The sequence below is a fragment of the Dyella amyloliquefaciens genome (genome assembly GCF_004296575.1).
GTDB lineage: Bacteria > Pseudomonadota > Gammaproteobacteria > Xanthomonadales > Rhodanobacteraceae > Dyella > Dyella amyloliquefaciens.
The window spans coordinates 402,141-459,811 of sequence record NZ_SAYT01000001.1; the positions used below are offsets into that span (position 1 = coordinate 402,141).

General features: G+C 65.3%; 47 protein-coding genes (2 of these 47 cut by a window edge). 26 read left to right on the forward strand and 21 right to left on the reverse strand.

The genetic code is table 11. From position 1 onward, the window contains the following. From EPB08_RS01605 to EPB08_RS01630, 6 genes are all read right to left on the reverse strand, one after another. A protein-coding gene (locus EPB08_RS01605) for a coniferyl aldehyde dehydrogenase (protein WP_130617312.1) crosses the window boundary here: on the reverse strand, positions 1 to 47 show its 5' portion. It extends 1,366 nt beyond the left edge of the window; only the first 47 of its 1,413 coding nucleotides appear in the window; it begins with the start codon at positions 45 to 47; the stop codon falls past the left edge of the window. A gap of 2 nt (positions 48 to 49) precedes the next feature. Beyond that, positions 50 to 2,524 (reverse strand): TonB-dependent receptor, encoded by a 2,475-nt coding sequence (locus EPB08_RS01610; protein WP_130617313.1) that lies wholly within the window; start codon positions 2,522 to 2,524, stop codon positions 50 to 52. Between the two features lie 63 nt (positions 2,525 to 2,587). Then, positions 2,588 to 3,730 (reverse strand): SO2930 family diheme c-type cytochrome, encoded by a 1,143-nt coding sequence (locus EPB08_RS01615; RefSeq protein ID WP_130617314.1) that lies wholly within the window; start codon positions 3,728 to 3,730, stop codon positions 2,588 to 2,590. Between the two features lie 13 nt (positions 3,731 to 3,743). Beyond that, entirely contained in the window at positions 3,744 to 4,982 is a 1,239-nt protein-coding gene (locus EPB08_RS01620; protein ID WP_130617315.1) for a parallel beta-helix domain-containing protein, read from the reverse strand. 210 nt (positions 4,983 to 5,192) lie between these two features. Further along, positions 5,193 to 7,301 carry a TonB-dependent siderophore receptor gene (locus EPB08_RS01625; RefSeq protein WP_130617316.1) on the reverse strand — a complete coding sequence of 703 codons (2,109 nt, stop codon included), beginning with the start codon at positions 7,299 to 7,301 and terminating at the stop codon, positions 5,193 to 5,195. Between the two features lie 177 nt (positions 7,302 to 7,478). Then, positions 7,479 to 8,555 (reverse strand): AraC family transcriptional regulator, encoded by a 1,077-nt coding sequence (locus EPB08_RS01630; protein ID WP_130617317.1) that lies wholly within the window; start codon positions 8,553 to 8,555, stop codon positions 7,479 to 7,481. A gap of 123 nt (positions 8,556 to 8,678) precedes the next feature. Here EPB08_RS01630 and EPB08_RS01635 point away from each other — a divergent pair, with 123 nt between their 5' ends. The 3 genes from EPB08_RS01635 (at position 8,679) to EPB08_RS01645 (ending at position 11,570) form a co-directional block, all read left to right on the forward strand. After that, positions 8,679 to 9,497 (forward strand): acid phosphatase, encoded by an 819-nt coding sequence (locus EPB08_RS01635; RefSeq protein ID WP_165418359.1) that lies wholly within the window; start codon positions 8,679 to 8,681, stop codon positions 9,495 to 9,497. 187 nt (positions 9,498 to 9,684) lie between these two features. Continuing rightward, positions 9,685 to 9,948, forward strand: coding sequence for a hypothetical protein (locus EPB08_RS01640; protein ID WP_130617319.1), 264 nt, complete (start codon positions 9,685 to 9,687; stop codon positions 9,946 to 9,948). Between the two features lie 107 nt (positions 9,949 to 10,055). Further along, positions 10,056 to 11,570, forward strand: coding sequence for a flavin-containing monooxygenase (locus tag EPB08_RS01645; RefSeq protein ID WP_205746254.1), 1,515 nt, complete (start codon positions 10,056 to 10,058; stop codon positions 11,568 to 11,570). 1 nt (position 11,571) lies between these two features. Here EPB08_RS01645 and EPB08_RS01650 read toward each other — a convergent pair whose 3' ends face one another. Further along, complete coding sequence (locus EPB08_RS01650; RefSeq protein WP_130617320.1) at positions 11,572 to 12,312, reverse strand: TlpA family protein disulfide reductase; 741 nt, start codon at positions 12,310 to 12,312, stop codon at positions 11,572 to 11,574. A gap of 51 nt (positions 12,313 to 12,363) precedes the next feature. Next, the gene (gene putA / locus EPB08_RS01655; RefSeq protein WP_130617321.1) at positions 12,364 to 15,519 is read right to left on the reverse strand and encodes a bifunctional proline dehydrogenase/L-glutamate gamma-semialdehyde dehydrogenase PutA; all 3,156 of its coding nucleotides are present in this window, start codon (positions 15,517 to 15,519) and stop codon (positions 12,364 to 12,366) included. 507 nt (positions 15,520 to 16,026) lie between these two features. On the opposite strand from putA, the gene EPB08_RS01660 reads away from it, so the two are divergent. From EPB08_RS01660 to EPB08_RS01675, 5 genes are all read left to right on the forward strand, one after another. After that, positions 16,027 to 16,512 carry a DUF2244 domain-containing protein gene (locus EPB08_RS01660; protein ID WP_324615117.1) on the forward strand — a complete coding sequence of 162 codons (486 nt, stop codon included), beginning with the start codon at positions 16,027 to 16,029 and terminating at the stop codon, positions 16,510 to 16,512. A gap of 20 nt (positions 16,513 to 16,532) precedes the next feature. Next, positions 16,533 to 17,495: a cytochrome c oxidase subunit II gene (coxB, locus tag EPB08_RS01665; RefSeq protein WP_130617322.1), complete on the forward strand. Its 963-nt coding sequence runs from the start codon at positions 16,533 to 16,535 to the stop codon at positions 17,493 to 17,495. A gap of 49 nt (positions 17,496 to 17,544) precedes the next feature. After that, positions 17,545 to 19,161, forward strand: a complete 1,617-nt coding sequence (ctaD, locus tag EPB08_RS01670; RefSeq protein ID WP_130617323.1) for a cytochrome c oxidase subunit I — start codon at positions 17,545 to 17,547, stop codon at positions 19,159 to 19,161. 52 nt (positions 19,162 to 19,213) lie between these two features. Beyond that, a complete protein-coding gene (locus EPB08_RS21350) occupies positions 19,214 to 19,342 on the forward strand; it encodes a hypothetical protein (protein ID WP_255560173.1) in 129 nt (42 codons plus the stop codon). A gap of 108 nt (positions 19,343 to 19,450) precedes the next feature. Beyond that, on the forward strand, positions 19,451 to 20,338 hold the full coding sequence (locus EPB08_RS01675; protein WP_130617324.1) for a cytochrome c oxidase subunit 3: 888 nt from the start codon (positions 19,451 to 19,453) through the stop codon (positions 20,336 to 20,338). A gap of 250 nt (positions 20,339 to 20,588) precedes the next feature. On the opposite strand, the gene EPB08_RS01680 is transcribed toward EPB08_RS01675, so the two are convergent. Beyond that, a complete protein-coding gene (locus tag EPB08_RS01680) occupies positions 20,589 to 20,804 on the reverse strand; it encodes a twin transmembrane helix small protein (RefSeq protein ID WP_038621797.1) in 216 nt (71 codons plus the stop codon). Positions 20,805 to 20,863: 59 nt separating this feature from the next. Between EPB08_RS01680 and EPB08_RS01685 the strand changes: the two genes are divergently transcribed. The 10 genes from EPB08_RS01685 to EPB08_RS01730 all read left to right on the forward strand — a co-directional run bounded on the left by EPB08_RS01685 (position 20,864) and on the right by EPB08_RS01730 (position 36,548). Then, positions 20,864 to 21,604, forward strand: a complete 741-nt coding sequence (locus tag EPB08_RS01685) for an SURF1 family protein (protein WP_130617325.1) — start codon at positions 20,864 to 20,866, stop codon at positions 21,602 to 21,604. Beyond that, entirely contained in the window at positions 21,601 to 22,170 is a 570-nt protein-coding gene (locus tag EPB08_RS01690; protein WP_130617326.1) for a hypothetical protein, read from the forward strand. The genes EPB08_RS01685 and EPB08_RS01690 overlap by 4 nt, the downstream gene beginning before the upstream one ends. Beyond that, a complete protein-coding gene (locus EPB08_RS01695; RefSeq protein WP_130617327.1) occupies positions 22,170 to 23,333 on the forward strand; it encodes a COX15/CtaA family protein in 1,164 nt (387 codons plus the stop codon). The genes EPB08_RS01690 and EPB08_RS01695 overlap by 1 nt, the downstream gene beginning before the upstream one ends. A 2-nt stretch (positions 23,334 to 23,335) precedes the next feature. Next, positions 23,336 to 24,244, forward strand: a complete 909-nt coding sequence (gene cyoE / locus EPB08_RS01700; RefSeq protein WP_130617328.1) for a heme o synthase — start codon at positions 23,336 to 23,338, stop codon at positions 24,242 to 24,244. 1,365 nt (positions 24,245 to 25,609) lie between these two features. After that, entirely contained in the window at positions 25,610 to 25,849 is a 240-nt protein-coding gene (locus EPB08_RS01705; RefSeq protein ID WP_130617329.1) for a hypothetical protein, read from the forward strand. A 167-nt stretch (positions 25,850 to 26,016) separates the two neighbouring features. After that, the gene (mgtA, locus tag EPB08_RS01710; RefSeq protein WP_130617330.1) at positions 26,017 to 28,686 is read left to right on the forward strand and encodes a magnesium-translocating P-type ATPase; all 2,670 of its coding nucleotides are present in this window, start codon (positions 26,017 to 26,019) and stop codon (positions 28,684 to 28,686) included. A 211-nt stretch (positions 28,687 to 28,897) separates the two neighbouring features. Beyond that, positions 28,898 to 30,547 (forward strand): Na/Pi cotransporter family protein, encoded by a 1,650-nt coding sequence (locus tag EPB08_RS01715; RefSeq protein WP_130617331.1) that lies wholly within the window; start codon positions 28,898 to 28,900, stop codon positions 30,545 to 30,547. Between the two features lie 289 nt (positions 30,548 to 30,836). Beyond that, on the forward strand, positions 30,837 to 31,949 hold the full coding sequence (locus tag EPB08_RS01720; RefSeq protein WP_130617332.1) for an efflux RND transporter periplasmic adaptor subunit: 1,113 nt from the start codon (positions 30,837 to 30,839) through the stop codon (positions 31,947 to 31,949). Further along, positions 31,942 to 35,043: an efflux RND transporter permease subunit gene (locus EPB08_RS01725; RefSeq protein WP_130617333.1), complete on the forward strand. Its 3,102-nt coding sequence runs from the start codon at positions 31,942 to 31,944 to the stop codon at positions 35,041 to 35,043. Before EPB08_RS01720 ends, EPB08_RS01725 begins: the two co-directional genes overlap by 8 nt. A 2-nt stretch (positions 35,044 to 35,045) precedes the next feature. Continuing rightward, a complete protein-coding gene (locus tag EPB08_RS01730; protein WP_130617334.1) occupies positions 35,046 to 36,548 on the forward strand; it encodes an efflux transporter outer membrane subunit in 1,503 nt (500 codons plus the stop codon). Positions 36,549 to 36,579: 31 nt separating this feature from the next. Here EPB08_RS01730 and EPB08_RS01735 read toward each other — a convergent pair whose 3' ends face one another. The 3 genes from EPB08_RS01735 to dnaG form a co-directional block, all read right to left on the reverse strand. Continuing rightward, entirely contained in the window at positions 36,580 to 37,176 is a 597-nt protein-coding gene (locus EPB08_RS01735) for a pentapeptide repeat-containing protein (RefSeq protein WP_130617335.1), read from the reverse strand. A gap of 10 nt (positions 37,177 to 37,186) precedes the next feature. Next, positions 37,187 to 37,813: a DedA family protein gene (locus tag EPB08_RS01740; RefSeq protein ID WP_130617336.1), complete on the reverse strand. Its 627-nt coding sequence runs from the start codon at positions 37,811 to 37,813 to the stop codon at positions 37,187 to 37,189. Between the two features lie 224 nt (positions 37,814 to 38,037). After that, positions 38,038 to 39,828, reverse strand: coding sequence for a DNA primase (gene dnaG, locus EPB08_RS01745; RefSeq protein WP_130617337.1), 1,791 nt, complete (start codon positions 39,826 to 39,828; stop codon positions 38,038 to 38,040). 156 nt (positions 39,829 to 39,984) lie between these two features. Here dnaG and EPB08_RS01750 point away from each other — a divergent pair, with 156 nt between their 5' ends. After that, a complete protein-coding gene (locus EPB08_RS01750) occupies positions 39,985 to 40,623 on the forward strand; it encodes a GNAT family N-acetyltransferase (RefSeq protein ID WP_130617338.1) in 639 nt (212 codons plus the stop codon). 6 nt (positions 40,624 to 40,629) lie between these two features. Here the strand turns inward: EPB08_RS01750 and EPB08_RS01755 are convergent, their stop codons facing one another. From EPB08_RS01755 to rpsU, 3 genes are all read right to left on the reverse strand, one after another. Beyond that, positions 40,630 to 40,800, reverse strand: coding sequence for a DUF1328 domain-containing protein (locus tag EPB08_RS01755; protein WP_130617339.1), 171 nt, complete (start codon positions 40,798 to 40,800; stop codon positions 40,630 to 40,632). Positions 40,801 to 40,977: 177 nt separating this feature from the next. Then, positions 40,978 to 41,424, reverse strand: a complete 447-nt coding sequence (locus EPB08_RS01760; RefSeq protein WP_130617340.1) for a GatB/YqeY domain-containing protein — start codon at positions 41,422 to 41,424, stop codon at positions 40,978 to 40,980. A 167-nt stretch (positions 41,425 to 41,591) separates the two neighbouring features. Then, a complete protein-coding gene (gene rpsU / locus EPB08_RS01765; RefSeq protein ID WP_038621768.1) occupies positions 41,592 to 41,807 on the reverse strand; it encodes a 30S ribosomal protein S21 in 216 nt (71 codons plus the stop codon). Positions 41,808 to 41,876: 69 nt separating this feature from the next. Between rpsU and tsaD the strand changes: the two genes are divergently transcribed. The 4 genes from tsaD to EPB08_RS01785 all read left to right on the forward strand — a co-directional run bounded on the left by tsaD (position 41,877) and on the right by EPB08_RS01785 (position 44,858). Continuing rightward, positions 41,877 to 42,944 (forward strand): tRNA (adenosine(37)-N6)-threonylcarbamoyltransferase complex transferase subunit TsaD, encoded by a 1,068-nt coding sequence (gene tsaD / locus EPB08_RS01770; protein ID WP_130617341.1) that lies wholly within the window; start codon positions 41,877 to 41,879, stop codon positions 42,942 to 42,944. Between the two features lie 117 nt (positions 42,945 to 43,061). Then, the gene (gene folB, locus EPB08_RS01775; RefSeq protein WP_130617342.1) at positions 43,062 to 43,421 is read left to right on the forward strand and encodes a dihydroneopterin aldolase; all 360 of its coding nucleotides are present in this window, start codon (positions 43,062 to 43,064) and stop codon (positions 43,419 to 43,421) included. A 2-nt stretch (positions 43,422 to 43,423) separates the two neighbouring features. After that, on the forward strand, positions 43,424 to 43,906 hold the full coding sequence (gene folK, locus EPB08_RS01780) for a 2-amino-4-hydroxy-6-hydroxymethyldihydropteridine diphosphokinase (RefSeq protein WP_130617343.1): 483 nt from the start codon (positions 43,424 to 43,426) through the stop codon (positions 43,904 to 43,906). 94 nt (positions 43,907 to 44,000) lie between these two features. Beyond that, positions 44,001 to 44,858, forward strand: a complete 858-nt coding sequence (locus tag EPB08_RS01785; RefSeq protein WP_130617344.1) for a DUF6159 family protein — start codon at positions 44,001 to 44,003, stop codon at positions 44,856 to 44,858. 240 nt (positions 44,859 to 45,098) lie between these two features. Here the strand turns inward: EPB08_RS01785 and EPB08_RS01790 are convergent, their stop codons facing one another. Together EPB08_RS01790 and EPB08_RS01795 are read right to left on the reverse strand one after the other, a co-directional pair. Beyond that, on the reverse strand, positions 45,099 to 45,845 hold the full coding sequence (locus EPB08_RS01790; protein WP_130617345.1) for a pteridine reductase: 747 nt from the start codon (positions 45,843 to 45,845) through the stop codon (positions 45,099 to 45,101). A gap of 58 nt (positions 45,846 to 45,903) precedes the next feature. Continuing rightward, positions 45,904 to 46,539: a hypothetical protein gene (locus tag EPB08_RS01795; protein WP_130617346.1), complete on the reverse strand. Its 636-nt coding sequence runs from the start codon at positions 46,537 to 46,539 to the stop codon at positions 45,904 to 45,906. Between the two features lie 211 nt (positions 46,540 to 46,750). Here EPB08_RS01795 and EPB08_RS01800 point away from each other — a divergent pair, with 211 nt between their 5' ends. Then, positions 46,751 to 48,952, forward strand: coding sequence for a TonB-dependent receptor (locus EPB08_RS01800; protein WP_130617347.1), 2,202 nt, complete (start codon positions 46,751 to 46,753; stop codon positions 48,950 to 48,952). A 30-nt stretch (positions 48,953 to 48,982) separates the two neighbouring features. Beyond that, complete coding sequence (locus EPB08_RS01805) at positions 48,983 to 50,245, forward strand: class I SAM-dependent methyltransferase (protein WP_425598237.1); 1,263 nt, start codon at positions 48,983 to 48,985, stop codon at positions 50,243 to 50,245. A 95-nt stretch (positions 50,246 to 50,340) separates the two neighbouring features. On the opposite strand, the gene EPB08_RS01810 is transcribed toward EPB08_RS01805, so the two are convergent. The 4 genes from EPB08_RS01810 to EPB08_RS01825 all read right to left on the reverse strand — a co-directional run bounded on the left by EPB08_RS01810 (position 50,341) and on the right by EPB08_RS01825 (position 56,812). Next, positions 50,341 to 52,335 carry an LTA synthase family protein gene (locus EPB08_RS01810; protein ID WP_229238176.1) on the reverse strand — a complete coding sequence of 665 codons (1,995 nt, stop codon included), beginning with the start codon at positions 52,333 to 52,335 and terminating at the stop codon, positions 50,341 to 50,343. A 165-nt stretch (positions 52,336 to 52,500) separates the two neighbouring features. Beyond that, a complete protein-coding gene (locus tag EPB08_RS01815; RefSeq protein ID WP_130617349.1) occupies positions 52,501 to 53,730 on the reverse strand; it encodes a multifunctional CCA addition/repair protein in 1,230 nt (409 codons plus the stop codon). A 47-nt stretch (positions 53,731 to 53,777) separates the two neighbouring features. Beyond that, positions 53,778 to 54,722: a complex I NDUFA9 subunit family protein gene (locus EPB08_RS01820; protein ID WP_130617350.1), complete on the reverse strand. Its 945-nt coding sequence runs from the start codon at positions 54,720 to 54,722 to the stop codon at positions 53,778 to 53,780. 14 nt (positions 54,723 to 54,736) lie between these two features. Beyond that, positions 54,737 to 56,812, reverse strand: a complete 2,076-nt coding sequence (locus tag EPB08_RS01825) for a transglycosylase SLT domain-containing protein (protein WP_130617351.1) — start codon at positions 56,810 to 56,812, stop codon at positions 54,737 to 54,739. 185 nt (positions 56,813 to 56,997) lie between these two features. On the opposite strand from EPB08_RS01825, the gene EPB08_RS01830 reads away from it, so the two are divergent. After that, a protein-coding gene (locus tag EPB08_RS01830; RefSeq protein ID WP_130617352.1) for a glycoside hydrolase family 17 protein crosses the window boundary here: on the forward strand, positions 56,998 to 57,671 show its 5' end (the start). It continues 946 nt past the right edge of the window; 674 of the gene's 1,620 nt are visible here — the first part of the coding sequence; the start codon lies at positions 56,998 to 57,000; its stop codon lies off the right edge, out of view.

Below are 57,671 nucleotides of genomic sequence, written 5' to 3' on the forward strand. Positions count from 1 at the left end.
CGCAGTCGGAGGAGCGTGGCGTGCAGTGAGGGGCTGCGCTCTTGCATGGTCAGAACTTCGCCCGCAGTTCGAGGCCCCACATGCGGGGCGGAGTGATGGATGCGAACGGGGTGCCGAACACGCTGGTGGTGATGTTGTTCACGCCGTCCACATACCGCTTGTTGAAGAGATTGGTGCCATAGAGCGCAACGCCCCAGCGATCGTTCGGCGCGTGCCAGTCAAGGCGCGCGTCGGTACGCTGCTCGCTGGTACCGACCTGGAAGTTCGGGCTGATCACGCACTCGCCTTGGAACTGCGAGTCGTTGTTGCAGCGCGACTTGCCGCGGTAGGCCTGGGCCAGGTCGAACTCCAGATCGCCGTTGAACACCTGGTGCCAAGTGTAGGCCAGCGAGGCCGTGCCGGAGAACTTCGGCGTGCCCGTGGGCTGGCCGGTCAGCACGACACCGTCCGGCGCGACGCCCTTGCGGTAGGTCGCGTCGATGTAGGCGCCCAGGAAGCTCAGGCGCAGGCTGCTGATCGGTTGCCACTGCGCTTCCAGCTCCAGGCCCTTGGCCTCCTGGTCGGTGCTGTTGACGATGTAGATCGGTACGCCCGAGCCGCTGTAGTTCGGATCGAGCTGCAGCGACTGCTTGTTGTCGTAGCGGTAGTAGTAGGTCGACGCGTTGAGCAACAGGTTTTGATCGGGGAAGAGGGACTTGATGCCCGCCTCGTAGTTCATCACCTTCTCCGGCGCAAACTCCGAGCCCACCTGCACGCTGTTGTAACCGCCCGCCTTGTAGCCCTTGGTGATGGAGAAATAGCCCATCACGTCCGGCGTGAACTTGTAGCTGGCCACCACACGCGGGCTGAGGTTGTTCCAGGTATTGCTGGCTTTCACCACCTGGCCGACGGCATTGGGGAAGATCACGTTGCCACCAAATGCGGCCAGTGCCGCCTGCGCTTCGGGCGGCAGCATGTTGATGACGCCCAGGCCCTGCAGGCCCGCAATGGTGGCATCGAACTGCGGCGCGCTGCGCGGCATGGTGTACCAGCTGAATTCCTTCTCGTCACGCGTGTAACGCAGGCCGGTGGTGAGGTCGAAACGGTCGGCCACATGCCAGATCACGTCGCCGAAGGCGGCGTAGGCCTTGAAGTTGCCGTCGTTGCTGATGCCTTCCTGCCACGGATCGCCCAGCAGGGATACCGGCAGGCCCATTGCGCTGAGGGCGTTGCTGATGTCGGTGAGTGGCGTACCCACGCCCATCACGTTCTGCGCCAGCGTATCGAGGCTGTCGGTGTAGACGTTGGTCTGGCTGGTCTGGCGTGCCTGCTCCTGGTAGTAGCTCACGCCGCCCACCCAGTCCATCAGGTCGGTGTTGCCGGAGAGCTTGAACTCCTGGTACCAGCTGTTGTTGTGCTCGATGTTGGCGGTATCGAGGTAGGTGACGATGTGGTTGGTACCGTCATAGTCGCCCTTGTTGAACGTATCGAAACCGCGCCAGGCGGTGGTCGACACGAAGTCGCCCCACGAGAAGCCGTGGTCGATACGCAGCGTGCCGTCATCGAAGCGGCGCGATTCCCTGGCGCCGACCGTGTCGTTGTAGAGCGGCGCATGCAGCGGGTTGTAGTAGGTGGCCGGGTCAGGCGGGAAGGGCGCGCGCTCGTTGGTGTCGTTGGACAGCGGCACCAGGCCGATCGCAGCTTCGGGCAGCTGGTTGAGCTTTTCGTGGTCCCAGGACAGCAGCACGCGGGTATCGTCGGTGACATTCCAGCGGAACACCGCGCGGGTACCCCAGTCGTTGTCCCCGCCGTATTCCTTGCCGGTCGCGGCGTCCTTGATCCAGCCGTCGCTCTGGTTGTCGACGACGCTCACGCGCAGCGCCATGTCCTTGTTGATCGGAATGTTCACCAGCGCATCGGCATAGCGACGGCCATCGTTGCCGACGCGCACGCGGGCCTTGCCCTCGAACTTGTCGGTGGGCTCGTTGGTGACGATGGAAATGGCGCCTGCCGCGGCATTGCGGCCGAACAGGGTGCCCTGCGGACCCTTCAGTACTTCGATGCGGGCGACGTCGTTGAACGCCAGCAGCGAGCCGCCGGAACGTGCGGCGTACACGCCGTCGACGTAGATGCCCACAGCGGACTCCGTACCGATGCCGAAGTTGCTGGTCGAAATGCCGCGCAGCTCGTAGGTCGGCTGCGTGGGTGAATCGGCGCCGATGGACAGGCCCGGTACAAAGATGTCCATCTTGCTGAGATCGGTGGCGCCCAGCGTGTCGATCTGCTTGGCGGTGACGATCTGCAGCGGAATCGGCACCGACTGCACTTCCTGGCTACGGCTCTGTGCCGTCACCGTGATGTTGCCAAGCAGCTTGGCCTTCTCCGGATCGGCCTGTGTGCCGTTGGTGGTGCTGGCGTTGTCTTGCGTGCCAGCCGGTGTTTGGTCGGCGGCGAAAGCGCCAAGCGGAATGCTGGCGAGCAACACGGAACTGCCGAGCAACAGGCGGCGCAGGCTAACGGACAACAGACGCGGACGAATCATCATCACCAGATCTCCCCTCGAATAAGAAAAGGCCGCGACCCTCTGGGGTCGCGGCTTGTTGCTTCCTTAGTGGATCGCGACGCAGCCCCCCGACTGCGCCGCGATCCATGCCTTGATCAGTGCAACGCCTTCGCGATGCACGGTACTTCGACCCAGCTCCGGCATCATCTCGCCCGGATCGGTGGACTCCAGGCGATACGGCACGATGGAGTCCGCGGGCGCGCCCGGCACGATGTCGAACAGATGGTCGCCGGTACCACGGCCAGCGGCCACGGGCGGCTTGCAGATACCCAGGTGGCGATCTTCCGGAACACTGACGTCGAGCGTCAGGCCAGTGGTGTTGGCCGCGCCCTTGGGGTTGTGGCAGTGACCGCAGTTGATGTCCAGATAGGCGCGGGCACGTGCGTCGAGAGACGCGTGATCGTCCATCCAGTTTGCGTTGCGCGGCGCCTGGTCCGGTGCCGGTGCGCCCGTGAGGTAGCCCACCTTCACCAGGTGCGCCAGCTCGTTCTCCTCACCGGTCGCGTAGTGGTAGTCGCGATTGAGATGGCGGGCCTTGGGACCGATCGGGTGAATCTTGCGCGTCACCCAGTCCTGCGCGTGGCAGCTCGAGCACTGGCTTTCGTCAGGCACGACGTAGTTGAAGTCCTCGCGAGCATCGCTGTCGTCCACCAGCGTCAGCGGAATGACGGCACCGGTGCGGGCCAGCTCGGCATCGCTCTGGTCGTCCTTCCACACGTACGGAATCGCTGCCCAACCCGACTCGCGATGCACCAGGATGCGCGTCTCGACAAGATGCACGTTGGCGAGATCGAGCCCTTCACCGGCGAAGTCGCGCGAACTGTCGTAGGTACGCGCCACATCACTGAACTTCCCCGTCGTCGAGCGCGGGTAGTAGAAGGTCTTGCTGATGACCGTGCCGACCGGGAAATCGAACGTGTCGGTCGGGTCGTACTTGGCCGACGTGCCCTTGGGCATCCACACCGTGCGCAGCTTGTGCGCGTAGTCGGTGAACAGCGGCGTATTGAGGTCGTACGGCACGACGCCCTGGTTCAACACCAGCTTGCCGCTACGCACTTCCACCACGTGCCAATCACTCAGGTGCTGTGGACGGCCATCGGCGTGGAACGCCACCGGATCGAGATCTCGGTGGCATCCAGCCGCCAGCGCTACCAGGGACAGCAGCAGCAAACGCAGACGGGACTTCATCAAAACGACTACCTCAAGCCTTGGGTTCGGGATCGAGCACAACCGGCGGCAACTTGGGCAGCGTGCACTGGTACGGTTTGGTGTCGGTGCTGGGGTTCGCATAGCCGTGCGGGCCGTCGGCGTTGATCACGCCCACGTCGCCGTTCTGGATGCAGATGCGGTCTCCTTCCGGCGGCAGGCCGTTGACCAGGGTCTTCTCATCCACGTAACCGTCCCACAGCACGTCCGGCAGTTTGCCGCTGATGCCGTACACCGCGGTCTTCAGCGCTTTCAGCTTCATGCCATCCGGCGAATCGCCGCCGCCTTTGAAGCGGTTGTCGTAGATGAAGATGCCCTTCGGGTACGGGTTGTACTCCGCCGCCACACCTTTCTTGTTGTAGTAGTTGGTCGAGAAATAGCTGGAGATGATGACATTGGACGACTTGTTGTCGGCGATGTCGTTGTCGAAGATCTCCACCTTGTCGTTCGAGTTCACCACCACGCCCGAACCGGCCGGCACGCTGGCCACCGCCGCGCCCTTGGCGGCGAAGTTGTCGGTGTTGTTGGCGAAGGACTTGTTCTTGAACACGCGCGTGCTATGCCCTGCCTGCGAGAGGTTGGGCATGTTGAACACCAGGATACCGCCGCTGTTGTTGGTGGCGGTGTTCTCGTAGACGTCGGCGTTCACCGAGTTCTCGATCTCGATGCCGGCCACGTTGTACTCGGCGCGGTTGCGGCGAACGATGATGTTGTTGGACTGGCCGACGTAGATGCCGGCATCGGACGCGCCGATCACCACGGAATCCTCGATCAGCACGTTTTGCGTCTTCACCGGGTACAGGCCGTAGGCACCGTTGGTGGTCTTGGGACCGCCGGTCCATTCCACGCGCACGCCGCGGATGGTGATGTTCTTGCCCTGGTTGATCTTGAGCGCATCGCCCTTGGTGTCCTCAAGGGCGAGGTTCTCGATGGTGAAATCGTTGGCGTTGACCAGCAGGCCCTCGGGGCCGACAACCTGGCCCTTGAACGACAGCACGGTCTTGTCCATGCCAGCGCCCTTGATGGTGACGCCGTCGGTGCGCAGGCTCAGGCCGCGCTGCAGGTGGTAATGGCCGGCCGGGATTTCAATGACGCTGCCTGGCTTGGCATCCAGGAACTGCTGCTGGAGCTTGGCTTCGAACGAGGCGTCGGTGCCGCTCTGTGCCGTGGGTGTCTCGTGGTTGCAAGCGGCCAGCGCGAGCGGCAAAGCAAGAAACAGTAGGGTCCTGCGCATGGTCGCTTATCTCCCCAGTAGCGGTTATCTGCGTGACGCTCCACTCTCACGAAATGGCGGGGCGCTGGGGAGGGCTGGAGTGGCGACGAAGGGGGGTAAATCGGCCAGTGTGACGATCGTTTGAATTTCACCCGGTGGCGATGACCGGGGATGGTGGGCTGATCCGTGGGTGGCGTCCCGGCCGCCATTGAGACAGCCGGGACGATCGGATCACCAGCGGTAGCGTGCCGACACGGTGATCTCGCGCGGGTAGCCGTAGTAGCACCAGATCGCGCTGTTGCAGGCACTGACGTACTCGCGATCGAACAGGTTGGCGGCGGTGACCTGGAAGCGCCAGCGCTCGATGTCGTAGTGCGCGTTGGCGTCGAACAGCGTATAGCCGCCGGTGCGGAACTGGTTGTTCGCGTCACCGTAGTGCTCGCCGATGAAGCGCACGCCGCCGCCGAAGCCCAGGCCGGCCAGCGTGCCTTCGTGCACGGTGTAGTCAGCAGAGACCGAGGCCTGCTGCTTGGGTACCAGCGCCACCTGCTTGCCAAGCGTCGCATCGTTGGCGTGGGTGACCTTGGCGTCCGTGTAGGCGTACGCAGCGGTCATGCTCAGGTGGTCGGTGACCGCCACGTTCGCTTCCAGCTCCGCGCCGCGCGTGCGCGTCTGGCCCTGCTGCAGCGAGAAGAACAGGTGGTCGGGGTCGACCGTGAGCGCGTTCTTCTGCGTGAGCTGGTAGACCGCCGCGGTGATCAGCGAACGGCCATCCGGCGTCTGGTACTTCAGGCCGCCTTCGTACTGGTCGCCGGTGATTGGCTTGTACGCGCTGCCGTCGAACGTCGTGCCCACGGTGGTCTTGAACGAGTGGGAGTAGGCGACGTAAGGCACCAGGCCGATGTCGGTGGTGTAGTTGACGCCCAGTCGGCCGGAGAACGCGTTGTCGTCCTGCTTGCGGCGCGTGTCGGCGATCAGGTCCTTCACGTCGTTGCTCACCCAGTCCTGGCGACCGCTGGCGACGATGCCCCAATGACCGATGCTGACCTGGTCCTGCACATACGCGCCCAGCTGCTCGAGCAGGCTGTTGGTGTGATACGTGTACGGCGCCGGCGGAATCGGCTGGCCGTAGACCGGATCGAAGATGTCGATCGGCGCGGCGCTGCCGAAGCCCGACTTGTAGTCGTTGTGGCTGTGCAGGTAATCCACGCCCATCAGCACCGTATGCTGCACGCTGCCCTGGTCCAGCTTCGCTTCCACCTGGTTGTCCACGGCAAACACGTTCGCGTGGTCGACCAGCGGATAGTTGTAGCGGTTGAGCGTGCGCAGGTCGTCCTGCAGGCCGAGGCTGCCGATCGAGCGGTGATCCACCTTGGTGTTCTGCAGGCGCAGGTCCTGGCGGAACGACCACACGTCGTTGAAGCGGTGGTTGAAGGCGTAGCCGATCGATTCGTCGGTCTTCCAGTAATGGTCGTAGCCCGGCTCGCCCGGATTCACGTCGCGCGGGATCTGTCCGTTCGGGTTCGGATACAGGGTGCCCTGCGAGGGCAGGAAGCCGCCCACGCCATCGGACAACGTGCGCTGGTAGCGCGGCAGCAGGGTGAACGAGGTGTTGTCGTCCGGCTGCCAGGTCAGGCTGGGTGCGAAGTAATAGCGATCGTCTTTCGAATGCTTGATGTTGGAGTCGCCCTGGCGGGCGAGCGCCACCACGCGCCACAGCCAGTGGCCGTCGTTGTCGAGCTGGCCGCCCGTGTCACCGCTCAGCTGCTTCTGGCCGAAGCTGCCCAAGGTCGCCTCAACTTCGTGCGGCGCCTCCAGGCTGGGACGCTTGCTGGTCATGTCGATCATGCCGCCCGGCGGCTGCTGGCCGTACATCGCCGACGACGGTCCCTTGTTCACTTCCACGCGCTCCAGGCCGTAAGGCTCGATGCGCGAATCGGCCGTCCAGTCGCCGCTGGGCAGGGCCAGACCGTCGAGGTACTTCGCGGGGTCGTAACCGCGCACCAGGATCCAGTCACTTCGGGGGTCCGCACCGTAGCTGCCACCCACCGCACCGGCGAGATAGCGCACCGCCTCGTCCAGGCCCTGCACGCCGTAAAGCTGCATGCGGTCCGGTGTGATGCTGCTCACCGACTGCGGGATCTCCACGGCCGGTGTTTCGGTCTTGGTGGTCGAAAAGATCACGTTGACCGCTTCGAGGTTGACGCTGTTCTTTTCGGTCGGGGTGTCGGTTTTCGGCGTCGTCGTGCCGGTGTCATTGGGCTCGGCGGCGAAGGCCGGACTGGCCAGGGCGAGCGAGATGGCGACCAGAAGCGCGCTTCTGGAGAGAAGGGGAGTCATGGGGTGTTTCCCTACGGCAGAACGGCAATGGTCCGTATCGCGTCTGCGGATCCGTCCATCGAATAACGGAATGATAATGATTCTTATTGGCTCTTCAAAGAGCCTGCGTCAATGTCGACCGGCGCACGCGTGCTACGCGCCAAGTCACGGCACGGGACGGAGAGATGGGTGAAGCGATCAGGCCGCGTGCTGGCGGGCGTTGCGCGGCGCCATGCCGGTCCAGCGCTTGAAGGCGCGGCGGAATTCACGGGGATCGCTGAAGCCGATCTCCAGACCGATCTCGGCCACGCTCAGCGTGCCGCCGTGGAGCAGTTCCAGTGCACGCTCGGCGCGCACGCGGTCGTGGATCTCGCGGAAGATGCGGCCACCTTCGGCGAGGCGGCGGCGCAGCGATCGTTCGCTCATGTTGAGCATGCGCGCCACGTCCGGCAGGCGCGGCTGCTGGCGCAGGTGGCTGCGCAGGAGGCGTTCCACCGAGGCGACGACTTCCTGCTGCACGCCGCTGGGTTCGTACTGCTGCATGCACAAGGCCAGCGACTGCTGTGCAGTCAGCGGGTTGTGCGTGGGCAGCGGCTGCGCCAGCCAGGGCACGTCGAGCACGATGCGGTTGTAGCGCGCGCCGAAGATCAGCTCGCAGCGGAAATAGTCCTCATAGGCGTCGGCGTGCGGCGGCCGTGCGTAGGTCACTTCGAGACGCGACGGACTGAACGCCTGGCCCAGCAGTTCGCGTGCGATCGCCAGCGCGCTGGCGAACAGTTCTTCGCACAGGAACGGCAGCAGCGGCGCGTCGTTGAAGCGCGGCCATGCGGCCAGCGCCACTTCGCGCGGGCTCAGTTCCTCGAAGCTCACGTCCAGCAGGCTGCCGCTGACACGGTGATGGGTGATGCCCACCTTCATGGCGTCGCCGAACGTGGCCGAGGTCATCATGGCCAGCCCGAGCAGCCCGAAGCTGCCCAGCGTCTCGCGGCGACCCACGGCCAGGCCCAGGCCGGTCTCGCCGGTGGCCAGCAGGGCACGCCGGATCACCGAGCGCGCCTGGCGGTAGGACACCCGCAGGGTCGGATCGCTGAGCTGTTCGCGCGTGAGGCCGGAGCCGACGAACCAGTCGTCGCAGCGAGCGCTGCGGGACAGTGCCAGCTGGGTGAGATGCACGAGGATGTTCGACGGCGTTTCGGCCGCCGTGTAGCGTGGGTCGGTGCCTGTCAGCGCCGTCCCAGACTCATCAGTTGGATGGCCCGCGGCTACGGACGTCATCGTGACTACTCCCCTCCCACGCGTCAGAGAGACCTGACGCGGACTTGATCTATATCATGGCGACCGCGGAATCGCCTTATGCAATGCACCACAAGCGTCGCGCATCCAGCGGGGAGAAAGCGCATGAATAAGGTCATGGTCTCGGTCATTCGTGCGCCAGGGATGCTGGTTTGGCTGCTCGCCGCGGGCTGTGCGTCCGTCGGGACGTCGCCCATGGCATCGGCGCCCAACGCAGCAGCGCCGGCCGCAGCGGCCGCCGCCGATCTGCAGACGGCCGTGCTGCTGCCCGCAGCGCCCAAGGCCGGCTCCCCGCGCTACGAGGCCGACCGCCAGGTGTTTCGGGCCACGCGGTCGCTGGAAGGATCGCCCCGCTGGACGCTCGCACAGCAGGACGTGGACTACGCCACCTCCAAGCTGATGGCCGACTTCAGCTGTGCCATGGGGGTGCCATTGGATGCATCGCACCTGCCGAAGCTGGCCGCCCTGGTTGACCTGACCAGCCGCGCCGCGGAGGAATCCACGGCGCCGGCCAAGAAGGCCAACCAGCGCCAGCGCCCCTTCCTGATTGACCAGGGCGCCACCTGCCAGTCCACCGTGCAGCTGGCGCACAGTTTCGACTACCCCTCCGGCCACGCGACGCGTGGCTGGGCCGCCGGACTGGTGCTGGCGGAGCTCGCGCCGGACCGCGCGACCGACATTCTGTTGCGCGCCCGCGCCTATGCCGACAGCCGCGTGGTGTGCGGGGTGCACAACCTCAGCGCCATCGAAGCGGGTGCCATGAATGGTGCAGCCGCGGTCGCGGTGCTGCATGCCTCGCCATCGTTCCAGGCCAGTCTGGCGGAAGCGAAGCGCGAGCTGGATGCCTATCGACAGGCGAATGCCGCGGGCGCTGGTCCGCAATGCGCAGCGGAAAAGGCATTGATCCAGGCCACTCCCTACTGACAGGTATAGGTGGCATCGGACATCAGCTCGGCGGGACGGCTTGGACGTTCAGAACGTGTCGGCAAGCGGATGAGCGAAACCTAGGTGAGAGTCGCCGTCCATTATCGGAATTGTCTGATGTTGGCGGCGTTTCCGCGTCCCTAGGCTTTCCGCTGCACCGCTACCGGTGCGTCGCCAGCCTGTTCGCATGACCTCCCTGTCCACCCGTGCCCGTGAGGGAACCTGTCGCCGGCCGCCGGTTTCGCCGAGCCTTCGTGCGTGGTCGCGCTGGTTTGGCGTGGTCTTTGCCGTGGTCACGTTCGTCTCGATGCTCATGTCGGCCGAGTGGCGATGGTGGATGGTGCTCGCCGATCCGCTCGCCTGGATGATGTTGATCCTCGCCGCAGCAGCGGGCGTAACGGCCGGCTATGCGCTGGGCTGTCGCGTTCAGGCATGGCGTCCGGCGGCGTGACAGGAGTCTCGGGCAGTCTCACCTAGTCTCTGGGACATGCATCGTGGGATGCATTGGGCGTAGGCTAGCCGCGCTCATCCGGTGTGCACTGCCACGGGGAACGATGCATGGATCAGGACATTTCGTCCGCTTGCGACGTGCTGGTCATCGGTGCCGGCCTGTCCGGCATCGGCATGGCCTGCCATCTCGCGATGGAACACCCGCAACTGCGTGTGGCGCTGATCGAGCGCCGAGCCGCGATGGGCGGTACCTGGGACCTGTTCCGGTATCCGGGGGTGCGTTCCGATTCGGACATGTTCACTTTCGGCTACGCGTTCAGGCCTTGGCATGCGTTGGACGTCATGGCCGATGGCGCATCGATCCGGAACTACGTGGCCGAGACAGCCGAGCAGTACGGTGTGGACAAGAAGATCCATTACGGACTGAAGGTCGTCGCCTCGTCGTGGTCCAGCCACGAACGCCGCTGGACCGTACGGGCGCTCGACGAATCACGCGGTGAAACGCGCGCCTTCACTTGCCGCTTCCTCATCGTGTCTACCGGCTACTACAACTATGACCGGGGGCATCGTCCCCACTTCGCGGGTGAAGAGCAGTTCCGCGGCCTGAGCGTGCATCCGCAGCAGTGGCCCGAGGACCTGGACTATCGCGGCAAGCGCGTGGTCATCATCGGCAGTGGTGCAACAGCGGTGACCCTGGTGCCGGCGATGGCGGCCGACGCGGCACACGTCACCATGCTGCAGCGCTCGCCCAGCTACATCCTGTCGCTGCCGCGCTTCGACAAGATCTCCGCCGTGCTCGAGCGGTTCCTGCCGAAATCGCTGGTGTTCCGTCTGGCACGACGCCGAAACATCTTCCTCACGCGCCTCATCTACAAGGCCGCGCGGCGCTGGCCGGACAAGGTGCGCGCGTTCCTCATCGATGGTGTACGCAAGCATCTTCCGGCGGATGCCGACATGCGGCACTTCACGCCCGACTACCAGCCATGGGACCAGCGCCTTTGCGTGGTGCCGGATGCCGATCTGTTCGAGGCCATCAAGAGCGGCAAGGCCTCGGTGGTGACGGATGGCATCGCCAGCTTCACCGAAGAGGGCATTCGCCTGCAGTCGGGTGAATCACTGCAGGCGGACATCATCATCACGGCGACCGGCCTGGAGATGCAGACACTGGGCGGCATGACGCTGCAGGTGGACGGCGAGCCGCGCGTGATGGGCGAGCTGGTGACCTACAAGGGCGTGCTGCTGCAGGACGCGCCGAACTTCGCCTGCATCTTCGGCTACACCAATGCGCCGTGGACGCTGAAGGCGGATATCGCCGCGCGCTATGTCTGTCGACTGCTCGACTACATGCGCGAGCACAAGGTGGACGTCGTTACGCCGCGCGCACCAGCGGGCGAGCGGCAGGACGAAACGATCATGGGGGCGCTGACCTCGGGCTACGTGCAGCGCGGTGCCCCCGTGTTGCCACGCCAGGGGCGCGCGGTGCCCTGGCGCGTACTCAACAACTACGAGCGCGACTGCGAGATGCTGCTGAAGCAGCCAGTGGCGGATGTTGCGCTGGAACTGGAGCGAGCGGCGCCAGTGTCAGCATCGATGGAGCCGCAGGCCGCCATCTCGCCGGGTTGAATCAACGCGCCGCGCTCGGCGTTTCCGTCGCAGGCTTAGTGCGTTTCCATTGTTCGATCCAGCCCGTGAGGTCGGCTAGCCGCTTGGCGGGATCGTCGCGCATCGCCATGCCGACCGCTGCGCCGGCGATACGGCCGTCTGGATCGATCAGCATCAGGGTGGGATAGACGCTCACGCCGAGCACGTCGATGAGTCCTTGCCCGTCGTGGAGGATCGGCCAGTCGAAGTGCCTGTCGGTGGCGAAGCGCTTCGCATCCATGGCGTCTTCATAGGTGATCGCCACGAAGTTCATGTCGCGGTGCTCGCGCGCGTAGGCCACCAGCATCGGTGCCTCGGCGATGCACGGCGCGCAGTCGGCGAAATAGAAACTCACCAGCGTGTAGCGACCATGGAAGTCACCCAGGCGACGCACGCCGCCATTGAGTGCAGGCAGTTCGAAGGGAGGGAACACGTCGCCTTGTCCGAAGGCGAGGCGGATGCCGCGATGTCCCGGCGCCGGGCCCGTGATGCGCAGCATCGCCGCGCCGGCCTGCGTATCGCGCGTGCTGCTGTAATTTTTGCCGTCCTTCACCTGCCGCATGAACGACACGACGTCGAGCGGGCGTCCTGCGGCATCGAGATAGCGCGTATTGGCCGTGACGCCGAGCTGGGTCGGGTCGGGCAGCGTGCCGTCCTGCGGCTGCGCGTGCAGCGCGAAAGTGCAGGCGAGGGAGATCAGTGCGAGGAGCCGGGTAATCCGCATGCATCCTCCAGACGAAACGGGCCGGTGCGTTGGCACCGGCCCGTGATGCGATTACTCGCCGATGGTCAGCAGCGAAGCGTTGCCGCCAGCCGCCGTGGTGTTGATGGTGAGCGTACGCTCGCCGGCAAAACGCAGCAGGTAGTGCGGGCCGCCTGCCTTCGGGCCGGTGCCCGACAGGGCCTCGCCGCCGAACGGCTGCACGCCGACCACCGCACCGATCTGGTTGCGGTTGACGTAGCAGTTGCCGACGCGCGCGTGGCTCTGGATGTAATCCACGGTGTCGTTGATGCGGCTGTGGATGCCGAGCGTGAGGCCGTAGCCGGTGGCGTTGATCGCCTCGACCACCTTGGGCAGCTCGTCCGCCTTCCAGCGGATCACGTGCAGCACCGGACCGAAGATTTCGCGGGTCAGCGTCGACAGGCCCGGGATTTCATAGGCGCGCGGCGCGAAGAACGTACCGTTGCCGGTGTTGGCGGCGTCGAGCTTCACTTCGCCGATCTTCTTCGCTTCCTTGTCCATGCGCGCGGCATGGTCGACCAGGATCTTCTTGGCGTCCTCGTCGATCACCGGGCCCACGTCGGTGCTAAGCTGGCCCGGATCGCCGACCTTCAGTTCGGCCATCGCGCCGGCGAGCATGTCGCAGACCTTGTCGGCGATGTCTTCCTGCACGAACAGCACGCGCGCGGCCGAGCAACGCTGGCCGGCGGACTGGAAGGCGGAGGCGACCACGTCCTTGACGATCTGCTCGGGCAGCGCGGAGGAGTCGGCGATCATCGCGTTCTGGCCGCCGGTCTCGGCGATCAGCGCGGCGATCGCTGCGTTGCGCGCAGCCAGCGAACGGTTGATCGCCCACGCCGTCTCGGTGGAGCCGGTGAAGGCCACGCCCGCGACACGCGGATCCCTGGTGAGCGCGGCACCGACAGTGGTGCCGTCGCCCGGCAGGTACTGCAGCACCTCGGCCGGCACGCCGGCTTCGTGCAGCAGCTTCACGGCAGCGTAGCCGATCAGGCTGGTCTGCTCGGCCGGCTTGGCGATGACGCTGTTGCCCGCGGCGAGCGCGGCGCTGACCTGGCCCAGGAAGATCGCCAGCGGGAAGTTCCACGGGCTGATGCAGACGAACACGCCGCGGCCGTTGAGGAACAGCTGGTTGCTCTCGCCGGTGGGGCCGGGCAGCTGTTCCGGGTGACCGAACAGGCGGCGCGCCATGGTGGCGTAGTAGCGCAGGAAGTCGGCGGCCTCGCGGATCTCGGCGATCGAATCCGGCAGGCTCTTGCCCGCTTCACGCACGCACAGTGCGATGAACTCGCCGCGGCGCGCTTCCAGCTGCTCGGCGGCGTGCTCGAGGATGGCGGCGCGGCTGGCAGCCGGCAGGCGATCCCAGTTGTGATGGGCGGCGACGGCGTTGGCCAGCGCCTTCTCGACGGTAGCGCTGTCGGCGGCGACATAGCTGCCCACGGCCTGGCGACGATCGGCCGGATTGGTCACCGCCACGGTCGCGCCCGTGCTCTTGGCGCCCGGCACCAGCGGCTCGGCGGTCCACGGACCCGACTTGGCTTGCACAGCCTCGGCGAGGGCCTTCAGTTCGTTGTCGTTGGAGAAGTTGACGCCCATGGAATTCTTCCGAAGTTCACCGTAGAGATTCACCGGCAGCGGAATGCGCGGGTGGGGGATGGAGGCAAAGGAGCGCACGGTCTCGCACGGATCGGCGACCAGTTCGCGCACCGGCAGCGTTTCGTCGACCACGCGGTTGACGAAGCTGGTATTGGCGCCGTTCTCGAGCAGGCGGCGCACCAGGTAGGGCAGCAGGTCTTCATGCGTGCCCACCGGCGCGTACACGCGACACGGCACGTTGAGGTTCTGCTTGCCGATCACTTCGGCGTAGAGGTCCGTGCCCATGCCGTGCAGGCGCTGGTTTTCGTACGGACGACCCTGCGAGAGGTGATAGATGGCGGCGATGGTGTGCGCGTTGTGCGTGGCGAACTGCGGATAGATCAGCTCCGAGCCGGCGTCGAACAGCTTGCGTGCGCAGGCCAGGTAGGACACATCGGTGTTCGGCTTGCGCGTATACACCGGGTAGCCGGCGAGGCCATTTTCCTGCGCGCGCTTCACCTCGGCGTCCCAGTACGCGCCCTTCACCAGGCGCACGTACCAGCGGCGGCCGGTGGCGCGCGCGGTCTCGATCAGCCAGTCGATCACGAACGGCGTGCGCTTGGCATAGGCCTGCACCACGATGCCCAGTCCGTTCCAGCCTTCCAGCGAGGGATGCGCGAACACGTCGCCGATGATGTCCAGCGAAAGCTCGAGGCGATCGGCCTCTTCGGCGTCCACCGACAGTGCGATGCCCTGCTTCATCGCCAGCTGCGACAGCTCCAGCAGCTTGGCGGTGAGATCGCGGCGTGCAATTTCGCGCTTGGCCACTTCGTAGCGCGGATGCAGCGCGGAAAGCTTCACCGAGATCGACGGCGCGTCGGTGTGGTTGGCGAACGGGCCGCGCGAACCGATCGAAGCGATCGCGTTGCGGTAATCCTGCTGGTAGCGCTCGGCGGTTTCGCTGGTGAGCGCGGATTCGCCCAGCATGTCATAGGAATAGCGGTACACCGCGTATTCCTTCTGCGCGCAGCGGTCCAGCGCGTCGCCGATGGTCTGACCCATCACGAACTGGTGGCCCATGATGCGCATGGCCTGGCGCACGGCGAGGCGGATCGCCGGCTCGCCCGCGCGACCGACCAGGCGGCGCAGCGCGCCGGTAAAGTCGTGGCGGGTTTCTTCCGACAGCGTCACCAGCTTGCCGGTGAGCATCAGGCCCCAGGTCGACACGTTGACGAACAGCGACTCGCTCTGGCCGAGGTGCTTCTTCCAGTTGGCATCGCCCAGCTTGTCGCGGATCAGCTTGTCCGCGGTGGTCTTGTCGGGAATACGCAGCAGCGCTTCGGCCACGCACATCAGCAGCACGCCTTCCTCGGAGGACAGGTCGTACTGGCGCATGAAGGATTCGACAGCGCTCTGGTCCTTGGCGCGCGCACGCACGCGGGTCACCAGGTCGGCGGCGAGGTCGATGACCTTTTCGCGCTCGACCGGGGGCAGGGTGGCCTGCGCGAGCAGGTCGTTGACGGCTTCGGTCTCGTCGCGCAGCCAGTTGGCGGTAATGCGCGCACGCGCCGGCTCGACACCGGTCGGAAGTTCGGGGCTGAGAATGGGCTGGGTCACAGAGGTGTAGCCGAAAATGACGGGTGGGGAATCGCGGGATTGTACGCGCGGGGTCGGGCGCACGCACCCGTACGGGGTGTTGCAGTGCGGCAGGGCCGGCGCGCCGTCACCTAGTTTCGGCTCGGCGCCGCATATATATGTGTGTGGGCGGGGCCTGTTTGTGTGTGACCCGGGCCAAGCCGCCCCCGGCGGGCTACTTTGAGCCCGCCGACAGGGCGGAGTGAGTCGGGCCCGGGACGCGGGCTTGTTTGACAGCTTGTGTCGAGCGACCCGTGGCAAACGGTCGCACCCCCTTGGCGCACATCAAGTGTCGCGCGCATCGCGGCGGTTCGAAGTGTTCCAAACCCATGACGAACCATGGAAACGGCGCACGATGCACGTGCCGTTGGATGTGCGACGTACGCACGTGCATGTTCATGCGCGCTTCAAATCAAGGGGGTGCGGCATTCTTGCCCATCGACACCGTCGCAGCCTATGATGCCCGGGTTCCAGGCACGCCGAGTTCTCATGATCGTGCTTCGACCAGCTGCTGCCGGCTTGCCGTGCGCGACCATGTGGCTCAAGCCCAATCGTGCCCTCAGCCGTCGTGATCTGCGTCGATTGATCGGAGTTCTGGCGGCGCTGGCACTGACGACGGCCGTGCTGGGGGCGTGGCAGGGGAATGTCTTCGCTCCGCTGTTCGCACTGGTCGAGTCCTCCGCGGTGGCTATCGCCCTTGGCGTGGCCTGGCGGGCCGGCGACCGCAGCGAACGCATCACCCTCGACGAATCGTCGCTGGAGGTGCAATTCCTGCCAGGTCGGAGTAGTGCGCGCTTTCAGACGTATTGGGTGCGCGTGCAGCTCGAAGCCGGACAGGGGCGGGGTCGTTTGCTGCTGACGTCGCACGGAAGGGCGCTGGAAATCGGGGCTTTCCTCACCGATGGGGAGCGCGCCGAGCTGTCAAGGAAACTCAAGGTGTTGCTGGCGGATATCAACCAAAAGCAGCGCAAGTAGGTTCAACAAAGGTGCAAGACATGACATCTGGCGGCATCAGGCCTGGCAGTATCAAGCGAGCAGTCGCGGCATGCGCACTCTTCGCTCTCGCAATGTTCGGCGGCGCGGCATTCGCCAATCCGCAGCCAGGACAGTTGAACATGACGCGCGGCGCGTCCGAGTGGTCGCCCGAGGCGTATTTCCTCAACAACGTCGCCCTGGGCGTCTGCGTCGTCATCGGCATCCTGGTGTTCGGCGCGATGTTCATCGCCATGTTCCGCTTCCGCAAGTCGCGCGGCGCGGTGGCCGAGAAGTGGTCGCACAACACGATGCTCGAGATCGTGTGGACCACCATTCCGGTGATCATCCTCATCGTGCTGGCTTACCTGGCAACGGGTGGCCTGCGCACGTTCGCCGACACCACCGGCTCCGAGATGACCGTGAAGGTCACTGGCTACCAGTGGAAGTGGCGCTACGACTACGTCGACTACAAGGGCAAGGCGATCGAGAAGGTCGGCTTCATGTCCAAGCTCGATCGCGAGAGCGACGAGACGCGCCAGCTGAACTCGGGCCTCGACCCGAACGCGGTGCAGGTCGATGGCTACAACACCTACCTGATCAACGTGGACAAGCCGCTGGTGGTGCCGGTGGGCGTCAAGATCCGCTTCGTGATCACCGCGGGCGACGTGATCCACTCCTGGTGGGTGCCGGCGCTGGGCTGGAAGATGGATGCCATCCCGGGCATCGTCAACGCCGCCTGGACCAACATCACCGAGCCGGGCGTGTACCGCGGCCAGTGCGCCGAGCTTTGCGGCCAGGATCACGGCTTCATGCCGATCGTGGTGAAGGCGGTGCCGAAGGAAGAATTCGAGAAGTGGCTGGCAGACCAGCAGGCGCAGGCGAATCCGCCGGCACCGGCTGCTCCGGCCGCCGCTTCCACCACTGCCGCGCCGGCAACGGCGCAGGCAACCGACGCACCCGTTTCCCAGGGCCATCAGGGCTGATTACTCAGCTCGTCCAAACGTTTCCGCTTTAAGGTAGAGGTGTAAGGTTATGGCCCACGACGCCACCCACGATCACCACGACGATCATCACGGTGCGCCCAGCAATTTCTTCGTGCGTTGGTGCATGTCGACCAACCACAAGGACATCGGCACGCTGTACCTGGTGTTCTCGCTGCTGATGTTCTTCATCGGCGGCAGCTTCGCGATGGTCATTCGCGCGGAGTTGTTCAAGCCCGGCCTGCAGCTGGTGCAGCCGTACTTCTTCAACGAAATGACCACGATGCATGCGCTGGTCATGATCTTCGGCGCCGTGATGCCGGCCTTCGTGGGCCTCGGCAACTGGATGATCCCGCTGATGATCGGTGCGCCGGACATGGCGTTGCCGCGCATGAACAACCTGTCGTTCTGGATCCTGCCGTTCGCCTTCGCACTGCTGCTGTCCACGCTGTTCCTGCCAGGCGGTGGCCCGGCCGGCGGCTGGACCATGTATCCGCCGCTGTCGCTGCAAGGTGACTCGGTGGCCTACCTGGTGTTCGCGGTGCACTTGATGGGTATCAGCTCCATCATGGGCGCGATCAACATCATCGCCACCATCCTCAACATGCGTGCACCGGGCATGGACCTGCTCAAGATGCCGGTGTTCGTGTGGAGCTGGCTGATCACGGCGTTCCTGCTGATCGCGGTGATGCCGGTGCTGGCGGGTGCGGTGACCATGCTGCTCACCGACAAGTACTTCGGCACCAGCTTCTTCAATGCGGCTGGCGGTGGCGACCCGGTGCTGTTCCAGCACATCTTCTGGTTCTTCGGTCACCCCGAGGTCTACATCATGATCCTGCCGGCCTTTGGCCTGGTGTCCGAGATCATCCCGACCTTCGCGCGCAAGCCGATCTTTGGTTACAAGGCGATGGTGTTTGCGATCGCTTCGATCGCCTTCCTGTCGTTCATCGTGTGGGCGCACCACATGTTCGCCGTGGGTCTGCCGCTGGGCGGCGAGATCTTCTTCATGTACGCGACCATGCTGATTGCCGTGCCGACGGGCGTGAAGGTGTTCAATTGGGTCAGCACCATGTGGGGCGGCTCGATGACCTTCGAGACCCCGATGCTGTTCGCGATCGCCTTCGTGATCCTGTTCACCATCGGCGGCTTCTCCGGCCTGATGCTGGCGCTGGCTCCGGCCGACTTCCAGTACCACGACTCGTATTTCGTGGTGGCGCACTTCCACTACGTGCTGGTGACCGGTGCGATCTTCGCGATCATCGCCGGTACGTACTACTGGCTGCCGAAGTGGACCGGCCATATGTACAGCGAGTTCTGGGGCAAGATGCACTTCTGGAACAGCGTGGTGTGGGTGAACGTGCTGTTCTTCCCGCAGCACTTCCTGGGCCTGGCCGGCATGCCGCGCCGCATCCCGGACTACAACGTCGCGTTCGCCAACTTCAACATGATCAGCTCGATCGGCGGCTTCCTGTTCGGCGCCTCGCAGCTGATCTTCGTGGGCGTGATCATCCACGCGGTGTGGTTCTCGAAGAAGAAGGCACTGGATCGCGTGTGGGAAGGTGCGAAGGGCCTGGAGTGGACTGTGCCGTCGCCGGCGCCGTTCCATACCTTCGAGCTGCCGCCGGTGATCCACGACGAAGAACTGGCCCACGGCCACGTCGAAGATTGATGCAGGGCTAGACCGCTCCGGCTTCGTGCCGGGGCGGACGGAAACGAGTCGGATGAACCAGTCGAAAGCAACGATCGAAGAAGTGCGCAAGAAGGGCGTGCGACGCACCGTGACGGTGTTTGGCGCCATCGCCATCGGCATCTTCCTGCTGTCGTTGCTGCAAGGACTGAAGTACTCCTGACGCGGATCCACCGCAGTATTCCTCCGGAGTGTCGATGAGGCATTCCGGGTTGTAGCTCTCGCGAAGGCGAGGGTGGAAGTAAACAAGAGATATCCACGGGGTCGCACCATGGGTCAGCAGCAAGGCGCTTATTTCGTACCGACCAAGAGCTATTGGCCCATCGTGGCCGCGGTCGTCATGTTCGTCACCGTGCTCGGTGCCGCGCACTGGCTCAACGCGCCTCCGGGTGAGGCCAGCTTCGGCAAGACCGTGATCACCGTCGGCTTTGTCGGCATCCTGCTGATGTTCTTCGGCTGGTTCCGCTCGGTGATCCGCGAGTCGCTCGCCGGCAGCTACAACAGCCAGGTGGACCGCTCGTTCCGCATGGGCATGATGTGGTTCATCTTTTCCGAGGTGATGTTCTTCGGTGCCTTCTTCGGTGCGCTGTTCTACGCCCGCATGTTCGCGGTGCCGTGGCTCGGCGGCGAAGGCCACGGCGTGCTTACCCACCAGTTCCTGTGGAACGACTACGCCGCCTCGTGGGGCGCCAGTGGTGGTGGTGGTCCGGCGCGCATCGGCGGTGAATTCCAGACGGTAGCTCCGTGGGGCCTGCCGCTGATCAACACGCTGATCCTGCTCACCTCGAGCGTGACCGTCACCATCGCGCACCATGCGCTGAAGGTCGGCCACCGCGGCAAGATCCTGGTGTTCCTGGCGCTCACCGTGCTGCTCGGTGCGACGTTCCTGTACTTCCAGGCGCACGAGTACATGGAGGCCTACAGGGAGCTCAACCTGACGCTGCAGAGCGGTGTCTACGGTTCCACCTTCTTCATGCTCACCGGCTTCCACGGCATGCACGTGACGCTGGGCACGATCATGCTGGCGATCATCTGGCTGCGCGTAGCCAAGGGCCACTTCAGCAAGGATCATCACTTCGCGTTCGAAGCGGTGGCCTGGTACTGGCACTTCGTCGACGTGGTGTGGCTCGGCCTCTTCATGTTCGTGTACATCCTCTGAGGCGCTTGCGCGTCGCAGCAAAAAGCCCGCCGCAAGGCGGGCTTTTTGTTTGTGCCAACCGTCAGGGCCTTGTGGGAGCGCACCCTGTGCGCGACCGTGGAATTGCGGTGTCGCCGCACCATCGGGTTGTCGCGCACAGGGTGCGCTCCCACAAGGGTGCGGCGGGCCCCAAAGCAAAGGCCCGCCAGTGGCGGGCCTTTGGGGAAAACAGATGCTGCAGCGAAGCGCTGGCTACGTCGGGACGCTACAATTACTGGCCCACGCCGTGCGGATGCAGCCAGCCCATCCAGATGCCGAGTACGACCATCAGGATGAGCAGGACCGACAAACCGATGCGGCGGGTCAACGCCCACACCGTGCGCTTGCTGCCGTCCTTGTCGGTCATCATGAAAAACAGGGCCTGACCAAGGTTGAACAGCACCACCAGCAGCAGGATCACCAGCGCATATTTGTAGATGGTTTCCACGTGATTGGTCCGAACGTTTTTGACATCCGGAGTATAGCCGTCGTGCGTGGTGCCACCGCGTGAACTGGTTGCGCCGTCCTTCGTGGTTCGCCTTGCTGCTTACAGTGGCAGGTGCCTTGCTGTTCATACGCTTGGGCGTGTGGCAGCTGCATCGCGCAGACGAGAAGGAAGCGATTCTGCGACGGTATGCCGCAGCGGAAAACGCAGCGCCGCGCGCGTTTTCAGCGGTGGCCGCAAAGCCCCCCATGGATGCGTTTGTGCGCGTCAACGTGGAAGGCGAGTACGTGCCCGACCGCCTGTACCTGCTGGACAATCCCAAGCACGACCAGCGCGGCGGTGCGGAAGTCTATGCGCCTTTCCGTCCACAGGATGGCGACCGCCTGTTGCTGGTGGATCTCGGCTTTCTTCCCGGCAACGGCACCGACCAGGCACCGCAGTTGCCGCCGTTGCCCACGGGCAGGCAGTCGTTGCAGGGTCTGTATGTGCCCGCGCCTGGCGTCGGCTTCGAGATGGGTGGCAATGCACTCGCAAGGCAAACACGATGGCCCAAGACCACGGTCTATCTTGAACTGCCGCAGGTCGCCGCCGATCTCGGTACTGCGCTTTACCCGCAGGTGCTTGCACTGGATGCCGACCCGGCATCGATCTACGTGCGCGAACACACCATCGATTTTTCTTCGATGCCGCCCGCGCGGCATCGTGCCTATGCCTTCCAGTGGTTCACCTTTGCCGTGGCGGCGGTCGTGATCCTGCTGGTGTTGCATCGCCGCCGCCCCTCGAAGCCGTTGGACAGGTCATGAACAAGCCCGATAACCGCGCGCAGCGCGCGAGCCGTCTGAAACTGCTGCTGGTCATGGCGGTGTTCGCCGCACCGATCATCGCCGCAGGTGTCCTCACTGCCATGGGCTGGCAGCCCGGCGGAAAGGCCAATGGCCTGGCGATCACACCGCAGCGCAACTTCGACAGCGAACAGCTGCAGGTGACGCTGGCCGATGGCAAGCCATGGGCATGGCGCGGCAGCGAGCCGCAGCTGACCCTGGTTGCGCTGGCAGGGCCTGGCTGTGCCGCGCGCTGCGTGGATACGCTGACCAAGATGGCGGCTGCCCGCATTACCCTCAACCGCAACGCCACGCGCCTGCGGCTGCTCTACGTGGGCCAGCCTCCGGCAGATGCGCAAGCCAGTGGCATGGCCAACTATTGGCAGGTGGGGCAGGACAGCAAGGATGCGCTGGCCGCCTTTCGCCCGTCAGAGCCGGACAGCGTGAGTGCGCTGCTGGTGGAGTCCGACGGCACGGCGCTGTCGCTGTATCCCGCCGGTTTCGATCCTTCCGGCTTGCGCAAGGATCTGCAGAAGGTGATTCGTTGATGACCGCCCGTTCTACCAAGGTGCTGCGTGGGCTCGCACTGCTCGCCGCGGTGTTCGCCTTCGGCGTCGTGATGTTCGGTGCCTTCGTGCGCCTCTCCAACGCAGGCCTGTCGTGCCCCGACTGGCCGACGTGCTACGGCCGCGCCACCTGGCCGGAACAGCAGCACGAGATCGCCCAGGCCAACCAGGCCTTCCCGGATCGCCCCTACGAAACGCACAAGGCGTGGCGCGAGCAGGTGCACCGTTTCCTCGCCGGCACGCTGGGTGCGCTGGTATTCGCCCTGGCGCTGATCGCGAGCTGGCGCAGCCGCTGGGAGCGCTACGCCGTCATCGTAGGCGCGATCTGTGCGGCGATCGGCGTGGGCATGTACATGCGCGGCGAGCATCACTGGTCGCTGCTGCTTTCGGCCGCGGCCATCGGGTTGCCGCTGATCGCCGCGATGAAGTTGCGCCGGCCAGGTGCATGGCGCATCAGTGTGCTGGCGCTCGCGGTGGTGGTGTTCCAGGCGATGCTCGGCATGTGGACGGTCACGCTGCTGCTCAAGCCCATCGTGGTGATGGGACACCTGATGGGCGGCATCACCACGTTCGCGCTGCTGGCCTACGTGGCGCTGCGTTATGCCGGCGTCGGCGCGCAGGACGACGGTTACGCCGGCCTGCGCAAGGCGGTGGTGTTGGGCATCGTGCTGCTGCTGGCGCAGATCGCGCTGGGCGGCTGGACGTCCTCCAATTACGCGGCGCTCGCCTGCGGTACGGATTTCCCCAAGTGCCTTGGCCAGTGGATGCCGCCCACCGACTTTCGCGAAGGCTTTGTGCTGTGGCGTGGCGTGGGCGTGAACTACGAAGGTGGCGTGCTCGACATGGCTGCGCGCAGCGCGATCCAGATCGCACACCGCTTCGGCGCGCTGGTGGTGTTCTGCTACCTGGCATGGCTGTCGCATCGCGCGTCCCGCCGCGGGCTGCGCGCGCAGGGGCTCGCCATCGCCGTGGTGCTGGTGACCCAGGTGCTGCTGGGCATCAGCAACGTGCATTTCGGCCTGCCGCTGCCGGTGGCCACGTTGCACAATGGCGTGGCGGCCTTGCTGTTGTTCACCCTGCTGGCGGCGCTGGCACGTACGCAGAAGCGTCATGACGACGCGATGTTCCTTTCCCTCGGGCACTGATGATGAGCAGTCGTTTCCACGAATACATGGAGTTGACCAAGCCGCGCGTCGTCGCGCTGCTGGTGTTCTGCGCCGTCATCGGCATGTTCCTCGCCGTACCCGGCATTCCGCCGTGGCGTGCGCTGGTGTTCGGCACGCTGGGTATCTGGATGGCCTCCGGCTCAGCTGCCGCGTTCAATCACCTGATCGACCAGCGCATCGACAAGGTGATGGCGCGTACCGCGCATCGCCCGCTCGCCACCGGACACCTCAAGCCGCGCCAGGTATTGACCTTTGCACTCGCGCTGGGTGCGTTGTCGATGGTCATTCTGGTGGTGCTGGTGAATCCGCTGACTGCCTTGCTGACCTTTGGCGGCCTGATCGGCTATGCGGTGGTCTATACGGCGTATCTCAAGCGCGCCACGCCGCAGAACATCGTGATCGGTGGCCTGGCCGGCGCGATTCCGCCGGTGCTGGGATGGACGGCCGTTACAGGTTCGCTGCATCCGTTCGCGCTGCAGTTGTGCCTGATCATCTTCGTGTGGACGCCGCCGCATTTCTGGGCGCTGGCGATCTTCCGTCGCGACGATTACTCGCGTGCGCAGGTGCCGATGCTGCCGGTAACGCATGGCGTGGTATTCACGCGCTGGCACGTGTTGTTCTACACGATCCTGCTGGTGCTGGTGACGTTGCTGCCGGCGCTGACGGGTTACAGCGGGATGGTTTATCTCGGTGGCGCAGCGGTGCTCGGTGCGGGCTTTCTGTATTACGCGATCCGTCTGTTGAATCCGCCGGATGAGTTCTTCGCGATGAAGGTGTTCAACTATTCCATCGTGTACCTGATGGCGTTGTTCGCGTTCCTTCTCGTCGACCATTGGGTGATGGAGCCGCTGGTGCAGCACCAGGGTCTCGTGTTCGAACGCTCCATCTGAGCCGACGCCTTTTCTCCCTCTCCCCTTCGGGGAGAGGGTTGGGGTGAGGGGCCAATCTTGCCCCGCCGTTTGTCTGCACCGGCCTCGTTCGAGCCCTTTTTAGCGATATCGCGACCTGGCTCGCCTGCCGCGGGCTTCCGCTCGTCTGCCGACGAGCGGGTCACTTCTCTTTGCGTGGCCAAAGAGAAGTAACCAAGAGAAAGGCCACCCCGATGCCGCGCCTTCCGGGCTATCGCCCGGAAGGTTCGCGGGCGGGTTGCGGGGTTTGTCGACAGGGCATCCTGCCCTGACGACAAACTGGCCGGCGTCCCTGCCGGCCACCCTTCGGGCTGTTCCTCCACCCGCCCGCCGCGGCATAGGGGAGGGGAGATCAAGAGCCAGAGCAAGGAGCGGATTCTCCTACCCTGTGGGAGCGCACGTTGTGCGCGACCGCGGCGTGAGTCATGACCTCTGCGGTCGCGCACAGGGTGCGCTCCCACAACGAACGACGACGCGCATCTCTGCAACGCGATGTGCCGCGCAGCGGCACGAGCCTTCAACCATCCCCTGTGTGGCGGTGAGGGGTGGACGATCAGGCCCCGCAGGGGTGCCCGACAGGACGTCGGGCACTTTTCGTCCGGGCAGGAGCCCGGTCGAAAAGCCCGGCCGCCCCTCACGGACTGGCTGGGCAAAGCCCGGCCAGCGCCACGCGGGGTGCGCTTTCTTTTGGTTACTTTTCTTTGAGCAAGCAAAGAAAAGTGACCCGGGCCGCGGCAGCGGCTCGGAAGCCCGCGGCAGGCGGGCAAGTTGGCGGGAATGTCACGACCAGAAGCAAAGAGCCAAGGCACTGGATGATTTGCTGCGCTCACCTCTTCAGGGCCGCCCTACGGGCGTTCTGCGCGCTCCGCGCTTGTCCCGCTTTTGGGGGAGTGACGGTGAGATTTCGAGGGAGTGACGCTGAGTACTGTGGCGAAAGGCGGTCGCGCACAGGGAGGGCGAGGGGCATGCGTGGGGCCGTCGCGATTCGTGCACGCCACATGACGCCAACGTCACATCCAGCTCGACAAGTCTCGCCCCCGCCTAAACGCAACAACTTTCGCCACAAAAATTCCGTGTCACAGGGTTGACACTTCCGCACCGCAGCAAGACAATTTGCGCGCCACCCGGCGCAACTGCGCCCGAAGTGGCCTCTGTCCTATCAACCCAAGGCATATGGACGTTTACCCTAGTCGCAACGTCGACATCCGCGAGCATCGGGTGCCGGCATTGCATTACAAGCTGATCTGCTGCGGCGACCGCCTGCGGTCGGCTGGCGCTTTCCTCGACTAGGGAAGACCGGCCCACCTCTGACGGCGCCGTTGGCGCCGTTAACGAGGAGAAAGGGCCATGAAGCTCCTTCGCGATTTCTTCCGTCTGCGTACCGCTGTACGTTCGGTCTCTGGCCGTCGTGCGGACGCTCGTCGTTCCTGGACGATTACCGTCCCCGCTCCCCTGGGTGAAATCCAGGCGCCGGTTGCCCGCGAGTCGCAGGCGGCCAATGAGGCGTCGCAGGCCTACCAGGCCCGCCGCCGCGAACATGTTGCTCCGCAAGCACATCGTCATCTGCAGCTGGTATCCAGTCACTGATGAACGCTTCGTTGCAGCCAGCGATGCCCCGCAAGGGCTGGCCTCCGCCAGTCCCGTGGCGTCGATTGCAACGAAGTCCGTAGTGCAGGTCTAGGCGTCACGCGCGGGATACCCCCGCCCGGCTCGCTGGTCCGGCCCAGATGTCACCGATTTCACGGAAGCGAGTCATGTTGAAGCACTCCACCCAGACCGTCACCGGCAAGGCGGCCGTCAAGAGCGCCGCTGCTCCGGTGCGCGTGGCCGTAGCGCAGGAAGCGTTCCGCCACAACGAAGCCCTCTATGCGGCGCTGGATACCAGCGCGGCTGGCTTGAACGAGGAGCAGATCGCCGAGCGTCTGGATCGTGATGGCCTCAACGAGGTGTCGCACGAGAAGCCGCCCCATTGGTCGGTGCAGCTGCTGCGCGCGTTCAAGAACCCTTTCATCATCGTGCTGCTGGTGCTGGCTGGGGTGCAGCTGGCCACCGATGCCAGTGACCTGACCGGCCCGATCATCATTGCAGTGATGGTAGGCATCAGCGTGCTGCTGAGCTTTACCCAGGAATACCGCTCGTCGAAGGCCGCCGAGAACCTTAAGGCCATGGTGCGCAATACCGCCACGGTGACGCGCCGCGCATCCGACGGCCACAGCGAGCGCATCGAAGTGCCGGTGGGCGAGCTGGTCGCGGGCGACATCGTGCATCTGGCAGCGGGCGACATGGTGCCGGCGGACCTGCGGCTGGTTTCGGCGAAGGATCTCTTCATCAGCCAGGCCATCCTGACCGGCGAATCGTTGCCGGTGGAGAAGTCAGCGCCGGCACACAGCCATCGCGAAGACGAGCTGGAAGGCGGCGCGCACGGCGACAACCCGCTGGACCTGCCCACCGTCTGCTACATGGGCACCAACGTGGTGAGCGGCACAGCCACGGCGGTGGTCGTCGCCACGGGCGCGCGCACGTATCTCGGTTCGCTCGCGCGCACCATCGTCGGCCAGCGCGTGCAGACCAGCTTCGACCGGGGCGTGAACAGCGTCAGCTGGCTGCTGATCCGCTTCATGGCGGTGATGGTGCCGATCGTTTTCCTGATCAACGGCCTGGACAAGCACGACTGGCTGCAGGCGTTCCTGTTCGCGCTGTCGGTGGCTGTCGGCCTGACGCCCGAGATGCTGCCGCTGATCGTGACGGCGAACCTGGCCAAGGGCGCGCTGGCGATGTCCAAGCGCAAGGTGGTGGTGAAGCGCCTCAATGCGATCCAGAACTTCGGCGCGATGGATGTGCTGTGCACCGACAAGACCGGCACGCTGACGCTGGACAAGATCGTGCTGGAGCGTCACCTCGACCTGTACGGCGAGGAGTCGGACGAGGCACTGGAATACGGCTACCTCAACAGCCGCTTCCAGACCGGCCTGAAGAACCTGATGGACAAGGCGGTGCTGACGCATCGCGACCTGGAAGAGGTCGCGCAGCACTACCGCATCGTCGACGAGATTCCGTTCGACTTCCAGCGCCGCCGCATGTCGGTGGTGCTGGGCAATGGCGACGGCCACGAACTGCTGGTGTGCAAGGGCGCCGTCGAGGAGATGCTGTCGATCTGCTCGTCCGCCAAGTCGGGCGACGACGTCCTGCCGATGACCGACGAGTTGCGCGCCGAGATCAAGGCGATGACGCGCGATCTCAACGAAGACGGCCTGCGCGTGCTCGTGGTGGCGATCAAACAGCAGCCGCCGGCCGGCCGCGCGTATGGCGTGGCGGACGAGAGCGGCCTGACAGCGATTGGTTGCCTGGCCTTCCTCGATCCGCCGAAGGACAGCGCGGCCACCGCCATCGCGGCGCTGCATCACCACGGCGTCGAGGTGAAGGTGATCACCGGCGACAACGAGGCGGTGACGCGCAAGATCTGCCGCGAGGTGGGGCTGGACGTGGAGCACTCCGCGCAGGGCAAGCACATCGAGCCGTTGACCGACGACGAGCTGGACGAGCTGGTCAAGCGCACCACCGTGTTCGCCAAGATGTCGCCGCTGCAGAAGGCGCGCGTGGTGAAGTCGCTGCAACGCCAGGGCCACACCGTAGGTTTCCTCGGCGACGGCATCAACGATGCACCGGCGCTGCGCGAGGCGGACGTGGGCATTTCGGTGGACACCGCCACCGACATCGCCAAGGAATCGGCGGACATCATCCTGCTCGAAAAGAACCTGATGGTGCTGGAAGAGGGCGTGATCGAAGGACGCATCACGTTCGGCAACATCATCAAGTACATCAAGATGACCGCCAGCTCGAACTTCGGCAACATGTTCTCGGTGCTGGTGGCGAGCGCGTTCCTGCCGTTCCTGCCGATGCTGCCGCTGCAGATCCTGGTGTTGAACCTGCTGTACGACATCTCGCAGCTGTCGATCCCGTTCGACCGCATGGACGACGAATACCTGCGCAAGCCGCGCAAGTGGGACGCCAGCGACATCGGCCGTTTCATGGTGTGGATCGGACCGGTCAGCTCGATCTTCGATATCACCACGTTCCTGCTGCTGTGGTACCTGTTCGGCGCGAATTCGACGGAACACCAGTCGTTCTTCCAGTCGGGCTGGTTCATCGAGAGCCTGCTCACGCAGACCCTGATCGTGCACATGATCCGCACGCGCAGGATTCCGTTCCTGCAGAGTTCCGCCTCCGCTCCGGTGCTGGCGCTCACCACGGCCATCATCATCATCGGCATGCTGGTGCCGTATACCGGACTGGGCGCGAAGATCGGCATGATGCCGCTACCCGGCGTGTACTTCGGCTGGCTGGTGGCGACGGTGCTCACCTACTGCGTGCTCACGCAGCTGATGAAGCTGATCTACATCCGACGCTACGGACGCTGGTTGTAACCAGCGTCGTCGCGAGGGCTTTGGAGGGTCGTTCCGGTACATGCCGGAACGACAGCCTCAAGGCGATTCCACAGCGTCGCAGCTGACGGCGCGCTCGATGCGATAACACGAATGCGAGGGTGTCCGCGTGGACGCCCGTTCCCCTCACAGGCTCTCGTAAGCGAGAGCACGGATGCTTTCGGCATCCGATCTGCTCCAAGGAGGTCGCGCCATGAAAGGCACCTTCGCTCTACTCGACATTGCCGGCTACGTGGCCCTGCTGCTGTGGGGGACGCACATGGTCACCAGCGGTGTGCTGCGTGGCTACGGCAGCATGCTTCGTCGCTGGATGGGTCGTTATCTCGGCCATCGTCCTGCGGCGCTGGGCTTCGGCGTATGCGTCACCGCACTGCTCCAGAGCAGCACCGCCACCGGCCTGATGGCGACCTCGTTCGCCGCCAGCGGTTTCCTGGGTCTCGCACCAGGACTCGCCGTGATGCTGGGCGCCAACGTGGGTACCACGCTGATCGTCCAGGTGATGTCGTTCGACATCTCGATCGTGGCGCCGGTGCTGATCCTGATCGGCTTCACCGTCCACCGTCGCACCGACGACGTCAGCTACGAAAACCTCGGTCGCGTTTCCATCGGCCTGGGGTTGATGCTGCTTGCCCTGCATCTGCTGGTTGGTGCGATGGCGCCGGTGGAGAACGCAGCCGTGCTGCACGCCATCCTGCAGAGCCTGGCGAGCGAGCCGGTGCTCGCGATGCTGGTGGCGGCGCTGCTGACCTGGGCCTGCCACTCCAGCGTGGCCGTGGTGCTGCTGATCGTGTCGCTGGCGACGGCGGGCGTGGTCGATGCACCCGGCGCGCTCGCGCTCGTGCTGGGCGCCAACCTCGGCAGCACCATTCCCGCGTTGATGGAAGCGCACACGCCGTTCGCGCGCCGCCTGCCGATGGGCAATCTGATGGTACGTGCGTTCGGCTGCGTGGTGTGCCTGCCGCTGTTGCCGTTGATCGCGCACTGGCTCGCGCCGCTCGGCGCGTCGCCGGCGCGCATCGTGGTGAACTTCCACACCGCGTTCAACCTGGCATTGGCGATGATCTTCATCGTGCCGGTGGAAAGCCTGGCGCGACTGCTTGTGCGCCTGTTGCCCGAACCGCCCAAGCCCAATGATCCCGGCGTGCCGCAGTACCTGGACGAGGGTGCGCTGGACTCGGCCAACGTCGCGCTGGCGAATGCGGTGCGCGAATCCATGCGCATGGCCGACATGGTGGAAAGCATGCTCAAGGGCCTGGTCGAAGTGTTCGGCAAGGACGACCGCTCGCGTGCGTCCGCCATCAGCCGCATGGATCCGTCGCTCGACAAGCTGGGTATGGCCATCCGTGAATACCTCGCCGACCTCGGCGGCCAGCCGCTGAACGAGGAAGACGGCGAGCGCAGCCAGGAGATCCTGGCGTTCGTCATCAACATCGAACACATCGGCGACATCACCGCCAACAACCTGATGGAATTCGCCGCGAAGAAGATGGCGAGCGGACAGGATTTTTCCGCCGAGGACATCCAGGACCTGGCGGCGATGCATACGCTGGTGATGGAGAGCCTGCGCCTCGGGCTCACCGTCTTCCTGCGCGGCGACCTGCGCGCGGCCCAGCAGCTCGTGGCGCGCAAGGAGGCGCTGTGGCGGCTGGAGAACGAGGCGTCGGAGCGCCACATCAAGTCGCTGCGCGAGCGTCGTGATGGCGGCGGTGGCGGGGACGTCTACCTGCGCATCCTGCGTGATCTCAAGCGCATTCATTCCCACCTGGCGGCCTTGGCCTACCTGCCGCTGGAGCGCGCCGGCCTGCTGCAGGATCGCCTCGTGCGCGAGCCCGCGACGACCTGACGTAAGCCGCGATCGTTATCGTATTAACCCTGCAAAGGAGCGACGGCACATTGGACCCGGACCCATCGACTGATATCGCATTTTCTTGCTGACGACGCCGTCCTCGTTCCTTCGAGTGCTCCTTCCGGAGTAATTCCCGCGAGCGGTGGCCGGTGTCGGCGCACACCGCGAGCGGGTTAGACGTTCCAGCTCCAGGCGACCTGGAACGCTACCCCTTCGCAAACACAGCTCCATCGCCATGACGGCGGTGGAGCGCGGCTGCACGCCAAATTTTTGCAGGGGAATACCCATGCTTCACCGCCTGTCCCGAGTTTTCATCGCCCTCGCCATCAGCGCTTCACTCGCTGCCTGCTCCCACCGTGAGAGCGAACAAGCCGCCACGCCAGCCTTCGTGGATGACCATGGCGTGCTTCGTGTCCCCGATGGGTCTCCGTTGCGCAAGGAACTGGTGATTGCACCCGTGGAAATGCGCGAGGCACCGCACGCCATGCAGTTTCCCGCGACGGTCGAGGCCGATCCCACGCGAACGGCCAACGTGCTGGCGCCGCTCACCGGCCGCATCGCCGAGCTGAAAGTTGGCCTGGGCGACCACGTAACCCGCAACCAGCTGCTCGCCGTGATCGATTCGGGCGATATGGCGCAGGCGTATGCCGATGTGGCCAAGGCCACGGACGCGCTTGCCCTGGCGAAGAAGGCGCTCGATCGCGCCCGTGGCGTGCAGCAGGCGGGCGGCAACGCAGTGAAGGACCTGGAAACCGCACAGAGCAATTACAACCAGGCCGTGGCCGAGATGGACCGTGCGCAGGCGCGTCTGCGTTCGTTGAGTGCCGAAGGCCAGCAGAGCGCCGCGCGCAGCATTCGCGTCACCGCGCCGATGAGTGGTTATGTCACCGCGCTGAGCGCGGCGGCAGGCACCTATGCCAACGACACGTCCGCGGTACTGATGACCATTTCCGATCTTGATTCGGTGTGGATCACCGCGAATGTCCCGGAGGCCGAGGTTGGCCATATCGCCAAGGGGCAGGTGGTGGACGCGGTGCTGTCGGCCTATCCGGACCAGGTGTTCCATGGCCAGGTGGGCTTCGTCAGCCAGGTGCTGCAGTCCGACACCCGCCGCGACATGGTGCGCGCGGTGTTTGCCAATGCGGACGGACGCCTGAAGCCGAACATGTTCGCCAACGCCAGCATCGCGGTACCGCAGCCGGCACAGGTGTTCGTGCCTGACTCCGCGTTGCTGATGAACAACGACAGCACCACCGTGTTCGTGGAAGTGTCATCGTGGGCATTCGCGCGCCGCACGGTGGAGTTGAGCTATGACGAGACTGCCGGCGCTCGTGTGCTGAAGGGCCTCAAGGCGGGCGACCGCGTGGTCGTGAAGGGCGGAGTCCTTCTCAATGATTAACGCGATCTTCCACTTCTGCTTCCAGAAGCGCGTGATGTTCCTCGTCGTGTCGGCGCTGGTACTGTGCTTCGGTTATTACTCCTGGACGCAGCTCGCCATCGAGGCCTATCCGGAACTGAGCGACGTCACCGCGCAGGTGACCACGCAGGTGCCGGGCCTGGCCGCCGAGGAGATCGAGCAGCAGATCACCATTCCGCTGGAGCGCGGCCTGGCGGGGACGCCGGGTCTGGTGAGCATGCGATCGAGCAGCACCTTCGGCCTGTCGCTGATCACGCTGGTGTTCAAGGACGGCGCCGAGGACTACTGGTCGCGCCAGCGCGTGATGGAGCGCATCAGCCAGGTGACCTTGCCGCCGGGCGTCACGCCGGGACTGGATCCGGTATCGGGTCCCGCGGGCGAGATCTATCGCTACACGCTCGAGTCGACCAGCAAGAACCTGATGGAGCTGTCAGAGCTCCAGCGCTGGTTGGTGGTGCCTGCGCTTGAGCGCGTTTCCGGCGTTGCCAACGTGGATATCTTTGGTGGCTTCACCAAGGAGTTCCGGCTGGAGCTCGACCCGTCCAGGCTGCTGAAGTACGGTGTCAGTGTCAGCCAGGTCACCAGCGCCATCTCGTCCAATACCGCCAACGCAGGCGGTGGTCGCATCACGCGCGGCGAGCAGTCGTACATCGTGCGCGGCATCGGCATGGTGCACACGCTGAAGGACCTGGGTGACGTCGTGGTGACGCAGAGCAACGGCGTGCCCGTGCTGGTGCGTGATCTCGGCAAGCTCGAGTACGGGCACCAGGTCCGCGAAGGCATCCTCGGCAAGGACAACAACCCCGATGCCATCGAGGGCATCGTCGACCTGTTGAAGTACGAGAATCCTTCGCGCGTGCTCGAAGGCATCCATGCCACCGTCGATCAGCTGAACAAGCAGCTCGCCGCGCAGGACGTGCGCATCGCACCGTACATCGATCGCGACGACCTGGTCGAGGCCACCAAGGAAAAGGTCTTCCACACCGTGATGGAAGGCGTGGGCCTGGTGTGCATCGTACTGATCCTGTTCCTTGGGAGTCCGCGCTCGGCGATGGTGGCGGCGGTGGCGATTCCCATGTCGCTGGTGACCGTATTCATCCTGATGCAGTTCACGCACATGCCGGCGAATCTCTTTTCGCTGGGCGCGATCGATTTCGGCGTGATCGTGGACGGCACCATCGTGGTGACGGAGGCGATCCTGCGCCGCCGCGAAGAGAAGCCCAACGCGATACTCACCGAAGACGACGTGATGACGGTGACCAAGCATGTAGGCCGCTCGATCTTCTTCGCGACGCTGATCATCGTCACGGCGTATCTTCCGCTGTTCGCGTTCGAGCACGCCGAGGGCAAGCTGTTCCGTCCGATGGCATTTACGGTGGGCTATGCACTGCTGGCCGCGCTGCTGTGCACGGTGACGCTGACACCCGGCCTGGCATATATAGCGCTGCGCAAGCCGCGGAAGATTTTCCACAACAAGCCGCTGGCGCGCCTGCAGGCCGCCTATACGGCGACACTGGAGCGCCTGCTCGGCAAGCTGCCGGTGGTCTATTCGGTGGCGGGCGTGGCGCTTGTGGGCGTCGTCGTGCTCGGCGTCACCATCGGTCGCGAGTTTCTGCCGGAGCTGGACGAAGGCTCACTGTGGTTGCAGGTGCAGATGCCTACGGGCCTCTCGCTGGACAAGGCGAGTGCCATGACGGCGGACCTGCGTCGCGCCGTGCGCGAGTTTCCCGAGGTGTCCTTCATCGTCACGCAGATGGGCCGCAACGATACCGGTACGGACCCATGGACGCCGTCGCATGTGGAAGCGGGCGTGGGCCTGAAGCCGTATGACAGCTGGCCGGATCGTGAGAGCAAGGCGGAATTCCTGCGTCGCTTCAACGCGCGCATGCAGCAGATTCCCGGTATCTCGGTCGGCATCAGCCAGCCCATCGTGGATGGCGAGAACGACATGATCGGCGGTGCGCACAGCCCGCTGGTGCTGCGTATCTATGGCGACGACCTCGGCGAGCTGCGACGCATCGGTGGCGAGATCGTCGATGTGTTGCATGGCGTGCGCGGCACGGCGGAGGCTTCGATCTTCCAGGAGCCGCCGATCCCGCAGCTGGCGATCACCGCCGACCGCGATGCGGCCGCGCGCTACGGCATCAATGTTGGCGACGTCAGCAACCTGATCCAGACGGCCATCGGCGGCGCGCCGATCACGCAGGTCTACGTTGGGGACAAGACATACAACGTGACGGCCCGCGTCTCCAACGAGACAGCCAACAACCTGGAGGCCGTCGGCCAGCTGCCGCTGACCTCCGCCGGCGGTGCACAGGTGCCGCTGAAGCAGGTGGCGGACATCCGCTACAAGACCGGCGAAAGCACCATCGCGCATGAGCAGGGCAGGCGGCAGATCACCATCCGCATCGACAACCGCGATCGTGCGCTGTCCGAATACCTGGCCGATGCGCAGCAGCAGATCGATGCCAAGGTGCATTTCGACAAGCAGAACTACCAGCTGCAGTGGGCCGGCACCTTCGAGAACCAGCAGCGTGCGCAGGCCCGGCTTGTGGTGGTGATGGGGCTGGTGATGGCGATCATGCTGGTGTTCCTGTTCATGGAGTTCGGCAAGCTGCACCAGGCGGTTATGGTGCTGGCGGTGGTGCCGCTGGCGACGGTAGGTGGCCTGATCTCGCTGCATCTGCGCGGGGAAACCTTGAACATCGCGACTGCCGTGGGCTTCATCGCGCTGTTCGGCGTGGCGGTGCAGAACGGCATCATCATGGTGGCCAACATCAATCGCGTGCGGAAGGAAGGCCATAACCTGCGTGATGCCGTACTGGAAGGCGCGACCGAACGCTTCCGGCCCGTGCTGATGACCGCCACGGTCGCCAGCGTGGGCATGCTGCCGGCGGCGCTCGCCACCGGCATCGGCACCGACGTGCAGCGCGGTCTCGCCACCGTCGTGGTGGGCGGCCTGCCCATCGCCACGCTGCTCACGCTGTTCATCCTTCCGGGCTTCTATTTCGCCGTCGAGCGACTCATCGACCGGCGTCGTCGCCAGCACCGTCCGCATCCGTCGCGGGAGCTGTGATCATGATCAAGACCAACGTCCTTCATCCGCTGCGCCCGATGCTTGCCCTGAGCATCGCCTTTGCCCTCAGCGCATGCGCCGTGGGGCCCGATTACAAGCGACCACAGGCACCCGGGGCCAAGGATTACGCAGCCACGCCGATCGCCCGCGATACCGCCGCGACGACGGGAGCTGGCGGCGAATCGCAGCACCTGCTGCAATCCATGGACATGCCGGGCCAGTGGTGGACCTTGTTCCATTCCGAGCCGCTCAATGCGCTGATCGACGATGCGCTCAAGCACAATGCCGACGTGGAAGCTGCGCACGCCGCGCTCAAGGTGGCCTGGGAGGCGGCGTACGCGCAGCGTGGCGCGTACTTCCCGCAGGTGAATGCCAGCGTGAATCCGACCCGACAGGACATCGCCAAGGACCTCGCGAGCCCGGCAGCTTCAGGCGCGGATCTCTATAACCTGACCACCGCGCAGGTCAGCGTGTCGTACGTACTCGACCTGTGGGGCGGCAACCGGCGCCAGGTCGAGTCGCTGGTGGCGCAGGCGAACCAGCAGCGCTTCCAGCTGGAGGCGACCTATCTGACGCTCACCAGCAACGTGGTGAACGCGGCGATCCAGGAGGCGTCGCTGCGTGCGCAGATCCAGACCACGCAGCAGATCATCGAGGCGCAAGGCAGGATCCTCGCCACCTTGCAGCGGCAGCAGGAGCTGGGCGACGCATCCGACGCCGGCGTGGCCGCCCAGGTCACGGCACTGGAGCAGAGCAAGGCCACGCTGCCGCCGTTGGACAAGCAGCTGGCGCAGCAGCGCGATCTGCTTGCCGTGCTGACCGGCCGCACGCCGGACCAGCGAATCGATGCGCAGTTCACACTGGAGGGCCTGCAGCTGCCGACCGACCTGCCTCTCAGCTTGCCCGCCCAGCTGGTGGAGCAGCGGCCCGACGTACGCATGTCGGAGGAGGAGTTGCATGCCGCAAGTGCGCAGGTAGGGGTCGCCATCGCCAATCGCCTGCCCAACGTGCAGATCGACGCGTCCTTCGGGAGTGCCTCGGAGAAGGCCAGCCAGCTGTTCAGCGCAGGCAATGGCTTCTGGAACCTTGGTGCATCGGTGACGCAGCCGCTGTTTGACGGCGGCACGCTCAAGCACAAGCAACGCGGGGCCGAGGCGGCGCTTCAGCAGGCGGCCGCGCAGTACCGGAGTACCGTGCTGCAGGCGGTGCAGAATGTGGCCGACACCTTGCATGCCATCGACTCGGACGCACAGGCGCTCGCGGCCAGCGAACGTGCCGAGCGTGCGGCTGCCCACAGCCTCGACGTCGCCAGGCGCCAGCTCGCACTTGGCGACCTGAGCGAAAGTGCGTTGCTCAACACGGAGTTGGCGTGGCAGCAGACTGCGCTGGCCCTGGTGCAGGCGAGGGCGGCGCGTTACGCCGATACGGTGGCGCTGTTCCAGGCACTGGGTGGAGGTTGGTGGCGTCGCAACGATGCGCAGGACGTCGCCGCGTCGTCGCGTTGAGGCGGCATGGCGCCGCCGGAAAGCGGCGGCGTCAGTCCTGCAGGTCGATATCCAGGCTTTCCAGTAGCGCGACGGCTTCCGGCAGCGAGAACCGCGCCCGCTTGATGTCGTTGGTGAAGATGTCGATGCGGTAATTGCAGGCGTCGATGAAGTTGGCGCCCGCCAGCCGCGTGCGCGCGAAGACGCTGTCGCGCAGGTCTGTATCGCGGAAGTCCGCTTCCGTGCAGTTGGCATCGGTGAAGTCGACGTCGAGCGCGCGGCATTCGACCAGCTCGCATTCGCGCAGGTCCAGGCCGAAGAAGGTGGAGTCGTTGAGCACGCAACGGCGGAACGACAAGGCCTTGGCCAGGCGTACGCGCGGCCAGTGGGCCCGGGTCCAGTTGATGCCGACCATCTTGCAGTCGGCAAAGCTCGCGGCATCGAAGCTGCTGCCGGTCAGCCGGACCAGGCTGAGGTTGCAGTCGATGAACTCGCAGTCGTTGAAGCGGCAGCGGGCGAGCGTGGCTTCGCTGAAGTTGCAGTGACGGAACGTGCAGTCGCGGAAGCGGATGCCATCGATCGTGACGCCGGCGAAGTCGGCATCGTCGAAGTTCTCGTCGTCATATTCCTGTTGCGTCAGCGTGGCCATGGGATGTAGCTCAACGCGTGCCGGACTCGCACGCCACCCGGCGCCTGTGCCGCCACCACAACAACAGCACGATCAGCACCACCACGCCGCCGAACAACCACAGCCCGTTCTGTCCGCGGCGGATCCACATCGCCAACCACTCGTGGTTGTTGGCGCCGAAATAGCCGAGGTAGACCCAGATCGGCACGCTGATCAGCGCGGCGCTGCCGTCGAGCAGGAAGAAGCGCAGGAACGACACGCGATGGGTGGAGCCGGCGGTGATGAAAACCGCCGTGCGCATGCCCGGCAGGAAGCGGGCAATGAACATCAGGCGGTTGCCGTAGCGTTCGAATTTTTCCTGCACCTTGGCATAGCGCTCGGGCGTGAGCACACGCGCCACGAGCCGCCATTGGCGAATGCGCGCACCGTAGTGATGCCCCAGCAGGAACATGCCGGCGTCGCCGACCAGCACGCCGGCCATGCCTACGCCGAACATGATGTGTACGTTGCCGTAGCCCAGGCCGGTGATGACACCGCCGGCGACCAGGGTAATGTCCTCGGGCAGCGGCGCACCCGCGCCGCACAGCAACAACGCGATGAATACCGCGAGGTAGCCGTTCTCGGCGAACAGGGTCACCAGTCGTTCAAGCAGTTCCATCTACGTCCATGCCCGGGCAAGCACCCATGCCTACTAGTAAGGGTCGATGATCCCATAGGAGGGCGTCAGCACGCTTGCGGCAGCGCACGGACGCTTCTGTTCCCCTCCTGGGGAGGGCGGGGTGTTCATCTTGCAGGCTGGGAAGTTAGAACGCTGTTCTTTGGGGCGGCGGGGCAGCCGTCACGCCCTGGATCGATCAAGCAACGCGACAGGCAGTCAAACGCTCACTCTGCCTTCACCGGCGCGACGCGCGCGGCCAACAACTCGCGCAGCTCGGCCTTCTCCGCGCTACTGAGCGCGCTCTCGCGGCTCTTGGCGGTCAGCCAGTCGCGTCGCTGGATCACAGCCTGCTGCTCCATGCGCGCGAGTGCATCGAAGAACTCGGCACGCTGCGTCTCGGGTTCACCGACGACCATGGCCGCCATGAGCTTTTGCAGGGCCGCGTATTCGGGGCGTTCGGCAAAGTGTTCCACCAGCATGGCTGGGTTGATGCCGGGGCGCGAGCGCGCCAGGTCGATCAACTCCGCCAGCAGTTCCACGCCCGGCTTGTCCATGCGCAGGAAACCATATGGGCGCGCCACTTCGTCTGCGACGCCCGGTTGCGCCAGCAGGAGTGCAATGGCGCTGCGCACCAACGAGCGCTGCACCACGATGGGTCGCTGCACCGTGCGTCGGGCAGCGGGATCGGCCTCGAGCACAGCGCGGGCGCCGGTGCGCTTCTCCAGCTCCTGCGCCATCAGGTCACGGAACGCGCCATCGGGCAGTCGTGCGATCAGCGGACGGGCTCGCTCGGCCAATCGTGCGCGGCCATCGAGGCTCGCCGTATCGACGTCGTGCGCGAGTTCGCCGAAGAAGTAGGTCGACAGCGGCGTGGCTTCCTTCAGGCGTTTCTCGAAACCGTCCTTGCCTTCCTTGCGGATCAGCGTGTCCGGATCCTCGCCGTCGGGCAGGAACAGGAAGTACGCCTGCCGGCCATCGCGCAGGCGCGGCAAGGCCGACTCCAGCGCTTTCCATGCGGCCGCGCGGCCGGCGCGGTCGCCGTCGAAACAGAACACCACGTCGGGCGCGGCACGGAACAGCACCTCGGTGTGTTCGGGCGTAGTGGCCGTGCCCAGCGTCGCTACCGCAATCGGCAGGCCGGCCTGGTGCATGGCGATCACGTCCATGTAGCCCTCGACCACCACAATGCGCGAAAGGCTCGGGTTCGCCTGCTTCACCTGCCATAGCGCGAATAGCTCGCGCCCCTTGTGGAACAGCGGCGTTTCCGGCGAGTTGAGGTATTTGGGGCCCGGCTCTTTTTGAGGAGTGCGGGCAGGGATGCCCGCTTCTTGAACTTCGCGCGCAGGAAGCGCGCTGGAAATAATGCGGCCACCGAACGCGATCACGCGTCCGCGCCGATCGAGGATGGGAAACATCAGGCGTTCGCGGAAACGGTCGTAGCGGTTGCCGCGTTCGTTGCTCGCCACCATGCCGGCTTCGTTGAGCAGGTGCATGCGCTTGTCGCTGCCACCCAGCGCCTTGATCACGCCATCGAAACCGGCGGGCGCCCAGCCGATGCGGAAGCGCTGAATGGTCTGCTCATCCAGCCCGCGCTTCTTGCAGTACGCCTGCGCATCGGCGCTCTTGGGCAGCTCGTTCTCGTACCAGCGGGCCGACGCGTCGAGCAGCGCGTAGAGGTCGGTCTTGTCCTCGCGCTGCGCGCGATCATCGCCGCCTTCGCGCGGCACGGTAAGGCCGACGGACTGCGCCAGCTCTTCCACCGCATCGGGGAATTCCAGGCGCTCGTAGTCCATCAGGAACTTCAGCGCACTGCCGTGCGCGCCGCAGCCGAAGCAGTGGAAGAACTGCTTGGCGGGGCTCACGTAGAACGACGGCGAACGTTCGTTGTGGAACGGACAGCAGGCGGTCCATTCCCTGCCGGCTTTTTTCAGCGGCACGCGCCGCTCGATCACATCGACGATGTCGACGCGGGCAAGCAATTCGTCGATGAAACTGTCGGGAATACGTCCGCGCATAAGACGAGTAGTTTAGAGGGTGTTGCGCTTCCTGGTATGCCCATGGCCGACACGCCCCCCACGCCGGCCGATGGCGCCTCTGCGCGGCTCCGCAGGGCTGCCCTATGCTGGAACGGACAAGCGGTTCCACTCAGGGGATCGCGGATGGGAGAGGGCATGGCGCGGTCCGGCTTGAAGATTCGTTTCCGCCCGGCGGCGCCCGAGGATGCCGTGGTGGCCGTGCCGCTGATCTACGCCTCGGGACCGGACTCGTTCGATTACGTCTTCACCACCCGCGACGGTGGTGACGCCCTGGCCTTCCTGGGGCATTGCTTCATGGATGGAGCCGGCGAGTTCGGCTGGCGCAATCACTGGGTCGGCGTGGCTGGCGATCGCGTGGTAGCGGTCGGGGCAGGCTACGGTGCCGATACCAAGTGGCCGTTCACCCTGGCGGCGGCGCGCCAGATCATCGGGCATTACGGACTGCGTCGCGGACTGGGCGCGATCGTGCGCGGGTTGCGCGTGGAGTCGGTGATTCGTCCTCCCGATGGCGACATGCACTACCTGGCCCATCTGGCCGTGCTGCCGGAGCTGAGGGGGCAGGGCGTAGGTCACGCCCTGATCGATCACCTGATCGGGTTGGCGCGGGATGCCGGCCATCGACGCATCACACTGGACGTCGCGGCCAGCAATCCACGCGCGGAAGCGCTGTACCAGAGCACCGGTTTCCGGGTCACCGTCGAACGCAAATCGCAGTTGACCAGCGAATGCGGTCGGGTGGTCGATCACCGGCGCATGGAACGCGTGCTCGACTGAGCCTCGCTACAACGCGTTGAAGATGCCGGTCAGTGCCAGCAGTGCCAGCAGGAACAGGATCAGGAAGATCGCGAACAGGACTTTGGCGATGGTGCCGGTGATGCCGGCAACCGCGCCGAAACCCAGCCAGCCGGTCACCAGCGAAACGATGGCGAAGATGATGGCCCACTTGAGCATGAGGCACTCCCTTGTCGTTGGACGGGACCAGTCGTTGACTGGCCACTACCGGTTGTAGGGAGCCGGGCGTGAAAGGCTTGCAGCAAAAGCCTTCGAAAGTCGTGGTGAGCGGGTTGCCCGCTCACCTGCGAGACAGCCGCGCCTTGGTGGCGAGACAGCTTTGTGAAGCGCGCGTGTTCAGCCTGCGAGACGCGTCTTGATGCGGCCGGACACGGCGCCCATGTCGGCGCGGCCGGCGGCCTTTTCCTTCACCGCGGCCACCACCTTGCCCATGTCGCGCGGCGAGGAGGCACCGGTTTCGGCGATGGCGGCGGTAATCAGCGCATCGACTTCCTCGTCGCTGAGCTTGGCCGGCAGGTAGGTCCCGATCACAGCCATTTCGGCGCGTTCGATATCGGCCAGGTCCGGGCGGCTGGCGGCCTCGTACTGGCTGATCGAGTCCTTGCGCTGCTTGACCATCTTTTCCAGCACGGACAGCGTCTGGACGTCGTCCAGCTCGATGCGCTCGTCCACTTCGCGCTGCTTGACCGCGGCCAGGATCAGACGGATCACGCCCAGCCGGTCCTTGTCGCCGCCACGCATGGCGTTCTTCATGTCTTCGGTGAGCTGCTGCTTGAGAGTCATGTTTTATCCTCGGAAACACACAAAGCCGACGCTGCTCGGGGCAACGTCGGCTAGTGTAGGTCTACATCGACAGCGGCAGCGGATGGACGCGCCAGCTGCCAAGCTACCTGGTACGGCGCCATAAGCGCCGAAGCCCTGGGGTCGTCCGCGGGACGCGGACGCAAGGCTCAGTACAGGCGCGTGCGACGCGAGGTGTCGCGCGAGAGACGGCGCAGGTGACGCTTCACGGCGGCAGCGCGCTTGCGCTTACGCTCCTGGGTCGGCTTCTCGTAGAACTCGCGCTTGCGGGTTTCGGCCAGGATGCCGGCCTTTTCGCAGGTGCGCTTGAAGCGACGGAGGGCAAGCTCGAACGGCTCGTTCTCGCGGACTTTTACGCTGGGCATGGAGACTCCAATGTTAGACTGGCCCGCCTAGACGGACCGTTACGAATACGGTGAGCCGCGAAGTATAACGTGGATACGACGACATTTTCAAAGTCCCAGTCGGTCAAGCCGGTTCTGGGCATCGAAACCTCCTGTGACGAGACCGGCGTAGCCCTGCTGCGGTGGGAGCCGGAGGCGCCCGGACAAGGGCTGCTTTCACACACTCTCTACAGCCAGATCAAGCTGCATGCCGAGTACGGCGGGGTGGTGCCGGAGCTGGCCAGCCGCGATCACGTGCGCAAGCTGCTGCCGCTGGTGCGCGAGGCGCTGGCCCAGGCGGGCCTGACCCCGGCGGACCTCGGCGGCGTGGCCTATACGGCCGGACCGGGCCTGGTGGGCGCCCTGCTGGTGGGCGCTTCGGCGGCCCGGGCCATGGCCTGGGCGCTGGGCGTGCCGGCCATCGGCGTGCATCACATGGAAGGCCACCTGCTGGCGCCGCTGCTGGAGGAAGACCCGCCGGAGCCGCCCTTCGTGGCCCTGCTGGTGTCCGGCGGCCATTCGATGCTGGTGGAAGTGAAGGGCATCGGCGAATACCGCATCCTCGGCGACACGCTGGACGACGCGGCGGGTGAGGCCTTCGACAAGACCGCCAAGCTGATGGGCCTGCCGTACCCCGGTGGCCCGGCGCTGGCCAAGCTGGCCGAGCAGGGGCGCCCGGGCGCGTTCCGTTTCTCCCGCCCGATGACCGATCGCCCCGGTCTGGATTTCAGCTTCTCGGGGCTCAAGACCCAGGTGCTGCTGGCCTGGCAGCAGTCCGACCAGAGCGAACAGACCCGTGCCGACATCGCCCGCGCGTTCGAAGAGGCGATCGTCGACACCATGATCATCAAGTGCCGGCGTGCGCTGCAGGCCACGGGAGCCAAGCGCCTGGTGATTGCCGGTGGCGTGGGTGCCAACAGACGCCTGCGCGCGGAGCTGGCCGCCGCCGGTGAAAAGGATGGCTTCAAGGCCTACTTCCCGCGCCTGGCCTTCTGTACCGACAATGGCGCGATGATTGCGCTGGCTGGCGCAATCCGCCTCGCGCACGGGCAGCATCAGGACGAATCCGTGCAGGTGTTCCCGCGCTGGGACCTGGAAAGCCTGCCGCCGGCGATGTGACCCGCAGTCCCTTGTAGGAGCGCACCCAGTGCGCGACCGCAGAGTGGCGGCATCACCGCTCCGTCGGTTTTCGCGCACTGGGTGCGCTCCTACAGGGAGAACGCTAACCTATCGCCCATGGATATCGTTTTCATCGAAGACCTGCGCATCGATGCCGTGATCGGCATCTACGACTGGGAGCGCCGTGTGCGCCAGACGTTGTCGTTCGACATCGAGATGGCGTTCGACAACACCGTGCCCGCTGCCTCCGACGACATCGCGCACACGCTCAACTACAAGGACGTCTCCAAGCGCCTCATCGATTACGTGGGTGCGTCGAGCTTCGGACTGGTGGAAACGCTGGCCGAGCGTTGCGCCTCGATCATCCGCGAGGAGTTCGGCGTGGCGTGGGTACGCCTGAAGCTTTCCAAGCCGGGTGCCGTGCGTGGCGCGAAAGCCGTGGGCGTGCGCATCGAGCGCGGCGTGCGTCCGCAATAACGATGGCCCGCGTCTACCTGAGCCTGGGCTCCAACCTCGAGCCCAAGCGTTACCTCAATGCAGCCCTGATGGAATTGCGCGAGCGCTTCGGTGTGCTGGCCGTGTCGCCCGCGTATCGCAGCAAATCGGTGGGTTTCGACGGTGCGGATTTCGTCAACCTGGCCGTGGGACTCGACACCGAGCTTTCGCCCGAAGCGTTGAACGAGTGGCTGCACGCGCTGGAAGATCGCCATGGGCGTCGCCGCGACGTGCCGCGCTTCTCCGACCGCACGCTGGACGTCGACATCGTGCTGTACGGCGACCTCGTCCTGCAGGGCGAGGGACACCTGGACCTTCCGCGCAAGGAGCTGCGCCACGCCTTCGTGCTCAAGCCCGTCGCCGACATTGCGCCTGCGCTGGTGCATCCCGTCAGCGGTCGAACCATGGGCGAACTGTGGGCCGCGTTTCCTGCCGAGAGCGAACCGCTGGTAGTCGAGGCGCTCTGATTTCCACAGGTCCAACGCTTGGAAGCACGTGCCGGCACTGTCGCAGGTACCGGCCGGATGCTAGAAATCGCGCATCCATCACAAGGAGGTTGTTATGGCAGGCAAGTTCTCCCGCAGCTGGGAGTTGATGAAGGCCAGCGCGGCGGTATTGCGTTCGGACAAGTCGCTGTTGATGTTTCCGCTGGCTTCAGGCCTTTGCTGCCTGCTGGTGGCCGCCAGTTTCCTCATTCCCATGATCCTGGCCTTTGCCGGCGCGGGAGGCGCGGGTGAAGTGCATGGGCGCGCGTTGTCCATGGGCGGCTACATCGTGCTGTTCCTGTTCTATCTGGTGCAGTACTTCGTGATCATTTTCTTCAACACGGCGCTGGCCGGCGCGGCACTGATGCGTCTGCGCGGCGAGCCGACCAGTTTCGCGGCCGGTTTCGCGATCGCGCGCGGGCGCATCGTGAACATCTTCGGCTATGCGCTGATCGCGGCGACGGTAGGCCTGGTGCTGCGCGCACTGCAGGAGCGCCTGGGCCTGATCGGTCGACTGGTGGTCGGCTTCCTCGGCCTGGCCTGGACGGTCGCCACTTTCCTGGTGGTGCCTGTGCTTGCGAGCCAGGACGTGGGACCCACCGATGCGATCAAGCACAGCGTGGATCTGCTCAAGCGCACCTGGGGCGAGAACATCATCGGCAACGCCGGCCTCGGCGTGGTGTTCGGCCTGCTGATGTTCCTGGCTGTCCTGGTGGCCGCCGGCATCATCGGCGCAGCAGTCGTCTCCCAATCCATCGTGGCGATCATCGTCGCAGTGGTCATCGTGGCGGTCGGCATCACGCTGCTCGGCCTGATCCAGGCCTCGCTGCAGGGCATCTACGCCGCAGCGCTTTACCGCTACGCGGAAGAAGGCCAGGTTGGCTATGGTTTTGACCAGGCCATGCTTGAGCAGGCGTTCAAGCCGAAGAAGTAAGCCATGCGATCACCGGTGCGCTCCTTGCAGGTTTCTCCTGTAGGAGCGCACCCAGTGCGCGATAGCCCACGAAGCGATGCATGCATCGCTCTGCCGCCGGCCATACCGGCTGCACCTCGTCGATCGATAGGTTTTGTGGGAGCGCACCCTGTGCGCGACAGCCTGACGAAGCGACAGACATGAGGCGCTGCGGTCGCCCACTGGGTGGGCTCCTACAACAAGCGGAGGGCGAGCCCCGCTTTATACGGACAGCGTCCGTCCCCCATCCACGCGAATGATCTGCCCCGTCACGAACGGCGCATCACGCAACAGCCACAGCACGGCGCCCGCCACGTCTTCCGGTGAGCCGGCGCGCTGCAGCGGCGTGCGGGCCAGCATGGCCTGCTGGTCGTCGTAGGGTTTGCCGTCGCTGGGCCACATCACGGCGCCCGGCGCCACGCCGTTCACACGCACATCCGGGCCGAGGTCCAGCGCCAGCGAACGCGTCATCGCAGCGAGCGCCGCCTTGGCCATGCAGTAGAGCGGATGGTTGGCGAGCGGGCGCTCGGCGTAGATGTCCACCAGATTGACGATCGCGCCATGTGCCTCGCGCAACGCAGGCGTCGCAGCCTGGGAGAGAAAGAATGGCGCCTGCGCGTTCGATGCGAAAAGTTCGTTCCATTGCGCCGGCGTGGCCGTGCCTACCGGCGTCGGATAGAACGCCGAGGCATTGTTGACCAGCGCGTCCAGGCGCCCGAATCGATCGAGGATGCGTTGAACCATGACCGACAGTGCGCCGATGTCGGCCAGTTCGCCCTGCACGGTATGCGTGCTGCCTGCGCGCTGTCGTTCGAGTGAGGAGGCGAGCAGTTCGGTATCGGCAGCGGAATGGCGATAGTGCAGAGCCAGGTCATAACCGGCCGCATGCAGCGTGCGTGCAATCACCGCACCGACACGTTTGCCGGCCCCGGTGATGAGGACGACGGGACGCTCGTGGCGTGGACTCATGCGTGGGCTCCTGCGTGACGCGACTGGGGCGCGAGCTTGCCCCAAAGCATCGGATACGTCATCCCGCCGGCGGGGTGAGGTCGGTCCCCTCGGGGTCGTCCGTTTCGATGGAGGCGTTGAACATCGCGATGGCGGTGCGCGCCACCTGCCCAGTGTCGTAATACGCATAGGCGCCCACACCCATGGCACCCACGATCGGCAGCCAGCGTGATATGCCCTGGCCCACGGCGCGCTGCGTGACCTTGATGCCCACGGTCTTGGCGATGCGTTCGGCCACGCTGTAGGTCACTCGCCGGAACAGCAGGCGGTCGCCCACGCGCACCACCAGGTCGCGGAATGCCTGCGCCGCCGTGTGCCGGAACAGGCACCACAGCATCTGCTCCCGCCCCAGCTCCGGGTGTTTGCCGTAGGCGGCCGCGATGTCGCTGACCATCTGGGCCTGGATCTTCCAGATGGCGATCAGCTCCGGCAGCACGGTGAGCCAGCCCAGCGGCCCGGGGGGCAGGGCCAGCGAGCCGGCGGTGAGGGCCGCCCGCTGGGCCGCCCGCGTCGCCAGGCGCTGGGCCTCCTGTTCCGGATTCCGGCTGCCCTCGACGGTGCTGTCGGGGATCTGGCTGACAAAGTCCAGGATCGCCTGGGTGACCCGGCTGTGGTCGGTAATCACAGCGGGAAGCTGGGAAGAGGGCTTGGGCATGGTTCCGGGCTCAAGGGGCGCCAGGCGCCGTACGAGGCCAGTCTAGGGGGCTGCCGTGAAGTCCGGCTGAGCCTGCCGGTTGAACGGTCTGCGGGGCGGGGCGCTTTGTCCTCGGGCCATGACTTCTGGGGCACGCGCCCGCCGGGTCGTATGGATATGTTATAACGTATCGAAAATAAGAACTTCACCGCCTCCTTCTCCTGGACCCCTGATGAAACGTTCCTTGCTTGCCTTGAGCCTGGCCATTGCGCTGGGTGCCGTTCCGGTCGCGTTCGCCCAGATTCAGCCGAATCCGGACACCAGCAACCTCGCCCCCGGCACCAGCAGCGATGGCGCCAACGACAGCGGCAACGCCGCGCCCGGCGGCAACAAGAACAAGGTGAAGCAGCTCAGTGCCATTGATGTCAGCGCGGCGCTCGACCAGTCGCGCAACTCGCTCTCGCCCGACACCGGCAGCAGCCAGTACGTGATCGACCAGAAGGCCATCCAGCAACTCCCGCTGGGCGACGCCACCCCGCTGAACCAGGTGATTCTGCAGGCGCCGGGCGTGGTGCAGGATTCCTACGGCGGCCTGCACGTCCGTGGCGACCACGCGAACCTGCAGTACCGCATCAACGGCGTGATCATCCCCGAATCGATCTCCGGTTTCGGCCAGACGCTGGACGCGCGCACCATCCAGAGCGTGAAGCTGCTCGACGGCGCGCTGCCGGCACAGTACGGCCTGCGCACCGCCGCCGTGGTGGACATCGACACCAAGAGCGGCCACGACCTCGGCAATGGCGGCAGCGTCGGCATCACCGGCGGCTCGTTCGGCACGCTCAACCCGAATGCCTCGCTGTGGGGCAGCAGTGATCGCTGGAGCTGGTTCGTCACCGCGAACTACCTGGAAAACGATGTCGGCATCGAGAACCCGACGTCCAGCCGCACGCCTGTCCATGACCACACCAACCAGGTGAAGGGTTTCGGCGACATCTCCTACCTGGTCAGCGACGACATGCGCGTGAGCTTCATGTTCGGCGCAACCAACAACCGCTTCGAGATTCCCAACAATCCGAACCAGGAGCCGCAGTTCGGTTATCTCAACCAGACCGACTTCAATTCCGCCGATCTCAACGAGCGGCAGAAGGAGCAGACGCGCTTCGGCGTGCTGTCGCTGCAGGGCAAGTGGGGCAAGACGGATTACCAAGTGTCGCTGGGCCAGCGCTACAGCACGGTGAATTTCCTGCCGGACGAGATCGGCGACCTGATGTTCAACGGCGTCGCCTCCACCATCAACCGCTCCAACCGCGCCAGCACGCTGCAGGCCGATTTCGCCACGCCGCTGGGCGACAGCCACACGCTGCGCTACGGCATCTACGGCGAATTCGAGCGCGGAAACACCACCAACAACTCGCTGGTGTTCCCGGCCAACCCGGACGGCACGCAGGCCAGCACCACGCCGATCGGCATCTACGACGCCACCAACTTGCTGGCGCGCACGTGGTCGGCCTACCTGCAGGACGAGTGGAGCATCGGCGACAAGTGGACGGTGAACTACGGCGTGCGCGGTGACCGCTACGAGCTGTTCCGCACGGAAAGCCAGCTGAGCCCGCGCCTGGGTGTGGTCTACCAGGCCACCGACAGCACCACCATCCACGCGGGTTATTCACGCTACTTCACGCCGCCGGCCACCGAAGTGATCGACGACAGCAACATCGCGCGCTTCAACGGCACAACCAACGAACTGCCGAGTGGCGGCAACAATCTTCCGCTGTCGGAGCGCTCCGACTACTTCGACCTGGGCGTGCAGCAGCAGGTGGGTTCCACGCTCACGCTGGGACTGGATGCGTACTACCGCAAGGTCAGTCGCCTGCAGGACGAAGGCCAGTTCGGTGCGGCGCTGATCTACTCCAACTTCAACTACGCGCAGGGACGCATCCGCGGCGCGGAGTTCACCCTCAACTACGATAACGGTCCCGTCTCGGCCTACTTCAACCTCGCCTACAGCCGGGCCATGGGCAAGCAGGTGATGACCGGCCAGTACAACTTCTCGCCGGATGAGCTCGCTTATATCGCCGACAACTGGATCCATCTGGACCACGACCAGAAGCTGTCCTCGTCCGGTGGCGTCACCTACTCGTTCACCGATACCACGCGCGTCGGCGCCGATTACATCTTCGGCAGCGGCCTGCGCAAGGAGGCCCCGGGCGTGCCGAACGGTGCTTCGTTGCCGTACTACTTCCAGCTCAACCTCAACGTGGCGCACGACTTTAACGTCGGCAGCCTGGGCAAGGTGAAGACGCAGCTGGCGCTGATCAACGCACTGGACCGTACCTACGAGCTGCGCGACGGCACCGGTGTGGGCGTGGGCGCACCGCAGTTCGGTCCGCGCCGCGGCATCTACCTTACCCTGCAGAAAGACTTCAGCTTCTAAGTCAGCTGGGCCGATGCTTCGCCGCAGCCCATCTCCCCCTCACGGGGCTGCGGCGGGGCATGGGTTATCCTTTGCGCGTTTCCCGCCTGGCGTCCGCGCATGTCTTCCCGACTCCCCGAACCGAGCGCCGACGAGCGCACCCATTCCGACCGCTTGCTGACGCAGCTGCGCGAGGAGATCGCTGCACACGGCGCGATGCCGTTCTCGCAGTACATGGAGCGCTGCCTCTATGCGCCAGGGCTCGGCTACTACAGCGCCGGCAAGACCAAGTTCGGCGAGGCCGGCGACTTCATTACGGCGCCTGAGCTGGGCGATCTGTTCGCACGCTGCGTAGTCAATGCGACCTATCCGGTGTTCGAACTGCTCGGCGAGGAAGCGGATTTCCTCGAGCTGGGCGGCGGCAGTGGCGCGTTCGCCGAAGCGGCGCTCAAGGCGTTTGCCAAGGCGGGTACGTTGCCGCGCCGGTACCTCATCCTCGAGCCCAGCGCTGACCTGCGCGAGCGACAGCGCGAGCGCCTTTCTGCAGAACTGCCTGGCGAAGTGTTCGCCCGCGTGTCCTGGCTGGATCGCCCGCCCGAGCAGGACTGGCGCGGCGTGCTGTTCGCCAATGAAGTGATCGATGCGCTGCCGACCACGCGTTTCGCGATGCGCGCCGGCGAGGTCTACGAGGAATACGTCGCGCTGGATGGCGAAGGACGCCTGATGCGGGTCGATCGACCCGCCGACATGCTGGTGTCGGGTGCGGTGCGCCATGTGGAGCGCGATCTCGAAACGACTTTCCCGGACGGCTACCGCTCGGAGGTCCTGCCGCAGCTGCCGTACTGGATCCAGGCGATTGCCGGCTCGCTTAACGCAGGCCTGATGTTGTTCGTCGACTACGGCTACGTGCGTCGCGAGTTCTACCAACCCGAGCGCAACGATGGCACCCTGATGGCGCATTACCGCCATCGTGCCCACAGCGATCCGCTGTACCTGCCGGGCTTGAACGACCTCACGGCGTCGGTGGACTTCACCGCGCTGGCGGAAGCGGGCAACGGTGCGGGCTTTGGTGTCGCGGGCTATCTGTCACAGGCCCAGTTCCTGATCGGCAGCGGTCTCCAGGACGCCTTCGAAAGCGCTTATGAAGAGGCAGGCGACGAAACAGCGCGTTACCGGCTCGCCCAGGAAGTAAAGAAGCTGACCTTGCCCGACCAGATGGGCGAACGCTTCCAGGCCATGTTGTTCGCCCGCAACATGGAAGTGCTGCCGTTGCCTGCGGAGCTGTTGGAGGCGGACCAGGGCGACCGCCTCTAAAGGCATCGCTTCGCCCCGATGACGCTACGCGAGGTGCTCGAACCACAGGTAGCGTGATTCCCATGCATGCGTTTCGCGCATGCATGGGTTCCAGATCACGGGGATGCCGTGGCAGCCGGTTGTGATGCTTCTTGCTGGGTCACGGGCTTGCTGTCATCCGGGCGCTTCACCATCAACCCATGCTTGAACAGGAACGAGGCCACCTGGTAGTACGCCGTGGCGTCATCCACCTGGTGTTCGTCGATCGGCGTGTTCGGCACGGCATCGCCGTTCTCGAAGTTCGGTCGAACCTGCTCGAGCTTGCGCTGGGGTTCCAGGATGGTCAGTACGTCGTTGCGCAGGTAGCCGAGCTTCTCGTAGGTGGCCGGGAAGGCGCGTTCGCGGCCCGGTTCCAGCTGGAAGATGTCGGCGCCGAAGAAGCGGCTGCGGTAGCTGAAGTTCAGCAGGCCCATCACCGTCGGGATGATGTCGACCTGGGCCATCTGCCGCGTCACGCGCTGCGGCTGGATGTGCTTGGGCGCATAGATCCACAGCGGGATGTGGTAGCGGTTGATCGGCACGCTGGTACGGCCGGCGCTGGAGGCGCAATGGTCGGCGGTGATCACGAAGATCGTGTCGTCGAAGTACGGTTTGCTTTGAGCGCGCTTGATGAAGTCGGCGATGGACCAGTCGGTGTACGCCACCGCTGCCTCGCGCGTGCCGTTCTTCTGCGACACGCGGTTGGCGGGCACGGTGAAGGGGCGGTGGTTGGTGGTGGTCATGATGTGCAGGAAGAACGGCTTCTTCTGCGCGTAGGCCTCGTCCATCTGCTTCAGCGACAAGGTGTACAGATCCTCGTCGGCCACGCCCCACACGTTCTCGTGATGGATCGTCTCGCCCTTGGCGATATCGTTGCGGTCGACCGCGTGATAGCCGTTGTGCGAGAAGAAGTAGTTCATGTTGTCGAAGTAGCCGTAGCCACCGTAGACAAAGTCGGACTGGTAGCCGCGGTCATTGAACACATTGGCGGCGGAGAACAGGTTCTCGTTGTTGTGCGCCTTCACGATCGAGTCGCCCGGCGTCGGCGGTACGGAAAGCGACAGGGCCTCCAGGCCACGCACGGTGCGCGTGCCATTGGCGTAGAGGTTGTCGAAGAACATGCTCTTGCTGATCAGCGCATCGAGGTTGGGCGTGAGGTCGCGCTTGTCGCCGAACTCCTTGAGGAAGTCGGCCGAAAAGCTTTCCACGCTGATCAGCACCACGTTGAGGTGTTTCTCCGGACCTGCGTGACGGATCTCGCGGGTGAGGTCGCGCGGGTCATCGCTGACGTAGGTGGCTTCGGGCGTCTTGATGAGGTCGCGCACGCGGCGGAACGCGTCGTCTTCCGGCAGGGTGCGGTAGAAGCGCGCATAGTCCAGGTGGCTGCTGCGGAAGGCGGCGAAGAACTCGTATACGCCGTTGCCGGAGAGTTCGTTCACATAGGCGTTGTCGGTGCGGTCCTTGAAGGTGCCCTTGATGGCGACTGCGGTCACCACCGTGATCAGCAGCCACACGAGTGCCACCTTGGCGCGCTGCGCGAAGCGCGTGCCGCCATCTTCGGCCTTCAGGCCGCGGCGGCTGAACCACACGATCAGCAGCGTCGCCAGCGCCAGCAGGCTGATCCAGGTGCCCAGCGGGTACGACTCGCGGATGTTGCCGATCACCTCGGTGGTGTAGACCAGGTAGTCCACGGCGATGAAGTTGAAGCGCGTGCCGAACTCGGCCCAGAACACCATCTCGGAAGCGCCGACGAACAGCAGGCCGAACAGCATCACCGCGCCACCGCCGTACAGCAGCCCCTGGCCCAGGCGCGACACATAGATGCGCTGCGGCACCAGCCACAGATAGAGCACCAGCGGCCAGGCGATGTAGATGAAGGCGATCAGGTCGTACGACAGGCCCACGCCGAACGCATACGCCCAGTAGAGCGGGTTGTGCGGCACGCCGCCGCCCGACATGAACAGCAATGCGATGCGCGTGGCGGCGCCGATCAGCGCGTAGCTGATGGCCAGCCACCAAAGGGGACGAAACCGCTGGCGCAGCGGCGAGGTCGGGTGATACGCAGTGGACACGGATGACTCCGGGGGAGTTGGAACGACAGGCGCCCGGTTCATCAGGGCGACGAGTGGCGACCCGTCTTTATACACGGCCGGGCCTTCTGGAGCAGGCCGTCCGGGCGCCAAGCCCGCGATTCTAGCCGGGTCGATCTTCCTGCCGTCTTTCTACGACGGGCCTGTTCAGGAAGCCGACTGCCGCACCGTTCCGATGGCTGCCACCCGCGCGGCGGTCATGGCCTCACCGATGGCGGGCCCCGCGAGGCCCTGTGCCACGAAAGCCTCGGAACGGACCGCCGCCGCCGCGTCGCGGGCTTGCCGCAGGTAATCGGCCTGGGGATAGGCGTCGTCCTGATGACCGAGACGGCCCCGCTTGTCGGCTTCGCAGGCCGCCAGGAACAGGTCGAGACGTTCGGGGCGCCGCAAGGCGTCCAGGGATGCCAGCAGCTTCAGCACCGTGGCGGGCTTCAGTTCGAAGGCACGGTGGGCGTTGAGATGTTCGCGGCACACGTGTTCGGCCAGGGTGGCGTGCTCCGTGGGTACCTTGAGGCGCGCGGTCAGGCGCTGCAGCGGCCGTACGCCGACATGTTCGTGCCCGATGTGGCGCGGCAGCACGTCGTCCGGCGTGAGCGCCTTGCCGAGGTCGTGGGTGAGTGCGCAGAAGCCCACCACGTCGTTGCCGGGGGCGATGCGTGCGGCCATGTCGAGCACCATTTCCACGTGCACGCCGGTGTCGATTTCCGGATGGAACTCCGCGCGCTGCGGCACACAGTAGAGCGCATCCACTTCAGGGAACAGCACCGCGAGCGCGCCCGACTCACGCAGCACGCGCAGGAAAGCGGAAGGTTGGGCCTCGCCCAGGGCCTTGCGCGTTTCCTGCCAGACGCGCTCGGGCACGAGATGGTCGACCTCGCCAGCGCGCACCATCTCCTGCATCAGCGCCATGGTCTCCGGGGCCACGGTGAAGCCCAGTGGCGCGAAGCGCGCCGCGAACCGCGCCACGCGCAGCAGGCGCACGGGGTCCTCGACGAAGGCGGGTGATACATGCCGCAACAGTCGCTGCTCGAGATCGCGCAGGCCGTTGAAGGGATCGACGAGGGTGCCATCCTCGCCTTCGGCCATCGCGTTGATGGTCAGGTCGCGACGTGCGAGATCCTCTTCCAGCGTCACCGACGGATCAGCGTGGAAGGCGAAGCCGTGGTAGCCATGGCCGGTCTTGCGCTCGGTGCGTGCGAGCGCGTACTCCTCGCCCGTCTGCGGATGCAGGAAGACCGGGAAATCCTTGCCTACCGGGCGATAACCCTGTGCCTGCAGATCCTCGGGCCGTGCACCCACGACCACGTGATCGTGGTCGATGACCGGCCTGCCCAGGCGTTTGTCGCGGACCGCGCCGCCGACGAGATAGATGCGCATGGGGCAATTCTGCCATGCCGCATCCACGGGCCTACAGGTGGGCTGCCTCAGTGCGTACTGACGCGGGCGTTGGCCAGGCGACGCAGGCGTGCCGGCTCACGCAGCAACAGCGGCAAGCATGCCGACAGCGGCTGTGGCGTGATGCCGAGCGCTGCATAACCATCCTGCTTGCCCACCGAGTCGGTGCGCAGCGTGCGGAAATTGTCCAGCGAGAACGGCTTGCCCGGCAGGAGTTCGGCAAACTGCGCCTGCAGGCGGCCCAGTCCGTCCGGCAGCGGCAGGATCGGCGTGCGCAGACCCGCCGCATCGCGGACCTGTCGAACGATGTCGCCTAGCGTCAGGACTTCCGGTCCATACAGCTCGAAACTGCGATCGACGCCCAGCTTGTCGTCGCCCACGCAGCGCGCGATCGCTTCGGTCACGTCGCCCACCCAGGTCGGCGCAAGGCGCGAGGAGGCGCGGGCCAATGGCAGCACGGGCATCTGCCGCAGCAAGGTGGCGAAGCGGTCGACCAGTCCGCCGCCGCGTCCGAACATCACGCTGGACTGATAGATCGTCCAGTCCAGCGACGAATTGCGCACATGCGCCTCGGCTTCGCCCTTGGTCTTCAGGTATTGCGACAGGCCCTGGCCAGCCTTGAGCGCGCTCATCTGATGCAGGCGCGCCACGCCGGCCGCCTGGCAGGCAGCGATCACGCGCTGGGTCAGATCTACATGCGCGAGCTGGAAGTTCTGCTTGCCGAAAGCGTTGAGGATGCCGACCAGGTTGATCACGGCATCGGCACCCTCGAACTGCCGGCGCAAAGCGTTGGCGTCATAGATGTCGACGCTGCGGATGCGCACCGAAGGCAGCACGCTCAGCTCGCGCCTGCGCTCGCGATTGCGCGAGAGCAGCAGAACGCGATGGCCGTCGGCCACGAGTCGCGGCACCAGATGCGAACCGACGAAGCCGGTGCCGCCGAGCACGACCAGTTGCTGGGTTTTCCGTGTCACCTGCTACGTTCCTTTCAATGCGTGCTGCTGGATGGCGCTGCCGGTGGCGCCATGTTGCTCGCGGGCGCCGCCGTGGCGGCTTCCGCCGGTGCCGCCGGCGCAGCGACCGGACACCCCACGAGCTTACGCTGGCCGGAGACCTCGGCCAGATTGAAGCCCTGGCCGATGGGCGTCATTCGCTGCGACAGCGTCACCGCGTTGCCATGCTGGCGCCAGTCGTAGATCACGGCGAAGGACATCACGCGCGCCACGTATTCGCGCGTCTCCTTGTAGGGAATGGTGGCGACGAACATGTCCGGCGGCAGCGAGCCGCGCGCCTCGAGCCACTGGTCGACCTTGCCGGGACCCGCGTTGTACGCCGCGCTGGCCAGCCAGATCGAGCCGCTGAAGCGCTGCGCCATCTGCGCGAGATAACGCGTGCCCAGGACGATGTTGGTCACCGGGTCGAACAGCGTGTCGCCGCCGCCCCAGCTGATGCCGTTGCGTTTGGCCACCAGTGCCGCAGTGCCGGGCAACAGCTGCATCAGCCCGCGCGCATCCGCGCCGGAGCGTGCGTCGCTCATCCATGCGCTTTCGGCACGCAGGATCGCGTAGGCCCACGAAGGATCGATGCCTGCTTCCTGCGCCTGCGGCACCAGGCCGTCCTGGCTGGCGAGCGGGAAGCGCTGCTCGTAGTAGCGCAGCGCATCGCCGGTGTTGAAGGTGAACACCGCGCGGTCATACCAGCCACGTTGATAGGCAAGGGCAACCGCGAGCTTCAGCGTTTCCGGGTCGGCGCCGTCCAGCGCCTGGGTCCATTCGCGGCGCGCCTGGCGCGGGAGGTCGACGGCAAACAGCTCGAAGGCGCGTTGCAGGCCGCGGTTGGCCAGCAGCGTCTGCTCGCGCTTCGTATCGCTGTTGAGCTGGATCGGGCAGATGCCATACGGCTGTTCCAGACGATCAGCGGCGAGGAAGCCGAAGAAGGTGGGTTCCTGCGAAAGCGGCGTCAGTACGCGCTGCGCTTCGGCGCCGCGATCCAGTTCGGTGAGCGCACGCGCTCGGAACCAGCGCCATTCGCCATCCTGCTGCTGCGTGGCCGGCATCGCGTCGATGGCGGCGAGCACGGCCCGCCAGTCACGCTGGGCAAGCGCTGCACGCACGCGCCATTCGCGACTGACATCCGTCTGCAGCGCAGCGGGTAGTGCGGCCAGGCGCGCCAGCGCGCCTTCGTCGTAGTCGGTGGCATGGAACAGGGCCAGCGCGTACACCACGCGATCGTGTTGCTGCGGCGTAAATGCAAAACGGTCCTGCAGCTTCTGCCATGCGGTATCGGCGATGACCGACTGGCGTCGTGCCAGTCGCTCCACCGCGATGGCGGCGGCCTGGCGGTTGCGTGGCGTATCCGGCCACTGGTTGGCGGCCGCAGCAGCCGCGCTGGGATCGCTCAGTGCCGAAGCCACGCGCTTGGCGGCGTCGGCGTCCTCGGCGGGCAACCAGGCGGCCATGGCGTTGATGCTGCCGGGCTGCACGGCATCGACCGCGCGATCGATGCGGTCCCACAGTCGCTGCGGCGTCAGCAGGCCCTGGTCATGCGCGGCACTCAGCACCGGGTCGCAGGCACCCGGCAGCTTGGGCTTGGCCCACAGCGCGGCGAGGTCGCGGTCGAAATTGAGCTGCGCGCCCTTGCTGAGCTGCGCCTGCAGCGCACTGCAGGCCAGCGCGTCGCCCTGGCCCGGCTGGTACATCGCGAGGAAATTGTCCCAGTCCTGCCGTCGCGCCAGCTCGGTGAGGAAGTCGCGGCGAAGATCGTTCGCGGGGATCAGGTCGGGATAACGCTTGAGGTAAGACTCCACCTGGCCGCGGTCGATCTGCCGGATGTCGTGCGTCAGCGCGGCCGCTTCCAGGTAGGGATAGATCGGATAGTCCTCCAGCCCCTTCGCCAGGCTGCGCCAGCCGTCGCCTCCCTGCTGCGCGGCCGCGTAGGCCTGCTTGAAGGCGGCGCGCTGCGCGTTGGTGGGCGCAGCCGCGAGGGCGGTGCCAGCCAGCAACAGGCCGGCCACCACGATGAGCAGATGCCGGGCGAATCGACGCGGTGCCACGGAGGGGGACATGAAAGCTCCTTTTTTGCCTTTCCCGCGCAACGCATCTTAGAGGGTTCATGGCGCATCGGGCCGGGCAGCATGGCCAACGTCCGCTGAGCGTGGCGTGAAACCTGCGCGCACGTGGCCCCGGGGATGGGCCTGATAGAATCGGCGGCCCACGAGGCGCCACGTTCGGCGCATTCCCAAGGAAGCGCATGACGCCTTTGCCCTCGCCCTCGTCCCGTGTAGCGCCACTGGCGTGGCTCGCGCTTGTCGCGGCGGCGCTGTGGGGGGCGCTCTGGTGGTGGCAGATCGGTCGCCCGGTGGCGTTGCCGGAGGCACCGAGTTCGCGCATTGCCTGCGTTTCCTACGCGCCGTTCCGCAAGCCGGGCGAGACGCCGCTCAACATCCATGCCTACGTGAGTCCCGAGCGCATCGACGCCGATCTGCGCGCGTTGTCCGAGCGATTCGATTGCGTGCGCACCTACTCGCAGGGCTTTGGCCTGAGCGCGGTGCCGGCGATCGCGCAGCGTTACGGCATGAAGGTGCTGATGGGCATCTGGATCGGCCGCGATCCGGTGCTCAACGCCAACGAGATCAAGACCGGCATCGCCACCATCAAGGCGCACCCCGAAGTGCTGCGCGGCGTGGTGGTGGGCAACGAGGTGCTGCTGCGTGGCGAGCAGACGCCCGCGGCGATGGCGCAGTACGTGACTGAAGTGCGCGACGCCGTGCGCGATACGCATGTGCCGGTCACCTATGCCGACGTGTGGGAGTTCTGGCAGCGCTACGCGGAAATGGCCAAGGTGGTGGACTTCATCACCATCCACATCCTGCCGTACTGGGAAGACCAGCCGGTGGAGCCGAGGGATGCCGTGCAGCACGTTGC

Coding starts and splice junctions, on each gene's coding strand:
- EPB08_RS01790 (WP_130617345.1), bottom strand. CDS start 45,845: ATGAGTCCACGCCACGAGCGTCCCGTCGTCCTCATCACCGGGGCCGGC.
- EPB08_RS01660 (WP_324615117.1), top strand. CDS start 16,027: ATGATCGTGCTTCGACCAGCTGCTGCCGGCTTGCCGTGCGCGACCATG.
- EPB08_RS01735 (WP_130617335.1), bottom strand. CDS start 37,176: ATGGCCACGCTGACGCAACAGGAATATGACGACGAGAACTTCGACGAT.
- EPB08_RS01620 (WP_130617315.1), bottom strand. CDS start 4,982: ATGCGCAGGACCCTACTGTTTCTTGCTTTGCCGCTCGCGCTGGCCGCT.
- EPB08_RS01795 (WP_130617346.1), bottom strand. CDS start 46,539: ATGCCCAAGCCCTCTTCCCAGCTTCCCGCTGTGATTACCGACCACAGC.
- EPB08_RS01750 (WP_130617338.1), top strand. CDS start 39,985: ATGGCGCGGTCCGGCTTGAAGATTCGTTTCCGCCCGGCGGCGCCCGAG.
- EPB08_RS01610 (WP_130617313.1), bottom strand. CDS start 2,524: ATGATGATTCGTCCGCGTCTGTTGTCCGTTAGCCTGCGCCGCCTGTTG.
- EPB08_RS01705 (WP_130617329.1), top strand. CDS start 25,610: ATGAAGCTCCTTCGCGATTTCTTCCGTCTGCGTACCGCTGTACGTTCG.
- EPB08_RS01825 (WP_130617351.1), bottom strand. CDS start 56,812: ATGTCCCCCTCCGTGGCACCGCGTCGATTCGCCCGGCATCTGCTCATC.
- EPB08_RS01720 (WP_130617332.1), top strand. CDS start 30,837: ATGCTTCACCGCCTGTCCCGAGTTTTCATCGCCCTCGCCATCAGCGCT.
- EPB08_RS21350 (WP_255560173.1), top strand. CDS start 19,214: ATGAACCAGTCGAAAGCAACGATCGAAGAAGTGCGCAAGAAGGGCGTG.
- rpsU (WP_038621768.1), bottom strand. CDS start 41,807: ATGCCCAGCGTAAAAGTCCGCGAGAACGAGCCGTTCGAGCTTGCCCTC.
- EPB08_RS01650 (WP_130617320.1), bottom strand. CDS start 12,312: ATGCGGATTACCCGGCTCCTCGCACTGATCTCCCTCGCCTGCACTTTC.
- folB (WP_130617342.1), top strand. CDS start 43,062: ATGGATATCGTTTTCATCGAAGACCTGCGCATCGATGCCGTGATCGGC.
- EPB08_RS01740 (WP_130617336.1), bottom strand. CDS start 37,813: ATGGAACTGCTTGAACGACTGGTGACCCTGTTCGCCGAGAACGGCTAC.
- EPB08_RS01690 (WP_130617326.1), top strand. CDS start 21,601: ATGAACAAGCCCGATAACCGCGCGCAGCGCGCGAGCCGTCTGAAACTG.
- cyoE (WP_130617328.1), top strand. CDS start 23,336: ATGAGCAGTCGTTTCCACGAATACATGGAGTTGACCAAGCCGCGCGTC.
- coxB (WP_130617322.1), top strand. CDS start 16,533: ATGACATCTGGCGGCATCAGGCCTGGCAGTATCAAGCGAGCAGTCGCG.
- EPB08_RS01755 (WP_130617339.1), bottom strand. CDS start 40,800: ATGCTCAAGTGGGCCATCATCTTCGCCATCGTTTCGCTGGTGACCGGC.
- EPB08_RS01615 (WP_130617314.1), bottom strand. CDS start 3,730: ATGAAGTCCCGTCTGCGTTTGCTGCTGCTGTCCCTGGTAGCGCTGGCG.
- EPB08_RS01725 (WP_130617333.1), top strand. CDS start 31,942: ATGATTAACGCGATCTTCCACTTCTGCTTCCAGAAGCGCGTGATGTTC.
- EPB08_RS01645 (WP_205746254.1), top strand. CDS start 10,056: ATGGATCAGGACATTTCGTCCGCTTGCGACGTGCTGGTCATCGGTGCC.
- EPB08_RS01695 (WP_130617327.1), top strand. CDS start 22,170: ATGACCGCCCGTTCTACCAAGGTGCTGCGTGGGCTCGCACTGCTCGCC.
- EPB08_RS01815 (WP_130617349.1), bottom strand. CDS start 53,730: ATGCGCATCTATCTCGTCGGCGGCGCGGTCCGCGACAAACGCCTGGGC.
- EPB08_RS01630 (WP_130617317.1), bottom strand. CDS start 8,555: ATGACGTCCGTAGCCGCGGGCCATCCAACTGATGAGTCTGGGACGGCG.
- EPB08_RS01625 (WP_130617316.1), bottom strand. CDS start 7,301: ATGACTCCCCTTCTCTCCAGAAGCGCGCTTCTGGTCGCCATCTCGCTC.
- EPB08_RS01730 (WP_130617334.1), top strand. CDS start 35,046: ATGATCAAGACCAACGTCCTTCATCCGCTGCGCCCGATGCTTGCCCTG.
- EPB08_RS01640 (WP_130617319.1), top strand. CDS start 9,685: ATGACCTCCCTGTCCACCCGTGCCCGTGAGGGAACCTGTCGCCGGCCG.
- dnaG (WP_130617337.1), bottom strand. CDS start 39,828: ATGCGCGGACGTATTCCCGACAGTTTCATCGACGAATTGCTTGCCCGC.
- EPB08_RS01800 (WP_130617347.1), top strand. CDS start 46,751: ATGAAACGTTCCTTGCTTGCCTTGAGCCTGGCCATTGCGCTGGGTGCC.
- EPB08_RS01635 (WP_165418359.1), top strand. CDS start 8,679: ATGAATAAGGTCATGGTCTCGGTCATTCGTGCGCCAGGGATGCTGGTT.
- EPB08_RS01785 (WP_130617344.1), top strand. CDS start 44,001: ATGGCAGGCAAGTTCTCCCGCAGCTGGGAGTTGATGAAGGCCAGCGCG.
- EPB08_RS01715 (WP_130617331.1), top strand. CDS start 28,898: ATGAAAGGCACCTTCGCTCTACTCGACATTGCCGGCTACGTGGCCCTG.
- EPB08_RS01760 (WP_130617340.1), bottom strand. CDS start 41,424: ATGACTCTCAAGCAGCAGCTCACCGAAGACATGAAGAACGCCATGCGT.
- folK (WP_130617343.1), top strand. CDS start 43,424: ATGGCCCGCGTCTACCTGAGCCTGGGCTCCAACCTCGAGCCCAAGCGT.
- EPB08_RS01675 (WP_130617324.1), top strand. CDS start 19,451: ATGGGTCAGCAGCAAGGCGCTTATTTCGTACCGACCAAGAGCTATTGG.
- mgtA (WP_130617330.1), top strand. CDS start 26,017: ATGTTGAAGCACTCCACCCAGACCGTCACCGGCAAGGCGGCCGTCAAG.
- ctaD (WP_130617323.1), top strand. CDS start 17,545: ATGGCCCACGACGCCACCCACGATCACCACGACGATCATCACGGTGCG.